This window comes from Winogradskyella poriferorum (assembly GCF_050618035.1).
GTDB classification, from domain to species: domain Bacteria; phylum Bacteroidota; class Bacteroidia; order Flavobacteriales; family Flavobacteriaceae; genus Winogradskyella; species Winogradskyella poriferorum_A.
In genome coordinates, this window is record NZ_JBODPY010000007.1 from 1 (window position 1) to 57671 (window position 57671).

The following is a 57671-nucleotide window of genomic DNA, read 5'->3' on the forward strand; positions in this document are numbered from 1 at the left end:
GTAGGTCGCCGCCTTTTTTGAAGCCCTTTGCTTTTTAGCTTAGGGCTTTTTTTGTTATAAATGGTTATTAATGGAACTTAAAGAAGTGTTTTTATAAAATCTGTATTACTTTTATTTCTCTAAATTAAAACAGATACAATTCTTCATATAAAACCGTAGAGTTCCAAATGAATAAAGCCATCTATATAGCCTCAAATGATTCCGAAAGTGGAAAGTCTATTTTAACGTTAGGACTTATAAATGCATTGCTAAGGCATAAGCCGAGTGTGGGATATTTTAGGCCTGTTATTGATGATACTGTCCATAAAGAGGACAATCATATTCGTACTGTACTTTCACATTTTTCAATGAATATAGATTATGAAGATGCCTATGGTTATACAATTTCTAAACTCATAAAGAAGTGGAACAAAAATGATCAAAAAGATATTGTACTTAATAAAATAATTTCCAAATACAAGAAGTTAGAAGAACAATTTGATTTTGTACTTGTTGAGGGTAGTGATTTTTCTGATTTAAGTTCAATTATTGAACTCGATTTAAACATTTTGATTGCAAAAAATTTGGGGTTACCTGTAATTTTAATTTCTAATGCCCTAGATCTAACTACCAGTGACTTTATTGATAACTTAAATCTAACCTATGATTCCTTTAGACAGAAAGAGGTTAATGTTATTGCTGTAATAGCGAATAAGGCTAAAAAAGAAGATGTTCCGGTTTTAACAAACAAGTTGATCCAAATGATGCCTAAGAGTGTCGTTACAAATGTTATACCTGTAAATTATAAATTAAAGAACCCTACATTAAAAGAATTGGCTGCCTTTACAAATGCAGAAATACTCTTTGGAGAGGATTTATTGGATCGACCAACAGGAGAAATTGAAATAGGTGCCATGCAACTTCAGCATTTTTTAGAGCATCTTACTGAAGATTCTGTAATAATAACTCCAGCTGATCGAGAAGATATATTGATGGGTACTCTACAAGCGCATATATCTTCAAACTACCCAAGTATTGCAGGCGTCATATTGAGTGGAAGTATGAAGCTATCACCTTCAATTACAAAATTAATTAAAGGTCTAGAAAAAATTATTCCTATTCTTAAAGTTGCAGAACCAACTTTTAATATCGCATCTAAGCTTACAAATGTTAGATCGCATATTTATGCTACCAATATTGAAAAGATTAAAACTTCTATAGAAGTATTTGAAAAACATGTTGATGTTGAACGTTTAATGGAGCATGTTGAATCTATAGAGGTCAGTAAAATTATGACCCCTAGAATGTTTCAATATTATTTGGTAAAAAGAGCGTCGCAAACGCGCAAACATATAGTCCTTCCTGAAGGGACTGATGATCGCATACTGATTGCAGCATCGAAGTTACAAGAATTAAACATTCTGGATCTGACAATCCTAGGAGATTATAATAAAATTCAATCAGCTTGTGAACGATTAAACATTGCTATAGATTTTGATAATTTGTCCATTATTGATCCTAGTAGTTCCGAGTTCATTAATGAGTTCAGTCAAACACTTTTTGAATTGAGAAAACATAAAGGATTAAGTCCTGCCATGGCGGAAGATTTAATAAAGGATGTTTCTTATTTTGGAACTATGATGGTTTATAAAGAATTAGCAGATGGAATGGTCTCTGGCGCAGCACATACTACGCAGCATACCATTCGCCCTGCATTACAATTTGTAAAAACAAAACCAGGATTTTCTGTTGTGTCCTCAATCTTTTTTATGTGTCTTGAGGATAGGGTAACTGTTTATGGTGACTGTGCAATTAATCCTAATCCAACTGAAGACCAGCTGGCTGAGATTGCGATTTCATCTGCAGATACTAGTATGGCCTTCGGAATAGATCCCAAAATTGCTATGTTATCATATTCTTCGGGAACATCTGGTCAAGGTGAAGATGTTGAAACAGTTAAAAATGCCACAGCCTTGGTAAAGCAAAAAAGACCAGATTTGAAAATTGAAGGACCAATACAGTATGATGCTGCCGTAGATCCAACCGTAGGCAAGAAAAAAATACCTAATTCTGAAGTAGCAGGTGATGCAAGTGTTTTAATTTTTCCAGATCTAAATACTGGTAATAATACTTATAAGGCAGTACAAAGAGAAACAGGTGCCCTTGCGATTGGGCCAGTTCTACAAGGCCTCAATAAACCTATTAACGATTTAAGTCGAGGATGTACCGTAGAAGATATTATAAATACAGTTATAATAACTGCAATTCAAGCTCAGGATAAATAGTGGCGATTATGAAAGTTCTGGTTTTAAACTCTGGTAGTTCTTCAATTAAATATCAAATTTTCTCAATGCCAGAGAAATTAGTTATCTGTTCAGGGTCTGTTGAACGAATTGGTTTATCAGATTCTATATTAAAACATCAATCAGATAAATTAGTTATTAAAAAGTCCATACTGGCTACTAATCATAGTACCGCATTAACTGTCATAGTTGATGTCATTTTAGATAAAGACCATGGTGTGATTTCGGATGTTAATGATATTAAAGCTGTCGGGCATAGAGTAGTACACGGAGGGAGCGATTTTAAAGATACTGTTCTGATCAATAGTGCTATTAAGGATCGAATAAAAAAGTTATCTGTTTTGGCACCTCTGCATAACCCAGCCAATTTAGAGGGTATTGAATTAGCTGAAACTATATTTGTGAATGCGCCTCAAATTGCTGTATTTGACACAGCATTTCATCAAAGCATTCCTGAAAAGGCCTATAAGTACGCTATTCCCAATACGTTTTTAGATAAACATAAGGTGCGTCTGTACGGATTTCATGGTACAAGCCATAAATATGTTTCTGAAAAGGCAATTGATATGCTCAATAAAATGGATTCAAAGATTATTACAATTCATTTGGGCAACGGGTGCAGTATGACCGCTGTTAGAGATGGAAAAAGTATAGACCATAGTTTAGGCTTTACACCAGTTAATGGATTAATTATGGGAACGCGCTCTGGTGATATCGATCATTCCTTGATATTCTATCTCGTTAATACTTTAGGTTATGATCTCAGTCAAGTAAATACCATTTTACAAAAAGAGAGTGGTATGTTGGGTCTGACTGGATATAGTGATTTACGTGAAATAGAATCACAAGCAAATAAAGGAGATGTAGATTGTCTGCTTGCCTTAGAAATGAATGCCTATCGCATAAAAAAGTATATAGGATCCTATATCGCATCCATGAATGGACTAGATGCCATTGTTTTTACTGCAGGAATCGGTGAGAATTCTCAATTAATACGAGAAATGGTATGTAGAAATATGGGTACTTTTGGAATTTATTTAAACCCTATAAAGAACAAACAAAAATCTAATGACCCTAGAGAAATAAATTCAGAAAAGTCAATTATAAAAATTCTAGTTATACCCACTAATGAAGAACTAGAAATCGCAAATCAGGTTTATGCATTACTTAATGGATAAAAACAAAAAATCCAAGTTGACACTTGGACTTTTTGTTTCTTGGATAATACTTTTTTAGTTTTTTAACCTTTGATTACTCCTCTTGAGATTACAATTTTTTGAATCTCTGAAGTACCTTCATATATCTGAGTGATTTTTGCATCACGCATCAAGCGTTCAACATGATATTCTTTTACAAAACCATTACCTCCATGTATTTGTACTGCTTCTACAGTTTGTTCCATTGCTACTTTAGAAGCGTAAAGTTTAGCCATAGCACTAGACATATCATGATTTAGACCTTGATCTTTTTCCCAAGCTGCTTTCATTACCAAGTGACGCGCTGCTTCTATTTCCGTATACATATCAGCCAATTTAAATGCAATGGCTTGATGATTACATATTTCTGTACCAAACGCTTTTCTTACTTTAGAGTAATCGAGAGCTAATTCATAAGCTCCTGAGGCAATACCTAAGGCTTGAGATGCAATACCAATGCGCCCTCCAGATAATGTTTTCATTGCAAACTTAAATCCAAATCCATCCTCTCCGATTCTATTTTCTTTAGGAACTTTTACGTCGTTGAATTGCAATGTATGCGTATCACTACCACGAATTCCTAGTTTATCTTCTTTCGGTCCAATATCAAATCCAGGAGTTCCTTTTTCTACGATAAACGCGTTTATTCCACGATGACCTTTTTCTCTATCTGTTTGTGCGATAACTAAATATACATCAGAGCGTCCACCATTAGTAATCCAGTTTTTGGTACCATTTATAATATAATGGTCACCCATATCTATTGCAGTGGTTTTTTGTGATGTGGCATCACTACCTGCTTCTGGTTCGCTAAGACAAAAGGCTCCAACAAATTCGCCAGTTGCAAGCTTGGTAAGATATTTTTGTTTTTGCTCTTCAGTTCCATATTTCTCCAGACCATAACAGACGAGTGAATTATTAACAGATACTATTACAGAAGCTGAAGCATCAATTTTAGAAAGTTCTTCCATTATTAACACATATGAAATTGTGTCCATACCACTTCCGCCATATTTTGGATCAACCATAATTCCCATAAAACCAAGGTCTCCCATTTTCTTTACCAATTCATCAGGAAACACCTGTTTTTCATCTCTTTCGATAACTCCAGGTAATAATTCTGTTCTAGCAAAATCGCGTGCGGCGTCGCGTATCATTAAATGCTCTTCGGTTAAGCTAAAGTCCATATATCTAAAATATTATTAATATGATAAAAATTTGATGCAAAGATAACTGTTATTTGCTGTTTTTTCAATAACTAACAGTATTTTTACTAATATGTTAAAGGCATGTTATAATGTTATAGGAGTGATGTCTGGCACTTCTTTGGATGGTATAGATATCGTACAGGTAAAATTTGAATTTTCAGACGGTTGGTCCTTTGAAATTATTAAGGCTGAGACTATACCTTATAGTGAATATTGGCGACAAAAATTAAAGTCGTTAATCTACCTAGATTTACAAGATTTAATAGAAGTTGACGAGTCCTACTCTGAGTATTTAGGAAGAATTGTCTATCAATTTATCCATGAAAACGCAATTGACAATATTGATTTTATTGCGTCTCACGGTCATACAGCACTTCACAAACCAGAAGTTGGTTTAACCTATCAAATAGGAAATAAACAAGTTTTTGCAGATAAAATTGGGCTAAAAGTAATCTGTGATTACAGGGTGCAAGATGTTGAACTTGGCGGACAAGGCGCACCATTAGTGCCGATTGGTGATGAGTTATTATTTAATGAAATAGATTATTGCCTTAATCTTGGTGGGTTTTCTAATATTTCATTTAATAATGGGAGAGAAAGACTGGCCTATGACATCTGTCCCGTAAATATTGTTCTAAATCATTACGTTGCTCAAATAGGGTTGGACTATGATCATAACGGTGAACTTGCTGCCAAAGGATCTATAAATAATGAATTATTGAAAGATCTAAATAACCTGCCTTTCTATAGTATGAAGCATCCAAAGTCCTTGGGTCTTGAATGGGTTAGGGATAAGGTATTCCCATTGATAGATAAATACAAACTTAAGTTAGAGGATATACTAAGGACTTTTGTTGAGCATATCGCCCATCAAATTGCGACTGTATTAGATGATTCTAATAAGGATGTTTTAATTACTGGTGGTGGAGCCTATAATGATTTTCTTATTTCTAGAATTAAGGTCTTATCAAAAGCCAACATTATTATACCCAAAAAAAATATTATTGAGTTTAAGGAAGCACTTATTTTTGGATTTTTAGGTGTCCTAAAGGAAAGACAAGAGATCAATTGTTTAGCTAGTGTAACAGGAGCATCTAAAGATCATTCGTCTGGGAAAATTATGAAACCATAAAGGAAATTTAATTGTTATTTAATCTTCCAGCTTTTATTGTTTTTTATATTTGTTACAACTAACTAAACAATTTAATTTGATAAAGGAACTACTTAAGAAATACGAGGAAAAATCGCCTGAAATCGTATTTCACTGGAATGATCCCGAAACCGATGCAGAAGGTTGGACTGTTATAAATTCATTACGTGGAGGTGCTGCTGGAGGTGGTACAAGAATGCGTAAGGGCTTAGATATGAATGAAGTCCTCTCCTTGGCAAAAACCATGGAAGTAAAGTTTACAGTTTCAGGTCCTTTAATTGGAGGTGCAAAATCTGGGATAAATTTTGATCCTAGTGACCCACGAAAAAAAGGTGTGTTAGAACGTTGGTATCAAGCCGTTTCTCCATTACTTAAGAGTTACTATGGTACAGGTGGTGATCTTAATGTGGATGAGATTCATGAGGTAATTCCAATTACAGAAGAAAGTGGTGTTTGGCACCCTCAAGAAGGGGTGTTTGAAGGTCATTTTAAACCTACGCAAGCTGATAAAATCAATCGTATTGGCCAGCTTAGGCATGGTGTAATCAAGGTTATTGAAAATCCTAAGTATTCTCCAGATGTTTCAAGAAAATATACAGTTGCCGATATGATAACCGGTTATGGTGTGGCCATCGCAGCTAAACATTTTTATGAATTAAGTGGATCTTCTATAAAAGGTAAGCGTGTTGTTGTTCAGGGATTTGGTAACGTAGGAGCCGCTGCAGCATTTTATTTTGGTCAAATGGGAGCCAAAATAGTTGGCATTATAGATCGTGTTGGAGGATTAATAAATCCAGATGGCTATTCATTAAAGGAAATCACCGAGTTGTATCTAAATAAAAATGGTAACACGTTAGTTGCTGAAAAATTAATACCTTTTGAAGAAATAAATGAGCTCATATGGTCCTTAAAAACAGAAGTTTTTGCACCATGTGCGGCATCACGATTAGTAACAAAAGATCAGATTGATCAAATGATTGATACCGGATTAGAAGTAATTACTTGTGGTGCAAATGTACCTTTTGCAGACAAAGAGATTTTCTTTGGACCGATAATGGAACATACCGACCAAAAAGTAAGTTTAATACCAGATTTTATTTCAAATTGTGGAATGGCGCGAGTTTTTGCGTATTTTATGGAAAGAAAAGTGCAAATGACTGATGAAGCCATTTTTAAAGATACTTCTAAGGTGATTCGAAAGGCTTTAAAAGAAGTTAAAAAAATTAATCCGAACCAAAGAGGTATTAGTGAAACTGCATTTGAAATAGCATTAAGACAATTAATTTAAATATCCAAGTAGTATGGAAACCGTTATAATTCTTGTATTTATTGGTGGCTATTTAGCCATTACATTAGAGCACAATATCAAAATAGATAAATTAATTCCCGCACTGGTTATGATGGCAATCAGCTGGGCACTTATTTCTTTAGGTATTGATGATTTTTCGCAATGGTTCGATTCTACCAAGCATAGTTTAATGGAGAATTTTGGTGCATTAGGACATGAAGAGAAAATGCATTTGATGGAAGAAACACTCCTCCATCATCTTGGGAAAACTGCTGAAATTCTAGTCTTTTTACTTGGAGCGATGACTATCGTTGAGATTATTGATTATTTCGATGGATTTTCTACGATAAAATCGGCAGTTAATTTTAATAGTCGGAAGAAACTACTTTGGATGTTTTCTGCATTGGCATTTGTTCTATCTGCTATTATAGACAATTTAACTGCTACTATTGTTTTAATTTCTATACTTCAAAAGATTGTAAAAGACAGAGATGTAAGGATTTGGTATGCAGGTTTAATAATTATTGCTGCAAATGCTGGAGGTGCTTGGTCACCAATTGGTGACGTTACCACAACAATGTTATGGATTGGAGATAAAGTATCAACATTGAATCTATTCCTATATTTATTTATACCATCATTGCTATGTATGGTTGTGCCAACATTTATAGCCTCTTTGTTACCAGCGTTTAAAGGTGATTTAGAACTGCAAGGAGATGATGATAAGCCAAAGAATAAGTTTAGCTCTACAATGCTATTCTTAGGATTGGGTGCCATTGTATTCGTACCCTTCTTTAAGGTGATAACACATTTACCACCTTATGTTGGGATGATGTTATCGCTGGGTGTTGTTGCAATTTTTGCTGAGATTTATAGTAATTCAAAGTTCGCCATATCTACAGCTCATATCGATGATCATCATGAGCACGGGAGCCACAGTCCGGTTCATTATTCATTATCAAAAATTGAATTACCAAGTATTTTGTTCTTTTTAGGAATATTAATGGCCGTAGCAGCTTTAGAATCTTTAGGTATTCTATTTGGCTTTGCCGACGGCTTGAAAGAGAATATAGGTTTAATTGGAACAGAGCCTTCGGGTACGGTAGTTTCTGATCTTGTTGTTCTTCTTTTAGGAGTCGGATCGGCAGTTATTGATAATGTACCATTAGTTGCTGCTAGTTTAGGGATGTTTTCTGAACCACTCGATAACCAACTATGGCATTTCATTGCCTACTCTGCTGGAACTGGTGGAAGTATGTTGATTATAGGATCTGCAGCTGGTGTTGTAGCCATGGGAATGGAAAAAATTGACTTTTTCTGGTATCTTAAGAAAATCTCATGGTTGGCACTCGTAGGATTTATTGCTGGTGCTATCGCCTTTATGGGAACAAGAGCACTTTTCTAATATACTTAAGTGAAAAACTTAACGTTATAGCTAACAAGAACTTTTAAAACTTAAACATTACGGTATGATATTACTCAGTAATATTCAGGATGACGCTGAATTATTGGTTGATGGCGAATCAGTAGAAAAAACCTTATCAATAATCGAGCTTATTACCAGTGGAGGAACGTCTGGTATGGTAATCATCTTAATTTTATTCTTATTATTAATAGTGGCTACGTACATTTACTTTGAACGCATTTTTGCTATTAAAGCAGCGTCAAAGGTCGATTCAAATTTCATGAATCAAATAAAGGACCATGTCAGTAATGGTAAGATTGATTCTGCACAGATGCTTTGTGCTCAGATAAATTCACCTGTATCAAGACTAATATCCAAAGGTATTACCCGTATTGGTAAACCTTTAGAGGATATCAATACAGCAATTGAGAATGCTGGTCGCTTAGAAATTTACAGTTTAGAAAAGAATGTTAGCATATTGGCTACCATTTCTGGTGTAGCTCCTATGATAGGTTTTTTAGGGACTGTTGTTGGTATGATACTTTCCATTTTTGAATTGGCAAATGCTGGTGGGACCATACAAATGGATGTACTTGCTAGTGGACTTTACACCGCTATGACTACAACAGTAGGAGGACTTATTGTTGGTATTATTGCATATGTGGCTTATAACCATATAGTAGTTAAGACAAATAAAGTTGTTTACCAGATGGAAGCTAACTCTGTTGAATTTTTAGATCATCTTAACGAGCCAATCTAATATGAATATTAGAGGAAGAAATAAGGTTACCCCAGAGTTTAATATGGCTTCGATGACAGATATTGTATTTCTGTTGCTCATATTTTTTATGATAGCCTCAACGCTTGTAACCACTAATGCTATAGATATTATTTTGCCAAAGGCTAGTGGTAAAACTGAAAATAAAAGATCTACGGCAGTTAGTATTAAGAAAGATTTGACGTACTATATCGATCAACGACGTGTTGGTGAAAGTATGTTAGAAAGTGAACTTATATCAGCATTGTCAGACCAAGAAAAACCAACCATAGTGCTTAGAGCTGAAAAATCTGTTCCTGTAGAAAATGTGGTAAAGGTTATGGACATTGCCAATAGAAATAAATTCAAAGTCATATTAGCTGTTAAACCTAATTAAACGGCACTATTTTTGAAACCGTCTTAGTAAACGATTAAGGTGAAGTACTTAGAAACAAAACACGAACGTAATTCCGCTAGAATAACAGGACTTATAACTGTTATACTTGTTTTATTGCTATTTGTTGTTGGGCCACAGTATCTAGATCCACCTGAAGAATATGGTGTTGCTGTAAATTTTGGTACGACTGACTTTGGTAGTGGTAATCGTCCTCTAAGTCAACCAAAAAAAGCTGTAAAAGAGCAAATACAAGAATCTAAGCCAGAGCCTTCTGAGACTCAACCAACAAAATCTGAATCTAAGAGCGAAGATTTTATTACAGCAGAAAATGCTGAGGAGATCGCCATAAGAAAGCAGAAAGAAGCTGAAGCAAAGGCCAAGGCAGAGGCTGAGCGTGTCGAAAGACTAAAGCGAGAAGCAGAGGAAAGAAAGCGAAGAGAAGAGGCCGAAAAGCGCAAGAAATTAGATAACTTAATTGGAGGTGTTAAAAATTCAGATGGTCCAGATGATGGAGGTGAAGGTCCTGATAATAGACCTGGTAATAAAGGACAATTAAATGGTGATCCGTATGCACCGAGCTATTTTGGTGGTTCAGGTCCTGGTAAAGGCGGTGTTGGGTACGGCTTGGGAGGTCGTGGTAAACCATCTAGACAAATATTTAAACAAGACTGTAATGAATATGGTTTAGTGGTGGTTAAAATAGAAGTTAATAGAAGTGGCCAAGTGGTTAAAGCTGAACCAGGAATAAAAGGTACCACTAATACGCATCCTTGCTTATTAGAACCAGCACGTAAAATAGCAAAGTCTCATAGATGGCCAGCAGATCCTAATGCACCAGCAAAGCAAATCGGATTCGTAAGTATAAATTTCGATTTGGGTCAATAGCAATGAATTATCAAGATACGGTAGCATGGATGTTTAAGCAATTGCCCATGTATCAAAATCAGGGTAAAACAGCCTATAAAGCTGACCTCGACAATACACTTAAACTTGCAAAGCACTTAAAAAATCCAGAACTAAAATTTAAATCGTTACATGTGGCTGGTACCAATGGCAAAGGATCAACAAGCCATATGATTGCTTCTGTTTTACAAGAAGCGGGTTATAAAGTTGGCTTGTATACCTCACCACATTTAAAGGACTTTAGAGAACGGATTAGAATTAATGGTGAACCGATAAGTAAACAATTTGTTATTGGTTTTATAAGACGTAATCAAGAGTTTTTTAAGCAGAACCAATTGTCTTTTTTTGAAATGACAGTAGGTATGGCATTTACCTATTTTGCAAGGAAAAAAGTTGATATTTCTGTGATTGAAGTCGGTATGGGTGGTCGATTAGACTCCACAAATATTATTACACCAGAGCTCTCTTTAATTACAAATATTGGATTTGACCATATGCAATTTTTAGGTAATACTTTAGAAGCTATTGCCAAAGAGAAAGCTGGCATTATAAAAGCTAATGTTCCTGTTATAATTGGTGAAACCCAACCAGAAATTACGCATGTTTTTGAGGCTAAAGCAAAAGAGAATAATTGTAAAATCTACTATGCTGATAAAGAAATTGAAGTGCCCTATGAGAGTGATTTAAAAGGTAGTTACCAGAACAAGAATATTAAATCCGCTCAATTGGCGAGTAAAATCTTAAATAAACTAGGTTACCGTATTACACAGAAGCAATTAAAAAGTGGTTTGACCAATGTGTCTAGGAATACTGGGTTAATTGGTAGATGGCAAGTTTTAAGTCAAAATCCAAAACTAATTTGTGATACAGCACATAATAAAGAAGGACTACGCTATGTAATCACCCAACTGTTACAGGAATCTTTTGAGAATCTTCATATTGTATTTGGAGTGGTTAAGGATAAAGATCTGTCAACAATATTGACATTACTCCCAAAAGAAGCGCATTATTATTTGTGTAAACCAAATGTCATAAGGGGAATGGCAACTCATCATCTTAAAAATAAATTTGATGCTTCGGGTTTTAAATCAACTTCTTTTGAATCTGTGAATGAGGCCTTAAATGAGGCTAAGACAAAAGCTTCTAGAAACGACCTAATCTTTGTTGGCGGAAGTACCTTTGTAGTGGCTGAAATTATTTAATTTTTTTGGTTAATTCCTTTTGAGATATTAAAAACTAATCTATATTTGCAATCCAATTATCGGGCGCGTAGCTCAGTTGGTTCAGAGCACTTGGTTTACACCCAAGGGGTCAGGGGTTCGAATCCCTTCGCGCCCACAAAAGTTCACAGAGATGTGGACTTTTTTGGTTTTAATAAAATGGGTCATTAACTCAGTTGGTTTAGAGTGTTACCTTGACAGGGTAGAAGTCACTGGTTCGAATCCAGTATGACCCACATCAAACTGAATATCCAAACGAAAGTTTGGATTTTTTTATTTGCAGAAATGTGTTTATTCTGGATCAATAATTTTAATCCAGTATGAACCACAATTGATTCTAATTAATAAACTCTAATATACGCTCTAATGCCATTCCTCGAGAGCCTTTAATAAGTAATGTGGCATTTTCTATGTGGTGAGATTTTAGTTGAGGTATAAGATCTTGAAAAGTTTTGAATTTTTGAGTAGTAGGCTTTGTTTTAGATCGATAGAAATTTTCTCCAATTAAGAAGATGTTTTTTGAAAAGTTTTGTTCAGCAAAATCAATAATATTTTGATGTTCTACAATTGCTTCATCACCCAATTCAAACATATCTCCTAGAAATAAATACTTCGTATCTGATTCAATTTGTCTAAAATTTGTGAGTGCACCAAGCATGCTACTAGGATTTGCATTGTAGGCATCAAGAATAATTTCTAAACTTCCCTTTTTAATAATTTGTGATCGGTTATTTTCTGGCACATAATTTTCTATGCCTGCTTTTATGTTATCAGTGCTAATTTTAAAATGATGACCAATCGCAGTTGCAACAGCTATATTTCCAAAATTATAAGTACCGATTAACTGGCTGTTAATTTCAGTATTATTATACCGTATTTTTACAAATGGTTTGGCATCTATGAATTCGATGACACAATCATTTTCCTCATTTGAACCAAACACTACTGTATTACTGTAAGTACCGATTTGTTTAATTTGTTTAGGGTCATCTCCATTTATAAATGCAGTTTTATTGTTTGACCTAACAAAATCATACAATTCAGATTTACCTTTTATTACACCTTCAACTCCGCCAAATCCTTCGAGGTGTGCTTTCCCGAAGTTGGTGATTAAACCATAATCGGGTTGTGATATATGACTTAAAAATTCTATTTCCTTTTGATGGTTAGCGCCCATTTCAACTATACCAAAATCTAAGTCTAAAGGAAATTCAAGAAGTGTTAGAGGGACTCCAATATGATTATTGAGATTTCCTTTTGTTGCCTTAACCTTATAAGTTGTAGATAATACGGCATAAATGAGTTCTTTGGTAGTTGTTTTACCGTTACTGCCAGTTAGTCCTATAATTGGAAATTGAAATTGATGCCTGTGATGTCTTGCTAGTGCTTGTAATGTTTCTAGCGAGTTTTTTACTAACATGCAGTTAGAATTTATACATGCATTAGGATCATCAACAATACAGTATTTGGCTCCTTTTTCAAAAGCGTCTTTTACAAAACGATTACCATCAAAATTTTCACCCTTAAGGGCAACATACATAGAGCCTTCACTAAGTTTTCGTGTATCTGTAGTAAGATTATTGGCTTCTAAAAACTTGCTGTAAATCGCTTCAATTTCCATAGCCTAAAAATAAAAAAGTCCTGATGAATTTCATCAGGACTTTTATTAATTATTTAAATCGACTAGTTACGTCTTTTGCTTTTGTTCTGAGATTTAGAACCAACTCTTGAAACGGCACATCTAAATCCGATATAGTCTGTTGCCATATCTTGTGGGAAGTAGCGACGTTGTGCTGGATCAATCCAATACGCTCTGTCTCTCCAAGAACCTCCTTTGTAAACTCTAACTTCGTCATTTATTAGTGAAGTTCGAGTGTTAGATTTGTCATATTCTCTCATCATTTTACCACCTGCAGAATCCAATTCTACTTTGTGCTTAGGAGAGTTATACATTTTTCTTGTTAGATCAACATCTTCTTCTCTTTCTTCATCAAAACTTTCTCTGTAATAACGAGAAGAACGCTTATCTCCATCTCTAAAGTTTCTGTTGTCACTTTTATCGAATTGAGTTCTTAGGTAAGTCTCTTCATCGTCAACAGGTACTTTAGCTATTTCACCTGGAAGGTTTCTAGCAATAATTTTACCATTACTTAAGGTATCATAAACGATTTCATCAACTGTAACAATTTTAACTGTTCCATCTTCATTCAGAGCATTTTTAGTGTAGACATTACCTCTATAATAGTTGAAATCATTAAACTCGTCATCTACGATAGGTCTGTAAACATCAGCTACCCATTCAGCAACATTACCAGCCATATCATAAAGGCCATAATCGTTTGCTTGGTAAGATTTAACTTCAGCAGTAATATCCGCACCATCATCAGACCAGCCTGCAATTCCACCATAATCACCCTTACCTTGTTTGAAGTTAGCCAACTGATCACCGCGATTTACACGCTTCCCTGATCTTGTGTACTGACCATCCCATGGATATTTTTTACGTCCTCTATATACGTTATAACTTCTTAACTCGCTCATCCCAAGTGCCGCATACTCCCATTCTGCTTCAGTTGGAAGTCGATAGCTTACTGGGATTAATCCAGTTTCTCTGTTAGCATATGAGTTGATTGGATTTCCGTCAGCATCTGTTTGTTGCTTACGTCTTCCACCTTGCAATACTTCTTCGTTACCACCATAAGTTTGAGAAGGAGCGTTGATATAAGTATCTACGTCAAATGTACTTTCAGCACTTAAATCAGTATACTGTGCATCACGCTTAATGTATCCTGATTCTTGTAAAGCTGATTCTGCAACACGGTTTGTTCTCCAATTTGCATATTCAACAGCTTGAATCCAACTTACACCTACCACAGGATAATTTGCATAACCAGGATGACGTAAATAATTTTCAGTCATCATTTCATTATAACCTAAACGGTTTCTCCATACCAATGTATCTGGAAGGGCACCCTTATAAATTAAAGCATAGTTTGGATCATCTGGTGGATATACTCGCTTTAAATAATCTAAATAGAACAAATAGTTAAGGTTTGTTACCTCTGCTTCATCCATATAGAAAGATTGGATGTGTTGCTGATTTGGAGAATTATTCCAATCGTGCAAAGGGTCATCCTGTACTTTACCCATTGTAAATGTACCACCTTCTATAAAAACAGTACCTTGAGGTGTTTCTTGTTCTTTGTAACTTGTGTTGTATTGAAAACCACCTTGCTTGTCGTTGATTTTCCATCCGGTAGCACTATCAACGTTACCAGAGCCAGATGATCTTTTACAGCCAACAATTGAGGCGCAACACATCACGGCGATAATAAATTTGAGGTTTAAGACATTTTTCATATCCATATGTTTAAGTAAGCTCATTAAAATTTAGATTCGCAATATAACAATTAAAGGTAAACTGACAACTTTTTTTTTCGACTAAATGCAAAAAAATGTGCATTTCATCCTCTTTTTTTAACAATTAAACGGATATTTTGTCGTTTATCGATTGTATTTTGCTTTCTAATAACGTCTCTAAAAATAAATTATTGTTGTATTTTTGAAATAAAAATTTAAAGGTCATAATAAGTAAAAATACAAGGCGTTATTGTATTAAAATTTACACAAAAACTGACTTGCTAAGTTGACCCGAATAGAAAAAGATAAATGAGACAAATCTTCACGTTTGTATTTTTTTGCATTTTAACAATAGGACTGGCCCAAGAAAAACAATTTATTATTGAGTGGGAGGAAGCGAAAGCATTAGAGAATGACTTTGGCAAAATCACTGTTCCTGGTTTTGATGCAAAACATTTTAGTTATACGAACGAGAAAGGGTTACGCTATTTTGTACAATGGAATAATGAAGGCAAAGCAATAAATGAAGAAAGTGTTGAACTTTCAAATATTACTTATCAAAATATTTCTGAGAATGAGCTTTTCGACTTAGACACTAAACTTATTCCTAATGAACCAATTGTTAGTATATACAATACCAATTCACGTAATAAGAAATCTGTCTACTTAGAAGTGTTACCTATTGTTAAACAGAATGGTATTTATAAAAAAATATCTTCTTTTTCGGTTAATTACGCCTTCAGAACACAATCCGCTATTTCAAATAGTGTAAATGCAAAAACAATTACCAATTCTGTTTTGAGTTCAGGTCAATGGTATCGGTTCTATATTGATAAATCAGGGATTTTTCAATTGAGCAAGAATTTTTTAAATAGTTTGGGGATTAACACAAATGAGGTGGATCCTCGATCAATTAAACTATATGGAAATGGTGGACGAATGCTACCATTGTCCAATGCTGAGGGTTATCCATTTGATGTTGTTGAAAATGCCATAAAAATAATTGGCGAGGAGGACGGAAGTTTTGACGACAATGATTTTATTCTGTTTTATGGAGAAGGGCCAACAACCTACAATGAGGAGAGTAATACGAATCTAAATTTATACAGCGACAAAACTTATTATTATATAACTATCAGTTCTGGCAATGGCAAACGCATTACACCCATCCAGACGGTTGATCTACCTACTGATATCACAATTAACACATTTCAAGATTACCAGTTCTATGAAGTTGATGAATTTAACTTAGCGAAATTGGGAAGGCGATGGTTTGGTGATCGTTTTGATATCGAAAATCAACGAACGTATAATTTTACCTTTCCAAACTTAGTGTCGAGTGAGTTAGTAAACTTTGATATTGCTGTTGGAGCAGTTTCAGAAACAGCAACTTCCATGATTGCGACAGTTAACGGAAATCCGGTAACTACGTTAAATTTAAATCCAATTACAGAAGGATCTATCCTAGGGTCTTCTGCAAGTTTTAGCGATAATATCAATATATCTTCAGATAATGTTACTGTAGTGCTAGACTATGTAAATAATGGTAATCCTTCGGCCGATGGATATCTTGATTATATAAATATTGAAGCTACCAGACAATTGGCATATGCAGGTGAACAACTAAGATTCTTTAATCGTAATGTTGCTAATATTCCTGGGGTTGTAGAGTACAATGTTTCAAATGCCACAGGAGTTCAAGAAGTTTGGGACATCACAGATCGGTTTAATGTAACCGGATTAACTAATTCTGAATCTAGTGCCTCATTTAATTACAGTGTTCCTGCAGGTGAATTGAGAACTTATATTGCTTTTTCATATTCTGATATGCATCAACCAATACGTGATGCTGTTACCACTGTAGCTAATCAAAATTTAAAGGGTACCATATTTAATAATGAACAAGGCCAATTTCAGGACATTGATTATATAATATTGTCTCCGACGGAATTCCTATCGCAAGCTGAACGACTTGCAAATATAAATAGACAACAATATGGTCTGGTCGTTAAAGTTGTGGAGCTAGGCAAAATTTATAATGAGTTTAGTACAGGCAGCCAAGATATTGCAGCGCTTAGAAATTTTATTAAATATGTCTATGATAATGCAAGTGTTCCGGAGAATCGGGTAAAATACATCTGTCTTTTTGGAGATGGCTCATATGACTACAAAGACCGATTAAATAATAATACAAATCTAGTACCTTCTTGGTATACTAATGCAAGTTTTAGTTTGACGAGTTCATTTGTGTCCGATGATTTTTATTGTATGATGGATGATAATGAAGGAACTATGGATGCTGGAGATCGAATGGATATCGCTATTGGTCGCATATTAGCTGAAGATGTGCAACGTGCCAAGGAAATGGTAGACAAAATTGAAGCTTACTATCAACCTGAAGCCTATGGGAGTTGGCGTAATAACTTATTGCTGATTAGTGATGATGTTGACGTGGCATGGGAAAAAATATTACAAGAAACTACTGATGGTATAGGAACTACGGTTGAGGCTGAGAAACCTTTTATGAATGTTGTTAAAATTCATACTGATGCTTTTCAGCAAGAAGCATCATCTGCTGGTAATAGATATCCGCAAGTTAATGATGCGATTAAGGATGCAATAGAAGTTGGTGCATTGGTGGTTAATTATTTTGGACATGGTGGTGAAGATGGCTTAGCTAAGGAAAGGATATTCGATAAAAACGATGCTCAGGACATAAATAACGTCTGCAAGTTTAACCTGTTTGTCACAGTTACATGTGAGTATACAAAATTTGACGATCCAGGGCGACCTACAGCTGGAGAATTTACATTTTGGAATGTTAATGGTGGTGCAGGTGCTTTAATTACCACGACAAGGCAAATTTTTGTTACGGTAGGTGTGGCCTATAACGAGGTTTTAGACGACTATTTATTTGCCTTTGGGTCTAATGATTACCCAAGTATAGGTGAAGCATTAAGACTTACTAAAATAGATGATAACATTTCGGGTATTAGTCAAAAAAGACTAGTTTTTCTCATTGGAGATCCTGCAATGAAACTAGCGTTTCCAGAACCAAATATTAGATTAACTCACGTAAATGACGTTGCTATTACACAACCCATAGATACCTTAAAGGCATTGAGTTATGCCAAACTTGCTGGCGAAGTAACCGATGTTAATGGTAATTTATTGTCTAATTACAATGGTACACTCACAGCCACTATTTTTGATAAACCTATTGAAAGGCAAACCCTAGCAAACGATGGTATTGTAGAAAATGGCCAGCAGATCAAATTAGATTTTACAACTTTAGGTGAAGTCTTGTTTAAAGGCCAGGCCAGTGTAGAAAATGGTCAGTTTGAATTTGACTTTATTGTGCCAAGAGATGCTGGTATTCCAGTTGGTAATGGTAAGGTTAGTTTTTATTCCCAAACCACTTCACCACTTTCAGACCAAGCTGGAGCAAATTTTGATGTTAAAATCGGCGGGATAAATGAAAATGCTCCAGAGGATAATGTAGGACCCGTGATCAATCTGTTTATGAATGATGAAAATTTTGTTTCTGGAGGTATTACAAATGAGTCGCCTACATTATTAGTGAAATTACAAGATGACAACGGGATAAACACAGCTAGTGGAATAGGTCATGATATTGCGGCTATTTTAGATGGTGATGAAACTAACCCTTTTATTCTTAATGATTATTATCAAGCCAATGTAGATGATTATACCAATGGAGTAGTCTCATATGCCTTTAGAGATTTAGAACCAGGAATCCATACCTTAACACTTAAGGCGTGGGATGTTTATAATAACTCATCTACTTCTGAGATTCAGTTTAATGTATTTGATAAAGACGAAGAGTTGGTTATTGAAAACGTCCTTAATTATCCGAACCCTTTTGTTAACTATACCGAGTTTTGGTTTAATCATAATAGTATAGAACCTCTGGATATATCGGTACAGATTTTTACCGTATCTGGTAAGTTGGTTCGTACTCTAAATGGACAAACAACTAGCGGTAATAAAGGTGTTAGTTCGCTTTCTAAAGATATATTATGGGACGGGAGAGATGATTTTGGCGCAAAAATCGGAAAAGGGGTTTATGTTTATAAACTAAAAGTTAAATCTAACCGTTTAAATAAGCAAGTTGAAAAAATCCAAAAACTTGTAATACTCTAATAATAAATTATATTTGTTAATGAATTAGCCACTGTTTATCAGCGCTAATAACCAAAAAGGACCATGAAGAAATACGTAATTACCCTAATTGCTTTTGCAACACTTAACCTTTCCTTTGGTCAAGAAACAATAACGTTTCCAGATCAATCTTCAGTTATAACAACAGGTCTTCCTTTTATGCTAGTAGCACCAGATGCAAGATCTGCATCTATGGGAGACATGGGAGTCGCAACCTCAGTTGATGGCTTCTCTCAACAATATAACCCAGCTAAGTACGCTTTTTCTGAGGCTAAATCTGGATTAAGTGTCAGTTTTACACCTTACTTAACGAGACTTGTTAATGACATTTCTTTAAGTTATGCGACATACTTCAATAGAATTAATGAGTATAGTGCTGTGTCTGCTAGTGTAAAATATTTTTCATTGGGAGAAATTGTTTTAACCCAAGATGCTAACGATCCAGGTGTTGCTGTAAAACCAAATGAATACGCAATTGATGTGGCTTATTCTTTAAGATTGGGCGAACAATTTTCTATGGCTATTGCTCTGCGTTATTTACGTTCGGCACTTCGTATAGACACGGTTGATCCTAATGCGAATGCAGGAAGTACTTTTGGCGCAGATATCACAGGTTATTATCAAAGCGAAGAGGAAGCATATAATGATTTCAATGGAAGATGGCGTTTAGGATTTGCAATTCAAAATCTCGGACCAAAGTTCACTTATGATGATGGAGGTGAAGAAGTATTTCAGCCAACAAATCTTAGATTAGGTGCTGGCTTTGATTTTATTTTCGATGAGTATAATAAGTTAGCGCTAACTGCAGAAGTAGGTAAATATTTAGTGCCTACACCACCAAAGTTTGGTTTTGTTGATACTAATGGTGATGGTGAACAAACACCAGATGATCCAAGTACACCAGATATTAATGAAAATGAGCCAACCATAATTACTGAAGGGCAAGATAATAATGTGAGTTTCCTAAGTGGGATTTTCCAATCCTTTGGCGATGCGCCAGGTGGTTTTAGTGAGGAATTACGAGAATTTGTTTGGTCTCTAGGAGCGGAATATACGTACCAAGATAGCTTTGCTTTTAGAGCGGGATATTTTAATGAAGCCGAAGATAAAGGTGCACGAAAGTTTTTTGCTCTAGGTGCTGGCTTTAAATACACGACAATAAATATCGATTTGTCCTATTTGTTTTCTGCATCCAGAGTACAAAGTCCTTTAGAAAATACATTACGATTTTCTCTAACGTTTAATTTTGGTGATGGAGAATACAATGAGTATTAGAATAATTAAATAACTATATTTTTAAACTATTGTTTTGTAAAAGGCAATAGTTTTTTTGTCTAAAATAGATAGCAAAATGAAGGAAGTTAAAATTGAATCAATATTACAAGTCTATAACGACTTGGAGGAACTTCCACCTGATATAAGATCACTTATGGCTTCAGCAATTGAAGCACGTGAGCAAGCTTATGCACCATATTCTAATTTTAAAGTAGGTGCTTCCATTCTATTAGATAACAATGAGGTAGTTTCTGGTAGTAACCAGGAGAATGCCTCTTATCCTTCAGGACTTTGCGCAGAACGGACTGCAATCTATTATGCAGGTGCCAAATATCCTAAAGCTAAGATTTTGAAAATGGCTTTGACGGCCTCCTCTCAAAATAAGGTGACGGACAAACCAATCCCACCTTGTGGTGCTTGTAGGCAAGCAATTGCAGAATATGAATTAAAGCAAGAACAACCTATTGAAATTTACTTTATGGGTGCTAAAGGTAAAGTTGCAAAATCTAACTCGCTTTCAAATTTATTGCCATTTATTTTTGAGAGTTCGGTACTATAACCTTTTCGTTAGTAAAATTCTGTTTTAAAGCTTATTTTTTAGGGATTACTTTTTCTCAATTATTTTCTAAAATGTTATTTTTGTTTTTCGTTTAAATGAATTCGTCATATAATGCAAAAGATAACTAAAGAGGTCTATTTAAAATGGTATGAAGACATGCTGTTTTGGAGGAAGTTTGAAGACAAGTTAGCAGCAGTTTACATACAGCAAAAAGTTAGAGGTTTTTTACACCTTTATAACGGTCAGGAAGCGGTATTAGCAGGAGCTTTACATGCTATGGACCTAACTAAGGATAAAATGATTACTGCCTATCGTAATCACGTTCAGCCAATTGGTATGGGTGTAGACCCAAAACGTGTAATGGCTGAGTTATACGGTAAGGCCACAGGGACGTCACAAGGTTTAGGTGGATCGATGCACATTTTCTCAAAAGAACATCGTTTTTATGGCGGTCATGGAATTGTAGGAGGACAGATTCCATTAGGAGCTGGTATTGCTTTTGGAGATAAATATCATGATAGTGATGCTGTGACCATATGCTGTTTTGGAGATGGTGCTGCAAGACAAGGTTCATTGCACGAGACGTTTAACCTGGCTATGCTATGGAATTTACCTGTAGTATTTGTTTGTGAGAATAACGGTTATGCTATGGGAACTTCAGTAGAGCGTACAGCTAACCATACAGACATTTGGAAACTAGGTTTAGGATATGAAATGCCTTCTGGACCTGTCGATGGAATGAATCCTGTAAAAGTGGCTGAAGCATTTGATGAAGCCATTCAACGTGCAAGAAAAGGTGGTGGACCATCATTCTTGGAAGTTAAAACTTACCGTTATAGAGGACACTCTATGTCAGATGCGCAGCATTACAGAACTAAGGATGAAGTTGAAGAATACAAAAAAATAGATCCAATTACTCAGGTTAAGGACATATTACTCGATAAGAAATATGCTACTGAGGATGAAATAAAAGAAATAGATAAGCGTGTGAAGTCGCGTGTATCTGAATGTGAGAAATTTGCTGAAGAATCACCGTATCCGGAGAAAAATGTGATGTACGATGCGGTATATGAACAAGAAGATTATCCATTTATACCACATAAATTATAAGCCATGGCAGAAGTAATTAATATGCCGCGATTAAGCGATACAATGGAGGAAGGTACAGTTGCCTCTTGGTTGAAAAAAGTTGGTGACAAGGTAGAGGAAGGCGATATACTGGCAGAAATTGAGACTGATAAAGCTACCATGGAATTTGAGTCCTTCCACGAAGGAACCTTATTACATATTGGTGTAGAGGAAGGTCAAACCACAAAGGTAGACGCACTCTTAGCTATTATCGGTGAGGAAGGCGAAGATATTTCGGCATTGTTGAATGGAGGTGCTACTTCAGTTGAAGAAGAATCAACTCAAGAAAATACAGAAGCAAGTGCAGATACAACAGATTCTGCATCAATTGTTGATATTCCAGAGGGTGTTACAGTGGTAACAATGCCACGCCTTAGTGATACCATGGAAGAAGGAACGGTTGCCACTTGGTTAAAGAAAATAGGAGATGAAGTAGAGGAAGGTGATATTCTAGCAGAAATTGAGACGGATAAAGCGACTATGGAGTTTGAATCATTTCAGTCGGGAACTCTTTTACATGTTGGTTTAGAGGAAGGCGAATCTGCGAAAGTTGATGCCTTACTGGCTATAATTGGACCTGCTGGGACAGACGTTTCTAATATTGCTAATAATTTTACAGTCACAAATACTTTCGAAAGTAAAAAAGCTCCAAAAGCAGAAGAAAAGAAAGTAGAAGCACCACAACCGGTTTCTGCACCTAAGGCTGAGTCTAAAGAGGTAGTAGCTGTTCCTGCTACGCCTACTTCGACCAATGGACGTGTTATCGCATCACCGTTGGCTAAGAAAATGGCCGCCGAAAAAGGTATTAATCTTTCTCAGGTAGCTGGGACTGGTGAAAATGGCAGAATTATAAAGCGAGATATTGAGAATTATACGCCGGCTTCTCAAACAACAACAGTTGGTAAATTTGTGCCAACGGGTCAGGAAGATTTTGATGAAGTTCCTAACTCTAATATGCGTAAGGCCATTGCTAAGAACTTAGCGAAATCCAAGTTTACGGCGCCTCATTATTACTTAAATGTTGAGTTTGATATGGATAATGCTATGGCTTTTAGAGCACAGTATAATTCAATACCAGACACCAAAATTTCATTCAATGATATGATTGTCAAGGCTTGTGCTTTAGCATTAAAGCAACATCCACAAGTCAATTCGCAATGGTTTGATGATAAAATGATTTTGAATAATCATGTTCATATTGGTGTTGCAGTGGCAGTGCCAGATGGTCTAGTTGTACCTGTAGTTAAATTTGCAAATGAACAGAGTCTAACGCAAATTGGAGCAGCCGTTAAGGAATACGCTGGCAAAGCAAGAAATAAAAAATTAACTTTAGATGAAATGGAAGGGAGTACCTTCACTATTTCTAATCTAGGTATGTTTGGTATAGAAAGTTTTACATCTATAATTAATCAGCCAAACTCAGCAATATTATCAGTTGGAGCAATAGTTTCCAAGCCTGTTGTAAAAAATGGACAGGTGGTACCAGGTAATACTATGAAATTGACCATGGCTTGTGATCATAGAACTGTTGATGGTGCGACGGGAGCTCAATTCCTTCAAACATTGAAGGGTTATATTGAGAATCCTGTGACAATGTTGGTTTAATTTCAAAGAAACTTTGATTATAAATACAATTAAATCCTGTTTCGCATTTTTGAAACAGGATTTATTTTTTAAATACAAATTGTAATGAAGAAACAACTCCTAATTTTTACACTTTTAATATGTGCTTCGTGTTCTGTGAAGCAAAAGGCAGCAGACGGAAAACCAGGTTTAGATGGATCTTCGGCACCAATAAATATAACTGCTGAGACTATTAAAGAGAGTATGACTTATTTAGCGTCTGATGAGCTCGAGGGAAGAGCAACTGGGACCGCAGGCATTGAGAAAGCTGCCATTTTTATAGAATCATATTTTAAAAAGAATAACATTAAACCTTATTTTCAAACGTATAGGGATAGTTTTCAGTTTGAGAATAAAAGAGCACAAAAAATAGATAATGCCTTTCCAAAAATATTGGGCTATAACATTGTTGGTGTTATCGAAGGGAATGATCCAGAACTTAAAAAAGAATTTGTGATTTTAGGAGGCCATTATGATCATATTGGTTTAGGTAAAACGGTGGATAATGATAGTATTGCTAATGGTGCAAATGATGATGCGTCTGGTACTGTTACAGCGATGGAAATAGGACGTTATTTTGCACAAAAAAAGACAAATAAGAGAAGCTTATTAATTACGTTATATGCAGCTGAAGAAATGGGACTTAAAGGTTCTGATCATTTAGCGACACGCCTAAAAGCTGAAGGATTGGATTTATACACCATGATAAATTTTGAAATGGTTGGTGTACCACGAGATGAAGGAAAATCGTTGTCTTATATGAGCGGTTATAACCGATCAAATTTTGCTCCTAAACTGAATGAATACTTGGGGGAAGAGGTAGTTGGATTTTTTCCAAAGGCGAAAGAGTTTCAGCTCTTTTTTAGATCTGATAATTTTCCGTTTTATAGGGAATTCAATATTCCTGCGCATGCCATTTCTACCTTTGACTTCACAAATTTTGACTATTATCATCATGTCGATGATGAAGCCGATAAAATGGATTACCAACATATGGCAGATTTTACTAATAAGATGATAAAAGCCTTTGAAGGTATTTTAAATGCACCAACTAAAGAAGTTGTTTTAAATGAAAACTAAAAACGTAGTAATTACAGGCACAAGTAGAGGAATAGGTTTTCAATTAGTAAAACTTTTTGCTAGTCAAGGACATAAGGTACTTGCACTATCGAGAAATTCTGGACCCGTTAAAGAATTAGGTATTGACAATGTTGAGGCACTTTCATGTGATCTTTGTAATTCTAACGATTATAAGGCAGTAGAAGCATTTGTTAAGAAGCAATGGGAAAAGGTAGATATCTTAATTAATAATGCAGGTATGTTATTAAACAAACCATTTTCTGAGACTACAATTGAAGATTTTAAGAGGGTCTACGAAACTAATGTTTTTGGTGTGTCAGAATTATCCCGAATTCTTGTGCCCTTTATGTCTAGAAACAGTCATGTTGTTACCATAAGTTCGATGGGAGGAATTCAAGGAAGCATGAAATTCCCTGGGTTGTCTGCCTATAGTTCTAGTAAAGGTGCTGTCATAACATTAACTGAATTATTAGCAGAGGAATACAAGGAAAGTGGCCCACAATTTAATGTGCTTGCTATAGGAGCAGTTCAAACGGAGATGTTAAAGGAGGCGTTTCCAGATTATGAAGCGCCTACATCAGCGTTAGAAATGGCCACATATATTAATGATTTTGCCCTTAATGGTAATAAATATTACAACGGTAAAGTATTGCAAGTTTCTAACTCTACACCCTAAATGAGTAAGTATAAGTGTATCATATTTGATTGCGATGGTGTACTAGTTGATAGTGAACCACTAAGTAATCAGGTAATGGTTGATATTGCCAATGAGTTAGGTGCAAATATTAACTTGGATTATGCACTTCGAAATTTTAAAGGAAATAGTTTTGATAATTGTGCTAACCAGATATCTGAATTGATTGGTAGAAAAGCACCAGAAAATCTGGAGGCCATTTATCGAGAACGATCTTTTGAAAAGTTTAGAAATGAAATTCAGCCTATCGAAGGGGTAAAAGAAATTCTAGGGAATCTTACCATTCCGTTCTGTGTGGCTTCAAGTGGACCTGAGAATAAAATCAAACTTAATCTTAATCTCACAGGTTTAGATGAGTACTTTCAGGAAAATATATTCAGTTGCTACACAATACAAAAATGGAAACCTGAGCCAGATATTTTTATATGGGCATCTCAAAGTATGGGTTTTGAGCCTTCTGAATGTTTAGTTGTTGAAGACAGTAAAATTGGTGTGAAAGCTGCCTTAAATGGTGGATTTGATGTATTTGGATATACAGCACATGATTATCAAGATGAATTACCAAAATTAGCGACGAAGACATTCTCAGATATGTTAATTTTACCTGACTTGCTCTAGTTTTAATCCTAATTTTTATATTTATAAAAAAATGAAAAGATGAGAAGAAATTTACCCTTAAAATTATCTTCCTACATGTTGATAATTTCAATTTTTTCGTGTTTTAGTGCTTTTGCACAGACTTTCGAAAGGGTTGAAAGTACTATTGGATTAGGAGTTCTTCAGCACAATAATGGTGTTGCGGTTGCTGATTATGATGGTGACAATGATTTGGATATTTTCGTTGTTGCTAATGGTGTAGAAAATGAAGAGGACGCTTCTACATTTAGCAGATTATTCAGAAATAACAATGATGGTACGTTTACCGATGTCACAGAATTAGCAGGTTTAACAGGGTTGTTGACTCAAGAGGATGAGTTTCAATCTACATTTGCACAACAAGGTGTGAAGTTTGGTGTTTCGTGGGGTGACTACAATAATGATGGATTCCCTGACCTATTCTTAACTTATTCTTATAAAATACAACTTTGGAGAAATCTCGGTAATGGCACATTTGCTGATGTTACAGGAATATCTGGTTTTAATACTTCAAATGAATGTATTAACACTGGCGCTACATGGTTCGATTACAATAACGATGGGTTTTTGGATCTCTATTTTAGTGATTGGAATCGATGTGATTCAAACTCAATGTATCGAAATAATGGTAATGGATCCTTTACCAATGTAACTGTTGAATTAGGACTTTTTGAGGTTGATTCCAATTATAGTTATACTACGTTTCCTTTTGATATCAATAATGATGGTTGGATGGATATTATCGTAACCAACGATTTAGAGGATGCGAACTATCTTTATATCAATCAAGCTGGTACAGGTTTCACAGAAGAAGCATCAACATATGGAATGGATAATATGATTGATGATATGGGAATAGCGATTAATGACTTTAATTTAGATTCAAATTTCGATTTTTTCATAACTGGTATTGATGAAAATTCGTTTTTGATTAATGATGGTTCAAATAATTTCTCAGAAATTCCTGTTAGTTTTGGATTATCTCCAACAGGCTGGTCGTGGGGTTTAAGATTTGCAGATTTTGATTTAGATGGTGATGAAGATCTTTTTATTGCAAACGGATATGATTTTGAACAAAGAGGACCAGAAATCAATGTCTATTACAGAAGCCTATTTGCAAATGGGCAATCTTCATTTGAAGATGCTACTGTAGCTGCTGGTTTAAACGATGAAACTGAAAGCGTGGAAGCTCTAGATTTTGATTATGACAATGATGGTGATTTGGATTTAATTATTACTAGCGGAGATACCTCAATAATATTTCATGAGAATAAAACTTTGAACTTTGACGATGTAACTCCAGTTTCAAATTGGTTGAAGGTGCAACTTGAAGGTACAATTTCTAATCGTGATGCTATAGGTACGACTTTAACACTTACGACTACTAACGGAACTATAAAGCGCTATTACTCTGGTGTTGGCTTTCTAAGCCAGAGTCTTCAAGCTGTACATTTTGGGCTTGATGATGCTAGTACAATAAGCACATTAGAAATTAAATGGCCATCCGGACTCATAGAAACATATAATAATTTACCAATCAACACCCATCTTAAGGCAACGGAAGGCCAAGGATATGTGGATTTGGATATAGTACCAAGCCAAAAGGTATATGGATGTACAGATCCTGCTTCTTGTAATTACAATCCTGATGCGACATTAGATGATGGTTCGTGTAGCTACCTTGATTCACAACCTATAGTAGGTGCAACAGTTTCTTCTTTTTTAAGTGTGGAAACATATAGCTATGCTATTGCAAATGGATCTACTACCGATTGGCAAGTATCAGGTGGTGAGATTCTAAGTGGTCAGGGTACAGGAACAATAACCGTAAGCTGGGGAATTGAGGCCTCTGGAGTAGTATCGGTAACCGAGACCGATAATGAGTGTTCTAGTTTACAGGCTTCGATCAATGTTGAACTTGGAACAGACAACTTATCTGAAGATATATCAATTGCAAGGCTATGGAATGAAGCATTGCTTGATGCTATTAGAGGTGATTTTGCGCGACCAACAGTACATGCAAGAAACCTTTTTCATACCAGTGTAGCGATGTATGATATCTGGGCCATCTATGATGATGTAGCTGAGCCCTATTTAATAGGTAACACGGTCAACGGCTTCACAAGTGAGTTAGAAGATTTTATTTTGATTGAGAGTGAAGAGGAATCACTCAACCGCGCAATAAGTTATGCGATGTATCGATTATTATCTCATCGCTTTCAAAATTCACCAAGTGTTGAGTCCTCCCAGGAGCGCTTCGATCTATTGATGGACCGTCTTGGTTATGACACAACGTATACTTCGTTATTGTATGAATTTGGTAATGCGGCTGCTTTGGGTAACTATGTTGCACAGACACTTATAGATTATGGTTTACAGGATGGTTCGAGAGAAGCAACAGGCTACGATAATGCCTATTACGAACCAGTGAATGCGCCATATGCTCTAGATATAAATGATAATCCACCGATTAATGATCCCAACCGTTGGCAACCTTTGGGGCTTGATACGTTTATAGATCAAGGAGGAAATCTTGTGGATGGTAATGTACCACCGTTTTTAAGCCCAGAGTGGGGAAATGTAAGTTCATTTGCGCTAAAGGAAGAAGATAAGGTTACCTATGAAAGAGATGGAAATCAATATCACGTTTTCCATGACCCTTCAGATCCGCCATACATTAGTTTAACAGAGGATAATGAAATGAGCGATGCCTATAAATGGGGATTTTCTATGGTATCTGTATGGCAGTCACACTTAGATCCAACAGACGGTGTCATGTGGGATATATCACCTAATTCTATAGGAAATGTAGATATCAGTACTTTCCCTACGGACTATTCAGACTATCCGAGTTTTTATGATTTCTTTGAAGGAGGCAGTTCTAGTGCAGGACATTCGATAAATCCTATTACAGGAAATCCATATGAGGTTAACATGGTACCAAGAGGAGATTATGGAAGAGTATTGGCAGAATTTTGGGCAGACGGACCAGACTCTGAGACACCACCAGGCCATTGGTTTACGATATTAAATTATGTGAATGATCATCCACAGTTTGAGAAGCGCTTTCAAGGTGAAGGAGAAATACTTGATGCCCTAGAGTGGGACGTTAAGGCTTATTTTATTCTTGGAGGTGGTATGCATGATTCGGCAATTTCAGCATGGAGTGTAAAAGGCTGGTATGATTATATCCGTCCGATATCTGCAATCCGCTCTATGGCAGAGCGTGGGCAGAGTACAGACCCTACTTTGGATAATTATGATGTTTCGGGTATCCCATTAATCGATGGCTATATAGAAGTTATTGAAGCTGGTGATCCTTTGGCTGGTTTTGTGAATCAATATGTGGGCCAGATTAAATTATATACATGGAAGGGCCATGACTTCATTGATGATACGGAAACGGACCAGGCAGGTGTAGGCTGGATAAGAGCATCAGACTGGTATCCTTATCAGAGACCAACTTTTGTTACACCACCATTTGCAGGATACGTATCTGGCCACTCTACATACTCACGAGCAGCGGCAGAGCTGTTAACTATGATGACAGGTAGTGAATATTTCCCAGGAGGTTTGGGTGAATTTGTGGCCAAGGCCAATGAGTTTCTTGTGTTTGAAGAAGGACCTTCGGTAGATGTGGTCTTGCAATGGGCAACATATAGGGATGCTTCTGATCAAACGAGTTTAAGTCGCATATGGGGAGGAATTCATCCACCTGCGGACGATATACCAGGAAGATTTATTGGTCAAACCGTAGCTGAAGATACTTTTGAATTTGCAGTGCCTTATTTCCAAGGATCATTGCAAGTAGAACAAATTGACCCTGAGAATTATGCGGTATATCCCAATCCAACAACTAATAAAGAGCTCAATATTACAAATACTAATAGTTTAGAGACTATTGAGTTGTTTGATATTAGAGGGCGGAAAATTAATATAGACGCTGTTAATTATAATTCAATTACCAATACAACTACTATTAAGTTATTCTCAGCAACACCTGGTCTTTACATGTTAAGTGTCAATAAAAGATCAATGATGATTGTTGTAAAAGACTAATTAGTAAACTAATAATAGAATCTTGCATGGATAATGCGCTTTTCGATTTCTTGCCTGCTGAGGCAAAGGCAATGGTTTTTGAAATCCTTTCAGATAAGAATTTACAAGTTATAGTAAAGCGCGAAAGAAAGACTAAACACGGCGATTATAGGGCTTTACCGAATGGTAAACATCAAATTACCATCAATTCTAATCTAAATCCTTATCGGTTTCTTATTACATTAATTCATGAAATTTCTCATTTTGAAGCTTATGATAAATTTGGAAGAGCCATTAAGCCACATGGGAAGGAGTGGAAACTAACATTTCAGCACTTAATGTTACCTTTTATTAGGCCAGAAATTTTCCCAAATCACCTTTTGCCACTTTTAGCTAAGCATTTTAAGAACCCAAGGGCATCCAGTGACACAGACGTGCAACTCGCCTTAGCTTTAAAGCAATTCGACGAAGGACCAACTAAGACTTTTGTATTTGAAGTACCTTCAGGCCAGCATTTTAGACTCTATAATGGTAGGGTTTTTAAAAAGGGAAACAAACGTAGAAAACGAATAGAATGTGTTGAGATTGAGACAGGTAGGTTATATTTGTTTAATCCAAATGCAGAAGTAGAAATTATCAAATAATGAAAAATAAGAATTATTACGCCATATTAATGGCAGGTGGTGTTGGCTCAAGATTTTGGCCAGTAAGTACACAGAATTTTCCAAAACAGTTCCATGATATGCTTGGTACTGGAGAAACACTTATTCAAAAAACCTTTAATAGATTAGCAAAGCTCATACCTGAAGAAAATATTTTTATTCTAACCAATGAGCGTTACAATGATTTGGTTTTTGAACAATTGCCAAGTGTTACGAAAAGACAGGTTGTTTTAGAACCAGCCATGCGTAATACAGCACCATGTATTTTATATGCTTCTTTAAAAATTCAAAAAGAAAATGAAAACGCTGTCATGATTGTTGCACCGAGTGATCATTGGATAGAAAACGAGGACGCATTCTCTCATAATGTAAAAACTGCATTTGATTTTTGTGAATCAAATAATGCACTTATGACACTTGGTATTACACCAACATTCCCTAATACAGGTTATGGATATATAGAGTATGATAAAGCATCAACTAATGAAATAAAGTCAGTAGATCAATTTAGGGAGAAGCCGGATTATGAGACCGCCAAATCATTTCTGCAACAAGGTAATTTCTTATGGAATGCTGGTATTTTTATGTGGAATGTAAGAATCGTTGTCGATACATTTAAGGCTAATCAACCAGAGTTGTTTTCACTTTTTGAAAGTGGTATTAGTGTTTACAACACGGAGTTTGAGGATGAATTTATACGTGAGAACTACGGGAAGGCAGAAAATATTTCTGTAGACTATGCCATCATGGAAAAGAGTAAGCATGTCTATGTGATTCCTGCGACATTTGACTGGAATGATCTTGGCACTTGGGGAAGTCTATATGACAAATTAGATAAAGACGATAATGCTAATGCTGTTGTTAATTCTAAAGTTATTTTAGATGAGGCCTCAGGAAATATGATTAGGTCAAAAAAGGGCAAAGTTGTCGTTGTTGACGGACTTAATGATTATATAATTGTTGATAAAGACGAAGTTTTACTTATCTTTCCTAAGGCTAAAGAACAAGATATTAAAAAAGTACTTCAAAATGTGAAGGCCAATTTTGGAGAAGAATATGGTTAATATTTAATGGAGGAAAATAAATTCAACTTTTCCGAAGAGGAAGAAAAGCAACAACAATTAGATAAAGATAAAGCTGTAGAAGAAAAAAAAGCAGCGGTAAAGCAAGATGCCCAAGGGCTTTTTGTAAGTATAAAAACATTTTTAAGTGAACTCCTCGATTTTAGAGAAGACACTGATAGAGATGCTACAATAGAAGCCATAAAAGGTGATATTCCTTTTAAAGGCGCAACGGCATGGATATTAATCTGTTCGATAATGGTTGCCTCGGTTGGGTTAAATGCCAACAGTACAGCTGTGGTAATCGGTGCCATGCTTATCTCTCCATTAATGGGTCCAATACTTGGTGTTGGGATGTCCATTGCAATTAATGATATAGATACACTGAGAAAGTCATTAATAAATTTAGCAACTATGATTGTGCTCAGTTTATTGACGGCTTTTTTATTTTTTAAATTTTTCCCAACGGCAGATGTTGGAAATAGTGAAATATTTGGTAGAACCAAACCTGATTTTAGGGATGTACTAATTGCGTTTTTTGGTGGATTGGCATTAATAATAGCCCGAACCAAAAAAGGAACGATAGCTTCTGTCATTTTTGGTGTTGCAATTGCAACGGCATTAATGCCACCTTTATGTGTTGCAGGTTATGGATTGGCTAATGACTGGGCGGCATTTATTGGCGCCATGTATCTTTTTACCATTAATAGTATTTTCATTGCCTTAGCCACTTTTATAGTGTTAAAGCTATTGCGTTTTCCAATGCTTAAATATGCGAATTCAGCAAAGAGAAAGCGTATTGCAAGATTAGCAACTTTGGTTGCTATTGTAGTTATGATACCAGCTGGAATTACATTTTGGGATGTTTACAAGGAGAGTAATTTTAAAATGGAAGCAGAACTATTTCGAGAATCTGAATTGAGTGGACTACCACATTCAGATTATATAAAACGAAATTTTGTTTTTGAATATGAAAGTGATCGTGGACCATTTATGGAATTAAATTCCTTTGGTTTGGATGAAATTCCTGAATCAACCATAACACTATTAAGAAGTAGAATTAGTGATTATCCTGCCTTAGTGAGAAGTGGAGCCCAACTGTTTTACGATCCTATTAAAAACTCTGATGTTGAAGGTTTTAAATTTATGAAAGAACTTAGGCTCAGAGACTCATTAGATTTACTATCTAAAGATGCACGAATTAATTACTTGCAGAACAGAGTTAAGACACTAGAAGTTCTTGAGAGAAATCAAGTCCCATTTGCCACAATTTCAGAGGAGGTAAAGCTTAATTATGACAACATCGATAAGCTTGCACTAGCTAATATTATATCTTCAGATTTTAAGAAGTTAGATACCACATATATGTTCCAGGTAAAGTGGAAAGATTCGCTTTCTGAGGATATTATAACAAAGGATCAACAGCGTCTTGAGAAGTGGTTAAAATATAAGTTAGAGGTGGATTCTATTTTAATTACAAGAGAGTAATTTTTAGTCATTTTCCTCGAGGTACATTCTTCTTACTTTTTTAAATAATTCAGAAGAATACACAAAATCTGTGACGGCTTTATTATCGGTTCTAAAAATGGTTTCCTTAGAACCTTCCCACTCTTTATAGCCATCTTTTAGGAATACTATTTTTTCACCAATTTCCATAACTGAATTCATATCATGAGAATTTATGACAGTTATGATTTGATATTCATCGGTGATTTCTTGTATCAGATTGTCGATAACAATGGCGGTCTTAGGGTCCAGTCCTGAATTTGGTTCATCACAGAAAAGGTACTTTGGGTTGTTGACGATAGCACGCGCAATAGCAACTCTTTTCTGCATACCTCCAGATGCTTCACTTGGCATTTTATTATGAGCTTCCGGTAAATTAACACGCTTTAAAACCTCATTCACGCGATCTTCCATTTCACTCTTATTTTGTTTGGTAAACATGCGAAGAGGGAACATCACATTCTCCGCAATGGTCATAGAATCAAATAAGGCACTACCTTGAAAAACCATTCCCATTTTTGATCGTAAATCGCGACGCTCGTCTGAGCTTAACTCACTGAATATTTTGCCATCATACGAAATTACGCCTTTTTCAAACGGAAATAATCCTAATAGACATTTGAGGAAAACTGTTTTTCCTGAGCCACTCTGACCAATAATAAGGTTGGTTTTGCCTTTTTCAAAGGAGGTTGTAATGCCCTTTAAAATATGGGCATCTCCAAATGACTTATGTAAATCTTTTACCTCGATCATTAGCCTAAAAGTAAACTTGTGATTAAATAATTAACAAGAATTATAACGACACTAGTCCATACGAATGACGTTGTACTCGCTTTTCCAACTTCAAGGGCACCACCTTTCATAAAGTAACCATAAAAGGAAGGAATAGTGGCCAAAATAAACGCAAAAACCATTGTTTTTATAAATGCATAGGCCATGTGAAATGGGATAAAGTCATTTTGAACACCATCTATATAATCTTCTAAGGTTCCATAGCCACCATAAACACAGGCAACAAGACCTCCTACAATCCCTAAAAACATGGCGATAGAAATAATAAAAGGATAAAGGGTAAGCGCAATAAACTTTGGAAATACTAAATAGTTTATGGCATTTATTCCCATAACCTCGAGTGCATCTATTTGTTCTGTAACTCTCATAGTACCAATGCTAGAGGTTATAAAAGAACCAACTTTACCTGCCATAATTATAGATATAAACGTTGGAGCAAACTCAAGAATTATTGATTGTCTAGTGGCGAACCCTACTAAATACTTAGGAATTAAAGGGTTGCTTATATTTAATGATGTTTGTATTGCAACAACACCTCCGACAAAAAATGATATAAACGCTACAATTCCTAAACTGTTTATAATAAGGTCATCAACATCCTTTAATATAAGTGTTTTCATTACAGACCACTTCGTTGGTTTACGAAACATGTCTTTAATCATTATAAAGTAAGTGCCAATATTATGAAGGTAAATCATGTAAGAAATTCTTAACGCTAAAGTATAAAAAAAGATGAGTTTATTAACGCTAATTTAAACCAAGATGAGTTAAAAGCTGTATTTTTGAAGGACTAATAATCGGCTTGTTATTATGAAAAAAATCTTATCCTTGCTTATTTGTTTTTCGGTTTTTGTCTCATGCGTCGCACAAAATAAAGTAGTAGTTGAAGCTACTAAAAACGCAAAGCCAAAACTTGTTGTGGGTATAGTCGTTGATCAAATGCGCTATGATTATTTAACACGCTTTGAATCTAAATTTGGAACAGGTGGTTTTAAGAGAATGATGAGTCAAGGTTTTAATTGTAAAAACAACCATTTTAATTACGTACCGACCTATACAGGTCCTGGCCACGCCTCAGTTTACACAGGAACAACACCAAAATATCACGGCATTATTTCGAACAATTGGTATAGTAGAGAACAAAAGTCATCTGTGTATTGTGTGCAAGATGATGCTGTAGAATCTGTTGGTACAAAAAGCAAGGCAGGAAAAATGTCACCAAATAGAATGCTGACCACAAGTTTTGCGGATGAAAATCGGTTGTTTACTCAAATGCGTGGTAAAACTATTGGTATTGCTATTAAGGATCGTGGTGCCATTTTACCAGCAGGACATACTGCAAATACAGCGTATTGGTTTCATGGTAAGGATGAAGGTGTTTGGATCACAAGTTCGTTTTACAGAACTGATTTACCAAAATGGGTGAATGATTTTAATGCGTCTGATAAGGCTGCATCTTATTTTAAAACATGGGATACGTTTTATCCTATAGAATCTTACACTGAAAGTGGAGAGGATCTTAATGATTTTGAAGGCGGTTTTAAAGGCAAGGAGACAGCAACATTCCCGTACGACTTAAATCAATTAAAAGAAGAGAATGGTGGATATGATGTCTTGCGACCTACAGCATTTGGGAATAGTTTAACGATGGATTTTGCTTTAGCTGCTATTGCAGGTGAATCTCTAGGAAAAGATAACCACACTGATGTTTTAACCATTAGTTTTTCTAGCACAGATTATGTAGGTCATAATTTTGGTGTCAACTCAAAAGAGATTCAGGATACTTATATAAGGCTTGATAAAGATTTAGAACGATTATTTAGTTATCTGGATGCAAACGTAGGGGAAAATGAATATACTGTGTTTTTAACTGCCGATCATGGTGCGGTGAATGTACCTGCCTATTTAAAATCTGCTAAAATCCCTGCTGGATATTTAGATTATAATGATAGAAAAAAACGCTTCCAGCAATTTCTCACTGAAGCTTATGGGACTACTGATATTGTTGAGAATGTAAGTAATAACCAGATTTTCTTTAATAAGGCAAAGTTAAAGGAGTTAGGTTTAGATATTCATAAAGTAGAGCAGGCCTTAGTAGATGAGCAAATAAGTTATCCAAATATTGCAAAAGTATATACTGCAACAACGATGAATAGTACCAATTATACTACTGGTATTGAAACGCTGTTACAAAATGGATTTAATCAAAAACGGTCTGGAGATGTTATTGTTGTAGATGATATTGCTCATATCGCTTATAGCAGAACAGGTTCAACTCATGGAAGTGGACTTAATTACGATACGCACGTTCCACTCTTATTTTTTGGTAAGGGGATTAGACAAGGGGAGACTTTTAAAAAGACTGTAATACCAGACATTGCGCCCACTATTTCGGCTTTATTGGGTATTAGCTTTCCAAATGGAGCTACTGGTGACGTGTTGGGTTTCGTAATTGATTAGGATAACTTTTTGAGAATACCTTGCCAGCGTAATTTTCTAATAAACTTACCTTCTTCTTCGGAAACTAGAAAATCTATATGATTAGCCTTTGCCTTAAAATAACCTCTCATATAGTCTTTATATAATTTGAAACTTCCTTTTTTATAGGCGAGTTTTAATGCTGAGATTAAGGTTATGGTGAAACCGTATCGCATTTTGTACATGGCTTCCCCTTGCAAATACTTTGACGCTTTATTATAAGATTGTCCTGTTGGTTTAAGGTGCTTCACATGTAAGGATTCATCTGTTAAGATTTCCCACTGATGATACTTTGCTAATAGTTCATCAACTGTATCCCATCCCATAGATGGTTTTAATTTTCCTATGTGTTCAAAGCAAGATTTACGGTAAGCTTTTAATGCGCCTCTGATATGATCTTTTCGCGTTAAATTTTCTAAAATCCATTTGCCGTTTTGATTAATATAACAGAATCCTGATACCATACCAATTTTAGGGTTTTTACTAAAATGATTGGCTAGTTCCTCGAGATAGTTTTCAGGAAAAATAAGATCAGCATCAAATTTGCAAATCACATCAAACTCGTCATCCAAAGATGCATAACCTTTATAAAAAGCATTAATAATTTTAGCACCAGGCAGGTGTGTCGCAGTCGATTTGTTGTTCACAAAATCTATAAAAGAATAATTTTTTGAATAGGATTTTAAGAGGTCTTCTGTGCCATCGGTAGAATGATCATTAACAACAATAATCTGTTTTGGCAATAACGTCTGTTGAACTAAAGAATCTAATGTTTTGGATAGAAACTTTTCTTCGTTATGAGCAGGTATGACAATATAAAACTTCAAAAATTCGAATGGTAATCGTATTCAAAGTTAAACTCTTTCAGCATATACTATGTAATACCTTTTTGTAAATCGTCGAAGAATTGGTCTTATCCCAATTTTATTGATTGGATTTGTCCATTTGGATGAGTCTTTTATTTTCCAACCCGTTTTTTCCAGTAGCCAATCTAGTTGCCAATCTTCAAACTCATGGTAGTGACGATCTCTTAAATCCGTCTTACTTCTGTACGCTGAGGCAAACCATAAGCGCAATGGCACACTCACTACTATTTTCTTAGCATTGATGGATTTTAAGACCTCATACGGTGAAAGAAGGTGTTCAAAAATTTCAAAAGCTGTTACAACATCGACTTCAGAATTTTCAATAAGGCTTCTATCTTCATCCAAATCTTCACCCTTTGTATTTGAAACCGTGTAGCCATTGGCAATCATTATTTCTGACAATGGATTACTAACACCAAGGTCTAATATAGCCTCTGAGGTGTCAATGTGCTTTTTTAAAAACTGAAGGGTAAGTTTAAAGCGTTTATCAGGAAATGATTTTTCGTACATAAATATTTTACAAAGACTTGAAGTAGATGAGGTGTGCGCTTAATACCTGTAAACAATAGCATTAATATGCATCCCTGCGCCTACACTTGCAAAAATAATAACATCACCCTTATTGATTTCATGGTCATTCAATTTATTATTACGAATTAAATCGAAAAGGGTAGGTACTGTTGCTACAGAGCTATTTCCAAGTTTATGAATGCTCATGGGCATAATGTCTTCTGGTGCTTTCGCTTTGTATAATCTATAAAACCTTTTGATGATAGCTTCATCCATTTTTTCATTGGCTTGGTGAATAAGAACCTTCTTTACCTCTGAAATATCTATACCACTCTTATCCAAGCAATATTTCATTGCCTGGGCTACGTTTGTTAATGCAAATTCATAGATTTTGCGACCATGCATTTTTATATAGCGTGTGTCTTTACATAATTCTTTATTGTTCGAATTTCCAAAGAAAAGATAATAGGCCTCGTCATAAGTAAAGGATGCCGATTCATGAGCTAATATTCCTCCTTCATCATCAGTTGCTTCTACAATACTGGCACCAGCACCATCAGAATAAATCATGGAATCTCTATCGTGTTTATCTACGACTCTAGATAATGTTTCCGTTCCGATTACAAGGCATCGCTTAGCCATTCCTGCTTTGATAAAAGCTTGTGCTTGTATAACGCCTTCTACCCAACCAGGACATCCAAATAGAATATCGTAAGCTACACAACGTGGATTTTTTATTTTTAAACTGTGCTTTATCCTCGATGCCAAACAAGGTAATATATCACTTTGAATCGCATCAGCTTTTACATCTCCAAAGTTATGAGCACAGATAATGTAGTCTATTTCCTCTTGGTCTATATTAGCATCATCAATTGCCTTTTGTGCAGCTAAAAAACCAAGGTCCGAGGATGTTAAATTCTTGTCAGCATAACGACGCTCAACAATACCTGTAATGGCTTTAAACTTCTCAACAATAACTTCATTTGGATAATCTATAGCACTGCCGTCGGCATTGAGAAATTCATGTTGATGGAAATCTTCATTTTTCTCGATGTTCTTTGGTATATAGCTTCCCGTTCCTGTTATTCTAATGCCCATATTGTTTAGTCTAAGTCTATTAGTTTATTATAGTTTGCAAAATAACACTATTTAATTTAGGCTAAAATTAAGGGTGCTAAGAATTACGATGTTCAAAACCAATAATTATGCCTCTACGTAGTCCTCAATAGGAGCACAACTGCATATTAAATTTCTGTCACCATAAGCTTCATCTACTCTTCTTACCGTTGGCCAAAACTTATTGTCTCGTACAAATTCTAACGGGAATGACGCTTTTTCTCGCGTGTATGGTAAAAGCCATTCATCAGATGTCAACATTGCTAGCGTGTGAGGTGCATTTTTCAATACATTATTTGGTTCTTCTTTGGTCACCTCATCAATTTCTTTTCGAATAGAAATCATAGCATCACAAAAACGATCCATCTCTGCTTTACTTTCACTTTCAGTTGGTTCTATCATCATTGTACCTGCAACTGGGAAAGATACCGTTGGTGCATGGAAACCATAATCCATAAGACGCTTCGCTATATCTACAACTTCAATTCCTTTAGCTTTAAAATCGCGACAATCGATAATCATCTCATGGGCAGCTCTACCATTTTCGCCAGTGTAAAGCGTGTCATAATAACCTTCTAAGCGTTCTTTGATATAATTGGCATTTAGTATAGCAACTTCAGTAGCCTCTTTTAATCCTTTTGCACCTAACATTTTTATGTAACCATAGGAAATGATACATGCTAATGATGAACCAAAAGGCGCGGCCGAAATTGCAGAAATAGCTTGATGACCACCTGTTTTAATTATTGGGTTTCCTGGTAGGAAAGGAACAAGTTGTTCTGCAACGCAAATAGGTCCTACACCTGGGCCACCACCACCATGTGGGATAGCAAATGTTTTATGTAAATTGAGGTGACAAACATCAGCACCAATATTACCTGGATTAGTTAAACCAACTTGTGCGTTCATATTTGCACCATCCATGTAAACCTGTCCACCGTTATCATGTATAATTTGAGTAATTTCCTTAATGGCAGATTCATATACACCATGTGTAGAAGGATAGGTAACCATTAAGGCTGATAAGTTATCCTTATGCAATTCCGCTTTTTCACGAAGATCATCTACATCAATATTTCCATCTTCAGAAGCTTTGGTAACAACCACTTTCATACCAGCCATAACTGCACTCGCTGGATTTGTACCATGAGCGGACGATGGTATTAGGCATATGTTTCTGTGATGATCACCTCTTGATTCGTGATATGCTTTAATAACCATTAATCCTGCAAATTCACCTTGAGCTCCAGAATTTGGCTGAAGCGATGTCGCTGCAAATCCGGTTATTTCTGTTAACTGATTTTCTAGTGCATTAAGCATTAAATGATAACCTGCGGCTTGATCGATTGGAGCAAATGGATGCATATTTCCCCAGCTTCCCCAACTCAATGGTAACATCTCTGATGCTGCATTAAGTTTCATTGTACATGATCCTAAAGAGATCATAGAATGGTTAAGGGCTAAATCCTTGCGTTCTAATCTTTTGATATAACGCATCAATTCAGTTTCTGAATGGAAGGAGTTGAATACATCATAAGTCATGAATTCAGATGTACGCTTTAAATTGTCTTGAATAGTATTATCTGCTTCAATCGCCGTAATTTCTTCTGTTTTATTCTCTGTGACCTTTTCAAAAATTGAGATGATTTCGTTTAGATCAGCTACAGTAGTCGTTTCATTAATAGAAATAGTCACTGTATTGTTGTCAGGGTAGTAGAAATTAACCTCTTTCTTTTCTGCTTCGTATTTTACCTTTACAGGATCAGCTTTAATCTGTAGTGTATCGAAGTAATGTGTATTGACTTGCTCTAATCCTAATTTTTCAAGCGCTTGTGCTAGAGTTGAGGTAGAGTCCTTTACTTTGTTGGCAATAAATTTAAGTCCTTCTGGTCCATGATATACACCATACATTCCTGCCATTACAGCAAGTAATACTTGTGCCGTACAGATATTAGAAGTCGCTTTGTCTCGCTTAATATGTTGCTCTCGTGTTTGCAACGCCATACGAAGTGCACGATTGCCATTGGTGTCTTTTGTTACTCCAATAATTCGTCCTGGCACATCTCTTTTATAGGCTTCTTTAGTTGCAAAGTAAGCCGCGTGAGGACCACCATAGCCCATTGGGATACCAAATCTTTGGGTTGTTCCAACCACTACATCCGCACCAAATTTTCCTGGAGCTTCAAGTAAAACAAGACTTAAAATATCCGCTGCTACAGCAACTTTAATATTAGATGCATTTGCCTTTTCGATAAAAGATTTTATATCTGTAATCTGACCATTTTTACCTGGATACTGAACCAAAGCACCAAAGAACTCTTCAGTTAAATTAAATTCAGCCTCGTTCCCTATAACAAGTTCAATACCGATAGGTGTAGCACGTGTTTCTAAAAGCGCTATAGTTTGTGGTAAAACTAAATCTGAAACAAAGAACTTATTTATTCCAGCTTTTTTCTGGGCTCTATCTCTAACAGCAAATAATAATCCCATGGCTTCTGCAGCAGCCGTACTTTCATCCAATAATGACGCATTTGCAATTTCCATTCCGGTTAAATCTATAACCATAGTTTGGAAATTTAATAATGCCTCTAAACGACCCTGTGCAATCTCTGCCTGATAAGGCGTGTATGCAGTATACCAACCTGGATTCTCTAAAATATTACGTTGAATTACCGCAGGAAGATTGGCTGGGTGATAGCCCAATCCGATATATGATTTATAGACTTTGTTTAATTGAGAAAGTTTATAAATGTGACCAAGATATTCTTGCTCACTCATGGCTGGATCTAAGTCAAATTCTTTATTTAGTCTTATTCCAGCTGGGATTGTTTCCGAAACTAACTGTTCAATACTTGTAACACCAATTGTGTTTAACATCGCCTTTTGTTCTTCAGAACTTGGGCCAATATGTCTAAGTGCAAAAGAGGTTGTATCCATTCTTTTAGATGCTAATTTTTTTGATATGCAAAAATACGGAAATACATCGTCTCAATAGTTAATGAAAATTAAAGTTTTTAACCGATTATCTGGGTTATTAACACATTGGCTATTTTTGTAATGTGAGTTGGGTAAAACAGATTTTTCATTTTTATATTAATAGTAGTATTCATGTAGCTTTAGCAGCTTATTCTTTGACATGGATAACGCTTTTGGAATATGATTTAGATTACGACCAAAACAGCTTGTATTTTGTTTTTTTTGCGACCATTACAGGTTACAATTTTGTGAAGTACTTTGGTATAGCAAAATTTCATCATCGTAGTCTAGCTAATTGGCTAAAGGCAATTCAGATATTTTCATTAATTGCATTTATGGCCTTGGCCTATTATGCTTATTCCTTGATTCTGCCTGCTAAATTTTTAATTGGAATCCTTGGTGTTATTACCTTTTTGTATGCGATCCCTTTATTGCCTAAAAAATATTTTATTGATGATCAGAGTAATTTGAGGCAAATAAGTGGATTGAAGGTTTATGTTATTGCGTTGGTCTGGGCGCTTTCAACAGTCTTACTCCCTGTAGTTCAAAATGAAATTATAATTAACGATGACGTTGTTATTACAAGCCTGCAGCGTTTTTTGTTTGTTATCGTTTTGATGTTACCGTTTGAAATAAGAGACCTTAATTATGATAGTATAAAACTGGGTACAATTCCTCAGCGCATAGGTGTTAAGAGGACAAAAATAATTGGTGTATTAGTATTGATTCCATTCTTTCTACTCGAGTATATGAAAGATGAATTGAGCGCCAATCAGATTGTAATTACTTTAGTAATCACATTTATTACAGCACTGTTCTTAATTTTTTCAAACAAGAAGCAATCGAAATATTATAGTGCCTTTTGGGTAGAAGCCTTACCGATTGTATGGCTTATTCTATTTTTGATGCTTAGCTAATTCTCTCTGAAACTGCTCTTGTAGTTTAGTTTTTTCGTCGTCTTTAAGACAATTAACTTCGGCTTTTTCCATAGCGTCAGTAAGCTTATTGTTTCTTTTAGAATAGGCTCTTGTTATACGGCACCAAGAAAGTCTTAAGCTTAATTTAATTCTTTCCCATGCTGTAGCTTCACCATATTGTGATTTGTCACATATGTGTTTTGCTTCTTCACAGGTTATAAATAATAAACTTTTTTTCATGCTTTAAAACCAATTTTTTTCCATGCAATCAGCCAAGGCTGTTCTTGCCCTGTGGATGATTACCCAAAGATTAGACGCAGTAATATTTAATTCATTACAAATAGTTTCAGTATCATAGCCCAATATGGTTTTCATCTTAAAAACTTCAGCTTGTTTTTCTGGTAGTTTTGCCAAACAATCGTAGATGGCATCGCCTAGTTCAGAATTTTCGAGCTTGTCTTCAGCAGTTTTATCAAAAGGGTCTGCAATACGTTCTTCTAACCAATCACCTTCAGCATCAGAATCACTACTATAATTCATTCTAACTTCAGCTTTACCTTTATTAGAATTTATTTTTCTGTAATAATCTATGATTTTACGCTTCAAAATTGACACCAACCATGTACGCTCGCTAGCTTCCCCTTTAAAGTTTGCCATGGATTTTAAACCCGCTAAAAAAGTTTCAGATACTAAATCTTGGGCCATAACTCTGTCGTTTACACGAGTAACAGTGTAGTTAAATAAGTAATCTGAATATTGGGAAATCCAGTTGTTGGGATTTAATTGATGCTTTGGCATTCTAGATTTTCATTGCTGAACAAAAATAGTTAAAATATTAAAATTTTAGAGCAATATTTTGGATTGCTAAAGCAGACTTTTCCTATTTTTTTATATTTAACTAATCAATCGAAAATTATATTCTAATGTTTAACCGCTTTCTGTACTTAATACTCTGTTTCTACAGTACAACGAGTATTAGTTTCTCACAGAATAACACTAATAATAGTGGCTTGTATCAGTGGTTAGATGCACAGATTGATCAAGTTAATTCAGGGATTTTTAATGGGACTCAATATGCCGAGGAGCATAGAATGATCAATGAAAAGCATAAATTTTTTGAGAATTTCAGCTTTGAAAGGGGTACCCTTTTTTATGATGGATCCATCTATCCAGATATTTTAATGCGCTATAACGTGTATGAGAAACAGATCATTGTAAAAGGAACTTTTAAGCCAAATGATCCAGAGGTCATCTTGGATAATTCTAAACTCCATAAGTTTATTTTATCCGATCATACTTTTGAGTACTATGATTTTCTCCTTGAAGATGGTAAATACATTTCAGGTTTTTTCGAAAATTTACTTCAGACAGAGAGCATCTCAGTTTTCAAAAAGCATCAAAAACAAATTAGAACGCGCACTAGTGAAAAACTTAGATATCATGAGTTTGAAGATAATTCGAACTATATAGTAGTGTTAGATGATACCATTAAACTCGTCAAAAATCCAAAACGACTCGTAAAGCTATTTCCTAAATATAAGGAAGACATAAAAGCAGAGCTATCTCAAGTAGATAAGGATAGTGTTGATTGGGATTTGGTAATGGTTATGGTATTTAGGCGAATTTCAACACAACATACAAAAAGCAAAATATGAGATTAAGAATTTTGCTTTTTTATCTGTTTGTCACAAGTCAATTAGTCTCCTTTTCTCAAGAGGGTGAAGTATTATATTCGGTAGAATTAAACAATCTTACCTTAAAGGAGAGCTTAATTAAAATTGAAAGAGAGGCAAAGGTCAATTTTTATTTTGCAGACCAATGGCTCGATGGTTTTATGGTTAATAAAAGCTATTCCAATAAGTCTCTCGACTTCATTTTGAATGACCTCTTTGAGAATACAAGGCTTAATTTTTTTATTTCGGAAGACAGCAGGATTATTTTAACCCAAAATAATTTGATATATAATGAGCTTCCTAATCTATTTTTTAAGAAGGACAGTACTACGACTAGTCTAGAAGACAATATAACTCCTGCGAATACACCAATTTTAATTCGTAAAAACCGGCCGTCTCAAACACGGATGAATACTGTAAGAATAGGTAAAGAAGTGAAACGGCAAACTAAAAACAGATATACACTTTCTGGTGTCGTAACTGACTCTGATACAGGTCGGCCTATTGCAGATCAAGCGATTGTTGTAGTTGGTAGAAATGTAGGTACTGTTACAAATAGTGATGGTTCTTATGAATTAGTACTACCACCAGGTGTTAGCGTTATTGAAGCTATAGGCTTAGGTATCGAAAATAAACGTACACGAGTTATACTTTATGATGATGGTGTTTTAGATATTAATTTAAGCACGCAGGTTGAAGAGTTGGATGAGGTGGAGTTACAATTAGAGACTGATGATAATGTGACCGATACAGATACTGGTAAAACCCAAATTACACAAGAAGAATCTAAGGATATTCCTCTCGTTCTTGGCGAACGTGATGTGCTTAAAGTTGCCACCTTGCAACCTGGGATTACAACTACAGGTGAAGGTTCGAGTGGCTATAATGTAAGAGGTGGGAAAACGGATCAAAATCTTGTTTTACTAGAAGAGGGTGTTTTATATAATCCAACACACTTTTTTGGAATTTTTCAGGCTCTAAATCCATTGGCTATAAGCAGTGTTGATATTTATAAGGGCAATATTCCGGCTGAATTTGGTGGTAGAATTTCTTCTGTTTTTGATATTAAAACTAAAGATGCAGATATTAATGAGTTTGGTGCGGATATTTCTGTTGGACCTGTAACCGCTAATGTTGTGGTAGAGACACCAATAGTAAAGGAGAAATCTGGGTTAATGGTTGGTGCTCGTGGAACTTATTCTGATTGGGTATTACGATCACTTAATGAGGTCGAATTGAATAACAGCGAAGCTTCATTTTATGACTTTATCCTCAAGTATAATCATAAGATCGATGATAAAAACGACTTGCAAGCGGTTGCTTACTACAGCGATGATAAATTTAGTATTACTTCAGATTCTTTATTTGGTTACTCAAATAGATTAGTATCCTTAAAATGGGAGCGAGAACTTAGCAAGAACAGGAAATCTACTTTATCATTAGCTAATAGTCAGTATAAGTTTAATATCGATTATGAAAATACTATGAATGACGATTTTATTCAGAGTTTTCAAATTGATGAAACATCGTTAAAGTATAAGATAGACCATGAGCTTAATGAAAGACATAACCTTACGTATGGTGTACAAGGAAAGCTGTATGGTATATTTCCTGGTAAGATAGAACCTCAAGGTCCTGATAATCTTTTAATGCCTATCGATATACCTAAAGAGCAAGGTGTAGAAGCTGGATTGTTTATTTCAGACCAATTTGAAATAAACGATAAGCTTCTGTTAGATTTAGGGTTTCGATTGTCACTATTTTCAGCCTTGGGTGAAGCTGATAAGTTTGTCTATGCTGATGGGACACCACGATCTGAATCTACTGTAATTGACACGGTAAGCTATGGAAATAATGAAATTATTAAGACCTACTTAGGGCCAGAATTTAGGTTAGCAGCGCGTTATTTGCTTTCAGAAGATTTTTCGATCAAGGCAAGTCTTAACAATACCTTTCAGTATATACATACCTTGTCAAATAATACTACAGTTTCGCCAATTGATATTTGGAAATTATCAGATAACTTTATTGAACCACAACAGGCAATCCAAGCTTCGTTAGGATTGTATAAGAATCTTGATAATAATAATTATGAGCTGAGTCTAGAAGGCTTTTACAAACGTCAATTCAATATTCTCGATTTTAAAACTGGAGCAGACATACAACTTAATGAGGCTATTGAAACTGAGGTCCTACAAGGAACAGGTAAAGCCTATGGCGTGGAGCTTTTACTAAAGAAAAACCAAGGTGATTTAACAGGATGGTTAGGTTATACTTATTCGAGATCCTTTTTTAAGCTCGAGAGTGATTTTTTAGAAGAGCAAGTAAATGATGGACGCTACTTCCCTTCAAATTTTGATAAACCACATGATGTCAGTTTAGTGGTAAATTATAAGCTATCACAGCGTATAAGCCTATCGAGCAATTTCATTTATCAAACAGGTCGGCCAGTAACGTTCCCAACAGGTAATTACCAATTTAATGGTGGTGAGTTTGTTTTATATAGTGATAGAAATCAATTTAGAATCCCAGATTATTATCGACTGGATATTGGGCTAAACTTCGAAGGCAACCATAAGAAGAACAAGCTTGCTCACAGTTTTTGGAGTTTATCAGTCTATAATGTTCTAGGGAGAAATAATCCGTATTCGGTGTTTTTTGTAAATCAGGAAGGCGAAATTAAAGCTTTACAAAGTTCAATATTCAATATACCTGTACCATCAATAACCTACAATATTAGCTTTTAAAAATGGAAAGATTCTTAAGGTATAATTATAGAAGTAAGTTGCTGTTAAGGTGCGTTATGTGCTTCTATATTGTTTTCAATTTAGGGTGTGTGGAGCCTTTTGAGGGCGCCGTGGATAGTTTTGAAGATGTCTTAGTAGTAAATGCTATTATTACCAATCAGGTAAAAAGACAAGAGATTAATTTAACGCGCTCTTATCCATTTGAAGAGGAAGAGGTTCCGTTAGAACGAAATGCTATAGTCCGAGTTTCTGGTAGTGACGGATCATCATACCTTTTTGAAGAAACTGAACCTGGATTATACAAGTCTATTCAAGAATTTGGGGCGCAGATGAATGTGGAGTACACACTTAATATAGAAACTGAAAACGGTCGTGTTTATCAATCCACAGCGATGCAGTTGCCAGTGAGTTCTACTACTATTGATGAGGTATCTATTGAGCGGACTTTTAATAACGAAGGTATAGAAGGCATCGCTATTAATGTAGACAGTTTTGACCCTTCAGGAGCATCTCAATACTACAGACATGATTACATCGAAACCTTTAAAATTATTGCACCACTTTGGAGTCCTTTTGATGCAGTTTTCGTTATAGAAGGGATAAATCAATATGAAATTCCTGTCATTCTAAGGGAACAGGAAGAACGAACCTGTTATGGGACAAATAAATCGGGTAATATCAATGTGCTCAGTACAAGAGGATTTGTTGAAGATAGGTTAGAAGACTATAATGTGAGATTTATCAATAGAGATGATTATGTCTTAACCCATCGTTATAGTATTCTTGTGCAACAATATGTTCTTGCACCTGAGACTTTTGCATATTATGATACTTTAAAGGGATTAACCCAATCTTCAACAACTGTGTTTTCTGAAGATCAGCCTGGTTTCTTGGCAGGTAATATATTTTCATTAACGGATGATGAGGAGAATGTAGCAGGTTATTTTGAAGTTTCAGCATTAGATGAACAACGATTTTTCTTTAATTGGGAAGACTACTTTCCAGGTGAGGATTTACCACCATATATAATTCCTTGTTCATTCTTTAAACCGTCCTCATCAGGAACCATTGGTGAACGCGATTTAGTAAATATCATTAGGCAAGGAACCATGCGTTTTTATGATTTTAATACCAATCCGCAACCAGGAGAAGGCGAATATATCATGGTGCTTCCAGAATGCGGTGATTGTACAGTGTTAGGAAGTAATATTATTCCAGATTTTTGGGTTGAATGAGAAGATTTAAATTAAATATTGCCATTATTTGTTTGCTTTTATTTCAAATTGAAATAGGGTTTTCTCAGGATGGGTATGTATCAGATTTAAATTCAGAATCAGTCTCAACAGAATCTATCTACATACATTCTAACACTTCAATGCTTTTTGCTGGTGAGTATTTATACTATTCTTTATACTGCTTTAATACAGAGACTAAGAATTTGAGTGACCTGAGTAAAATGGCATATGTGGAGCTCATTTCTTCGAGTGGCGTACGTGTTTTTCGTCATAAGATTAGGTTAGAAAGGGGTAGAGGGTATTCCGATTTTTTCTTGCCAGTAGAAGTTGAGACAGGAAATTATAAACTTATTGCTTACACAAATTGGATGCAGAATTCAGATTTGAACCAATTTGGGATCTCTAATATTAACATCATTAATCCTTACAAGGCAGTAAAAGCACAAAACCAAAGAAATGAAACGGTTTCAAAGGATTCGCTTTTAATGACTAATGTAGTTTTGGAAAAGGATTCAGATAATAATTTAATTCAGTTAGAAAAGCCTTCTTATGACACAAGAGAACGTGTAAAAATCTCCATAAATACGTCTGATTTGTCAAAGGCGTTAAAGGGGACTTTTTCCGTTAGTGTAAAACATAAATCCCGTATTACATCGCCACAGAGAACCGATCTAAAGGATTATTATGAAAAAATGGAGGCGAAGTCTATTCAACTTTCTGAACTTAAACAGGCCAATCATTTACCAGAATTAAGAGGTGAATTATATGAAGGAGAAATTAAGGCACTCAATGGAGGTCAAGTTCAAGATTTGAATGTTGCCATTTCTTTTGCAAATGATAGAAGTCTCTTTAGGATTGCACGCACTAATAGGGACGGTAAATTCTACTTTAATCTCGATGAATTCTATTATACAGAGGACTTGTTTTTTCAAGTTATTGGGGAGGATTTACAAGACTATAAGATTGAATTAAAGTCAAAATTAAAGCCAGTAATAAATACGCTTAATTTTGAAACATTTGAGTTAAAACCAGAGTGGGAAGCGGATATCATTAATCAAAGTGTATACAACCAAATTGAAAATGCATATTTCGAGTTTAGATCAGATTCTCTTTATATACCTAATAAGACCGATTTTCTTTCAGAAGGTATGTTTGAATATTATAATCTCGATGACTACAATCGCTTTAATACTCTAAAGGAAACTATTCAAGAATTTGTGAGTAAGGTGTCTATTGGTAGAGATGAAAATCAAGATAGAACATTTCAGATTCAAGGGTTCGATTATGATACAAGTACAGGCACCAAACCTTTAGTTTTGTTAGACGGAATTTTTGTTGATGACCATGAGCAATTGATGGACTATAATGCAAAAACCATAAAAGATATTACGGTTTATAGAGATCAATATGTAATAGGTCTCAGTCTTTTTCAGGGTGCCTTGGTCATTAATTCGATAAATGGATTGGATAAAAATGAATTCTTGCAAAACGGATTTTTTAATCAGCTGAAAACAATACCACCTCAACTACAAAAAACCTATTTTTCTCAAAAGTATGATGGAAGTGGCAATAATAATAGAATGCCAGATTACAGACAGCAGTTACTTTGGTTACCGTCTTTAGAAATTTCTGAAGTTGAAGATCAAATTATAGAATTTTACACCTCTGATGTAAAGGGTCTTTTTGAGATACGTCTTGAAGGTTTTACCGATGAAGGCCAACCTATTTCTTTCAACAAAACATTTGAGGTTAATTAAAAACCAATGGTCCAATTTTGTGCCCAAACAGGTAAAGTTTCTCTATTACCAGCACCATCAGAAATCCCTTCTGTATAAAAAATGCTACTACCAGAATAATTTGTTGGACTAAATGTAGAATTGTTATTATCAAATTCTATGGTGTCGATTTGTAGATTCCCAACATCTATAAGAGCACTTTCAAAAGGCGAATTAATATTAATCCCTAGAGCAGTGTTATTAGTGTAAATACTGCTTAAGTTAAAAAATCCACCACCCTCATTATAATGAATAGCATTTTCGGCTTCAGAATCTACTAGTGATATATTTTCTAGGAAAACATCACTAATTGGTAATGCATTAAAGTCGTCAACATTATTCCCCAATTCGATACCAGCCTCATTTTGATTATTGAAATACCAAGAATTTCCTTGGCCAGTCCAACCTCCAGAAATTTTCATTCCAGATAAGCCAGAATTTAAAGCAACTAGGTTTGAAATGCTTAGACTACCACCAAAAATTTCAAAGGCATTACCAAGGCTTTCATAGGCTTGAATATTAGAGTAATTTGTAGTCGCACCAATTCCATAAAGTGTTAACGCATTAAAACGATATTGATTTCTGAATAATGCACCTGTGTATTCCAATCGTAAATACCTTATAGTTCCAGAGTTTTGAATGTCGTTATTACCACCATAAAAAATATCACCAAGTTTTGATCGGTCATTCACACCATTGTTTGTGGTTGCTTGTCCGCAAATCACGACACCTCCCCAATCTCCTGGTTGAGGATTTTCGCTTCCTGAGGTAATAACTACTGGATTGTTCTCTTCACCATAAACATAGAGCTGTCCACCTTGTGCAACTGCGATATAGGAATCGTTATCTGGTGCTACTTTTATAACAGTTCCTGCTTCGATTTCGAGAGCTGCACCATCTCTAATGATATATGGTCCATTTAAGGTATATTCTATATCTGAACTTAAAATACGACGGGTTACCAACTCACCTTCAAGTACGAGCTCATCAAAACATGTTGTAAAGCATAAGCCACCACAGTCTACACCAAGCTCTTCGCCATTTCTAATCCCATCGTTACAATTAGCTTGCTCTTCAATGGTTACTTCATCTTCAGAACAGCTCAGTAATGTCAGAAGCACTAAAAAGATCGGTAGAATTGTAAATTTTATTCTTGACATTTCTTAAATAATAGACTTAGACCAAGTTAAGAATAAAATGTATAAAAAAGACCCTCATGATTTAATTCACATTTCAGTTAAATATGAAAGAAATCAGCGGGTCTACTGCCTTGTTAATTAAGAAATAGGTCTAGTCTTTAATGACATTCTAGATTTGCTTCGTCCTCTAAAGAATAAATAAAGATTTAAAAAGAGCATAACACCCAAGTAGATCGTATAACCACCAATCTTTTGACTTAAAATCTCCATGAGAGTTTGGTTACTCATATCATAATTGCTGCTGTATCCATATATTTTCATGATATAGAGAGCAAAGCCAATATTTATGAGATAAAAGCCAATCTCAAACAATTTATTGGTCGCAAGGGCAATATCTTCTTTGCCTTTAAAAATATCTATCATAAAGTGTTTCCCATTTTTAAATAGCATTTTAGAAATGTAAATGGTGAGCACAATTACAATTGGTAGATAGATGGCATAACCGATAATAATTTTTGAATTTTCCATAATTTATGTATTTAGAATTTTTGATTTATTGAGTTGCTTTAGCCAAAAAATATTGTTGTAATGTAGAAGGGCTAAAAGCAGTGTAATTTTGCCGATGGTATGAGAAAGGGAATTGACCATTTCGTAAACGGAGTTAACCTTGTCCCAATAGGAGATTGTAATAATGGCATAACCTATGTTTGTGAGATAATAACCAATCAGTAGAAGGTTGTTAATACTTCTAACAAGCTCGTGATTATTATTGAACAAGTTTAGTAGAAAAACTTCACCATTTTTATAGAACAGCCAACCTACCTTCACCATTATAAATGATATAATAGGTAAGTATATACAGTATGTTATGACGTTATAATTCATTCTTATATTTTATTTGATAGGTTATATACAAGTGAAAAAGAGCAAGTGCAAACGATATTATCATCCATACAAAAAGGAGAGAAATTGTTGGAATACCGCAGTAATCCAAGAATCTAAAAAATATGACCAGAGATAGAGTATGGGTTATGTAAATGTTTAGTATTGTCCTATTTGCTTTTGTGAGTATTGATCTGTTTTTAAATAGGTAAATTGTAAAAAAAGTTTGGACTAAACCTAAAACTGGAAGAGCTAAAATTCCTCCCCAAAATGTTAGTGAGATTAATAATAAAGAAACTGTGGTAATTAGGTTAATTTTATAAATACTTCTCATTTCATAAGTTTTAAACTTTCAGAAAATATTGAAAGTTAATGTTAAAAAAATATAGCTACTTATTTCAGTAGTTTTAAAACTGTTTTGGTCACCCAATTCTGTTTTTGGTCCACAAGCTTTGTCATAACATGATCTAAGTCTTCAGTTATATCATGTAATGCTTTAGTTTGTTTAATTAATTCCTTAGTTTTTTCCGAGCCATCGTTTTTAATAGAGGAGACTTCTTGTAAAACTTTAATGACTGGTCGTATTTCGCGTCGACTTCTTTCCTTAGCTATAATTCTAGCCAATTCTTGTACATCTTTTTCGGTAGTGAAAAACTCCTTGCGCTCACCTGTTTTTAATACTTTGGTCACAATGCCCCAATCCATTAATTGTCTTAGATTCATACTTGTATTACCACGTGATATTTTAAGCTCACTCATAATATCTTCCATAGAAAGGGGATTGGTAGAGATGAAGAGAAGCGCTTGTATTTGCGCCATGGCCTTATTAATACCCCAAAGCGTACCTAAGCTTCCCCAGGTATTTATGAATTTTTCTTTTGCCTCTTCGTATATCATAGCACAAAGATACAAATATTTTTAAACTTTCAATAATTATTGAAAGTTTATTTTATTTCAAAATGAATATGATCATCATGACGTACTGCTTGACATCCATGAAATCGAATTCTATTATTATTTTCTAGACCTAATTCTTCTTTTAAATAGGGTTCAATAAATATCTTTGGATTGTCATGACATTTAATTAAGCCTTGGATAAGTAATTTTGTAGTCGGTTTATCTAAAGTGAGATTTTTATTTGTACCAAAGGTTATATATTTAGTTATATCATATTGCCAAAACCCTTTTGACAAGCAATAATCAGATGTTGGATTAGAATTTGAGGTGAACGCACCATACCCACTTTTGGAGGATTTTTTATCAGTTCTCTTTCCATTTTCTAAATACATAAAAGAGATGTCAATTTTATTACCATCATTATGACTCAAATGAGGTAACAATGGAAAGCGATTGATGAATGGGAAATTAGCATCTAAGTAGGTGATTTCAACACTGTGCCCATTTAATTCTTTTGATGCCTCTATTAATGAGGACTTAAGCTCAGCACTTACATAATTCCTAAAAAGTAATGGGTATATGAAATTGTGTGGATGTAGGGAACTATTAAAAATAGGTAACGCTGTCCTACCTAAAAGTGGAGCGCTTAATGGAATAATAAAAAGATTACATGTTAGATATATAATTGGGAAAACATATCTTTTTTTCTTTCTCCACCTTTTTGAAATTACTAATGCGATTAACCATATGATGCCACCAACTTGAGTTAGAATGGTGAGGATCACAATAATACTCAGATGAAGAATTACTTTTAGAACCGTCATTATAATTAAACGGAATAAAGCGGTTTCTTATTTTATTAATCCTGCTCTTCGGAGTAAGGCTTCAGGTTTCGGTTCTTGTCCTCTAAACTTTTTGTATAAGGTCATTGGATTTTCTGTTCCGCCTTGAGAAAGCACATAAGTTTTGAACTTATTGGCAACTGTTTTATTAAAAATACCCTCTTCCTTAAAATATTCAAATGCATCAGCATCTAATACTTCTGCCCATTTATAGCTGTAATAGCCAGAAGAATAACCACCTTGAAAAATGTGCGCAAATGCGGTACTCATACAATTTTCTGGCACATCTGGATATAGTTGTGTGGCGCCAAAGGCCTCTTTTTCGTATGATTTTACATCATTAATATCTGAAGGATCAACACCATGCCAAGCCATGTCTAACATGCCAAAACTCAGTTGTCTCAGGGTTTGCATACCTTCATTAAATGTTGCTGAAGCCTTAATTTTTTCAATTAACTCCATTGGAATATTTTCACCCGTTTCATAATGTTTGGCGAAAAGTTTCAGGGTTTCTTCTTCATAACACCAATTTTCTAAAATCTGACTTGGTAATTCTACAAAATCCCAGAATACACTTGTACCTGATAGACTAGGATAAGTTGTATTAGCGAGCATACCATGTAAGGCATGTCCAAATTCATGAAATAGGGTTGTTACTTCATTAAAAGTTAACAAGGATGGCTTGCTCTTAGTGGGTTTGGTAAAATTGCAAACTATAGATACATGTGGACGTTCGTTTTCACCATTTTTTATCATCTGTGGCTTAAATGAGGTCATCCATGCACCATTTCGTTTCCCAGCTCTTGGGAAAAAGTCAGCATAGAAAATTGAAACCAACTCTCCTTCCGCATCAACCACTTTATAGGTCATTACATCGTCATGATACTTATCAATGGTATCTATTTTATTAAAGTGTAGACCAAAAAGTTTATTTGCCACAGTAAAGGCACCATTGATAACGTTCTCTAACTGAAAGTAGGGCTTAAGTTGCTCATCATCTAAATCGAATAATTTTTGTTTTAATTTTTCTGAATAGTAAGCGCTATCCCATTTTTGAAGCTCTTCGATTCCATCTAAGTCCTTAGCAAAACCCTTGAGTTTTTCGAATTCTTGCATTGCGGCAGGCTTAGCTTTTTCTAAAAGTTCGTTCAAAAAATTATTAACCTTTTCTGGTGTCTCAGCCATTCGTTCCTCTAATACAAAATGAGCATGCGTCTTATAGCCTAGTAATTGAGCACGTTGAAATCTAAGATTGGCAATTTTAAGAACAATATCTTTATTATCATTTTCATTGTCTTTAAAGCCTTTGCTACCAAATACTGTAGAGAGTTGCTTTCTGAGTTCCCTATTATTCGCATAGGTCATAAACGGAATATAGCTAGGGTAATCTAAGGTAATAACCCAGCCTTCTTTGTTTTTACTTTCTGCAAGTTGTCTTGCTGCTTCTTTAGCACCTTCTGGTAATCCATCTAATGCGCTTTCTTCAGTAAGGTGCATCTCGTAAGCATTGGTTTCTGCCAAAATATGTTCACCAAACTTTAATTTTAGTTGACTAAGTTCTTTATCAATTGCTCTTAGGGTTTCTTTTTTATCTTCTGGAAGATTGGCACCGTTTCGAGCAAAGCTCTTATACTTTTTATCTAACAATGTGGATTGCTCAGTAGATAAATCGAGTTCAGATTTTGAATCGTAAATACTTTTAACACGTTTAAATAGATCTTCATTTAAGGTAATATCATTACTAAATTCAGAAAGTAGTGGAGAGACCTCTTGAGCAATTTTTTGAATTTGCTCATTAGTTTCTGAAGCATTAAGATTAAAAAAGATACTCGAAATTCTATCTAACTCTTCTCCTGAATAATCTAAGGCCTCTATCGTATTTTGAAAGGTTGGTAACTCTTTATTATTTACAATATCATCTATTTCAGATTTTGCCTTTTTTATGGATATTTTAAAAGCAGGTAAGAAGTCTCCTTCTTCTAATTTAGAAAAGGGTGCTGTATTGTATTGTGTATCAAAGGGTTTGTTTAGAATTGTCATCTACTCCGTGTTATTTTTCTTACTATAGTGTTGATTTACTGAACTTTAACGGTTTTTTAATACCATTAAATTTCAATTAGTAATTATCTTTTGTTTATTTTTGTAGCTCTTTTAGAACAAACTCGATTGTTCAAAAAAGGATTGGTTAATAGCGAGAAGCCTTGACAGTGGTCGAGGCTTTTTTTATATGTCTTTTGCAGAGTCTATTACCTTACTTTTAAGCCCTTCTTTATAGGTCATAATTTTATCTAAAACACACTGATCTGAGCTACCTAAAATCTGTGCGGCCAATATTCCAGCATTTTTAGCACCATTCAAAGCGACAGTTGCCACCGGAACACCACCAGGCATTTGCAGAATTGAAAGTACAGAATCCCACCCATCAATAGAATTACTACTTTTTACTGGTACACCTATAACTGGTAGTGGTGAAAGTGAAGCGACCATGCCAGGTAAATGTGCGGCACCACCTGCACCTGCAATAATCACTTTTATACCTCTGGTATGGGCATTTTTACCGTAATCAAATAATTTATCTGGCGTTCTATGTGCCGATACAATGTCCACTTCGACCTCAATATCAAATCCTCTTAATATCTCAACAGCGTCTTGCATTACTGGAAGATCACTCTTACTTCCCATTATTACACCAACTTTACTCATAGTTTATTCGCTTATAACTTCAATTGTTCGTTTTACTTTTTCAGCAACTTCTCTTGCTTTCTCTATATTTTCATCAACAATAGTCACATGTCCCATTTTTCTAAATGGTCGTGTTTGTTTCTTACCATATATATGTGGCGTAACACCATCCATCGCCAAGATTTTTTCAATATTCTTGTAAACAACATTACCAGTATAATCTTCAGCGCCCACAAGATTAACCATCACACCAGCTACTTTACTTTCTGTTTTACCTAATGGTAAACCTAGAATAGCACGCAAATGTTGTTCAAACTGGCAGGTGTAGCTTGCTTCAATACTGTAGTGTCCAGAATTATGAGGTCTTGGAGCAACTTCATTAACTAATATGTCATCCTCTTGAGTTTGAAACATTTCAACTGCTAACAGGCCTACATGTTTAAAAGCAGCGGCAGTTTTCAGAGCCACAAGTTCGGCTTTTTTAGCAATCTCATCCGGAATACGTGCAGGGCAGATTACATATTCAACCTGATT

At 35.1% G+C, this 57671-nt stretch carries 45 protein-coding genes and 2 tRNA genes (1 of these 47 running past the window's edge); 29 read left to right on the forward strand and 18 right to left on the reverse strand.

Features of this window, described 5'->3' with window-relative positions:
* Positions 1 to 167 precede the first annotated feature (167 nt).
* Both pta and ACRHOC_RS13445 read left to right on the forward strand, forming a co-directional pair.
* A complete protein-coding gene (pta, locus tag ACRHOC_RS13440) occupies positions 168 to 2264 on the forward strand; it encodes a phosphate acetyltransferase (protein WP_431159167.1) in 2097 nt (698 codons plus the stop codon).
* A gap of 8 nt (positions 2265 to 2272) precedes the next feature.
* Entirely contained in the window at positions 2273 to 3460 is a 1188-nt protein-coding gene (locus ACRHOC_RS13445; RefSeq protein WP_431159168.1) for an acetate/propionate family kinase, read from the forward strand.
* Between the two features lie 62 nt (positions 3461 to 3522).
* Here the strand turns inward: ACRHOC_RS13445 and ACRHOC_RS13450 are convergent, their stop codons facing one another.
* Positions 3523 to 4665: an acyl-CoA dehydrogenase gene (locus ACRHOC_RS13450; protein WP_431159169.1), complete on the reverse strand. Its 1143-nt coding sequence runs from the start codon at positions 4663 to 4665 to the stop codon at positions 3523 to 3525.
* 91 nt (positions 4666 to 4756) lie between these two features.
* On the opposite strand from ACRHOC_RS13450, the gene ACRHOC_RS13455 reads away from it, so the two are divergent.
* From ACRHOC_RS13455 to ACRHOC_RS13495, 9 genes are all read left to right on the forward strand, one after another.
* Positions 4757 to 5818: an anhydro-N-acetylmuramic acid kinase gene (locus tag ACRHOC_RS13455; RefSeq protein ID WP_431159170.1), complete on the forward strand. Its 1062-nt coding sequence runs from the start codon at positions 4757 to 4759 to the stop codon at positions 5816 to 5818.
* A gap of 79 nt (positions 5819 to 5897) precedes the next feature.
* The gene (locus ACRHOC_RS13460) at positions 5898 to 7124 is read left to right on the forward strand and encodes a Glu/Leu/Phe/Val dehydrogenase dimerization domain-containing protein (RefSeq protein ID WP_431159273.1); all 1227 of its coding nucleotides are present in this window, start codon (positions 5898 to 5900) and stop codon (positions 7122 to 7124) included.
* 13 nt (positions 7125 to 7137) lie between these two features.
* Positions 7138 to 8529 carry a sodium:proton antiporter NhaD gene (nhaD, locus tag ACRHOC_RS13465; RefSeq protein ID WP_431159171.1) on the forward strand — a complete coding sequence of 464 codons (1392 nt, stop codon included), beginning with the start codon at positions 7138 to 7140 and terminating at the stop codon, positions 8527 to 8529.
* Between the two features lie 64 nt (positions 8530 to 8593).
* Positions 8594 to 9289, forward strand: a complete 696-nt coding sequence (locus ACRHOC_RS13470) for a MotA/TolQ/ExbB proton channel family protein (RefSeq protein WP_431159172.1) — start codon at positions 8594 to 8596, stop codon at positions 9287 to 9289.
* A 1-nt stretch (position 9290) separates the two neighbouring features.
* Positions 9291 to 9683 carry an ExbD/TolR family protein gene (locus tag ACRHOC_RS13475; RefSeq protein ID WP_431159173.1) on the forward strand — a complete coding sequence of 131 codons (393 nt, stop codon included), beginning with the start codon at positions 9291 to 9293 and terminating at the stop codon, positions 9681 to 9683.
* Between the two features lie 39 nt (positions 9684 to 9722).
* Positions 9723 to 10568, forward strand: a complete 846-nt coding sequence (locus ACRHOC_RS13480) for an energy transducer TonB (RefSeq protein WP_431159174.1) — start codon at positions 9723 to 9725, stop codon at positions 10566 to 10568.
* A 2-nt stretch (positions 10569 to 10570) separates the two neighbouring features.
* Positions 10571 to 11788: a bifunctional folylpolyglutamate synthase/dihydrofolate synthase gene (locus ACRHOC_RS13485; RefSeq protein WP_431159175.1), complete on the forward strand. Its 1218-nt coding sequence runs from the start codon at positions 10571 to 10573 to the stop codon at positions 11786 to 11788.
* A gap of 61 nt (positions 11789 to 11849) precedes the next feature.
* Positions 11850 to 11924 (forward strand) — tRNA-Val (locus ACRHOC_RS13490).
* 43 nt (positions 11925 to 11967) lie between these two features.
* Positions 11968 to 12042 (forward strand) — tRNA-Val (locus tag ACRHOC_RS13495).
* A gap of 101 nt (positions 12043 to 12143) precedes the next feature.
* On the opposite strand, the gene ACRHOC_RS13500 is transcribed toward ACRHOC_RS13495, so the two are convergent.
* Together ACRHOC_RS13500 and gldJ are read right to left on the reverse strand one after the other, a co-directional pair.
* Positions 12144 to 13427: a UDP-N-acetylmuramoyl-tripeptide--D-alanyl-D-alanine ligase gene (locus ACRHOC_RS13500; RefSeq protein ID WP_431159176.1), complete on the reverse strand. Its 1284-nt coding sequence runs from the start codon at positions 13425 to 13427 to the stop codon at positions 12144 to 12146.
* Between the two features lie 62 nt (positions 13428 to 13489).
* Complete coding sequence (gldJ, locus tag ACRHOC_RS13505) at positions 13490 to 15172, reverse strand: gliding motility lipoprotein GldJ (protein WP_431159274.1); 1683 nt, start codon at positions 15170 to 15172, stop codon at positions 13490 to 13492.
* Positions 15173 to 15475: 303 nt separating this feature from the next.
* Between gldJ and porU the strand changes: the two genes are divergently transcribed.
* The 12 genes from porU (at position 15476) to ACRHOC_RS13565 (ending at position 33592) form a co-directional block, all read left to right on the forward strand.
* The gene (gene porU, locus ACRHOC_RS13510) at positions 15476 to 19330 is read left to right on the forward strand and encodes a type IX secretion system sortase PorU (RefSeq protein ID WP_431159177.1); all 3855 of its coding nucleotides are present in this window, start codon (positions 15476 to 15478) and stop codon (positions 19328 to 19330) included.
* 63 nt (positions 19331 to 19393) lie between these two features.
* The gene (gene porV / locus ACRHOC_RS13515; RefSeq protein ID WP_431159178.1) at positions 19394 to 20623 is read left to right on the forward strand and encodes a type IX secretion system outer membrane channel protein PorV; all 1230 of its coding nucleotides are present in this window, start codon (positions 19394 to 19396) and stop codon (positions 20621 to 20623) included.
* Between the two features lie 76 nt (positions 20624 to 20699).
* The gene (cdd, locus tag ACRHOC_RS13520) at positions 20700 to 21182 is read left to right on the forward strand and encodes a cytidine deaminase (RefSeq protein WP_431159179.1); all 483 of its coding nucleotides are present in this window, start codon (positions 20700 to 20702) and stop codon (positions 21180 to 21182) included.
* 111 nt (positions 21183 to 21293) lie between these two features.
* Entirely contained in the window at positions 21294 to 22292 is a 999-nt protein-coding gene (gene pdhA, locus ACRHOC_RS13525) for a pyruvate dehydrogenase (acetyl-transferring) E1 component subunit alpha (protein ID WP_431159180.1), read from the forward strand.
* 3 nt (positions 22293 to 22295) lie between these two features.
* Entirely contained in the window at positions 22296 to 23915 is a 1620-nt protein-coding gene (locus ACRHOC_RS13530; protein WP_431159181.1) for a pyruvate dehydrogenase complex dihydrolipoamide acetyltransferase, read from the forward strand.
* 84 nt (positions 23916 to 23999) lie between these two features.
* Positions 24000 to 25013 (forward strand): M28 family peptidase, encoded by a 1014-nt coding sequence (locus tag ACRHOC_RS13535; protein WP_431159182.1) that lies wholly within the window; start codon positions 24000 to 24002, stop codon positions 25011 to 25013.
* Positions 25003 to 25689 (forward strand): SDR family NAD(P)-dependent oxidoreductase, encoded by a 687-nt coding sequence (locus tag ACRHOC_RS13540; protein WP_431159183.1) that lies wholly within the window; start codon positions 25003 to 25005, stop codon positions 25687 to 25689. The genes ACRHOC_RS13535 and ACRHOC_RS13540 overlap by 11 nt, the downstream gene beginning before the upstream one ends.
* Complete coding sequence (locus ACRHOC_RS13545; RefSeq protein WP_431159184.1) at positions 25690 to 26325, forward strand: HAD family hydrolase; 636 nt, start codon at positions 25690 to 25692, stop codon at positions 26323 to 26325.
* Between the two features lie 39 nt (positions 26326 to 26364).
* Positions 26365 to 30402 (forward strand): FG-GAP-like repeat-containing protein, encoded by a 4038-nt coding sequence (locus ACRHOC_RS13550; protein ID WP_431159185.1) that lies wholly within the window; start codon positions 26365 to 26367, stop codon positions 30400 to 30402.
* Positions 30403 to 30428: 26 nt separating this feature from the next.
* Positions 30429 to 31025, forward strand: a complete 597-nt coding sequence (locus ACRHOC_RS13555) for a SprT-like domain-containing protein (protein WP_431159186.1) — start codon at positions 30429 to 30431, stop codon at positions 31023 to 31025.
* Positions 31025 to 32107: a mannose-1-phosphate guanylyltransferase gene (locus ACRHOC_RS13560; RefSeq protein WP_431159187.1), complete on the forward strand. Its 1083-nt coding sequence runs from the start codon at positions 31025 to 31027 to the stop codon at positions 32105 to 32107. Before ACRHOC_RS13555 ends, ACRHOC_RS13560 begins: the two co-directional genes overlap by 1 nt.
* A 6-nt stretch (positions 32108 to 32113) precedes the next feature.
* Positions 32114 to 33592 (forward strand): DUF389 domain-containing protein, encoded by a 1479-nt coding sequence (locus ACRHOC_RS13565; RefSeq protein WP_431159188.1) that lies wholly within the window; start codon positions 32114 to 32116, stop codon positions 33590 to 33592.
* Between the two features lie 3 nt (positions 33593 to 33595).
* Here the strand turns inward: ACRHOC_RS13565 and ACRHOC_RS13570 are convergent, their stop codons facing one another.
* Both ACRHOC_RS13570 and ACRHOC_RS13575 read right to left on the reverse strand, forming a co-directional pair.
* Positions 33596 to 34363, reverse strand: a complete 768-nt coding sequence (locus tag ACRHOC_RS13570; protein ID WP_431159189.1) for an ABC transporter ATP-binding protein — start codon at positions 34361 to 34363, stop codon at positions 33596 to 33598.
* Entirely contained in the window at positions 34363 to 35100 is a 738-nt protein-coding gene (locus ACRHOC_RS13575; protein WP_431159190.1) for an MlaE family ABC transporter permease, read from the reverse strand. Before ACRHOC_RS13575 ends, ACRHOC_RS13570 begins: the two co-directional genes overlap by 1 nt.
* A 112-nt stretch (positions 35101 to 35212) precedes the next feature.
* Between ACRHOC_RS13575 and pafA the strand changes: the two genes are divergently transcribed.
* Positions 35213 to 36862, forward strand: coding sequence for an alkaline phosphatase PafA (pafA, locus tag ACRHOC_RS13580; RefSeq protein WP_431159191.1), 1650 nt, complete (start codon positions 35213 to 35215; stop codon positions 36860 to 36862).
* Here the strand turns inward: pafA and ACRHOC_RS13585 are convergent.
* The 4 genes from ACRHOC_RS13585 to gcvP form a co-directional block, all read right to left on the reverse strand.
* Positions 36859 to 37707, reverse strand: coding sequence for a glycosyltransferase family 2 protein (locus ACRHOC_RS13585; protein WP_431159192.1), 849 nt, complete (start codon positions 37705 to 37707; stop codon positions 36859 to 36861). The two genes, pafA and ACRHOC_RS13585, sit on opposite strands and share 4 nt — an antisense overlap.
* Before the next feature lie 27 nt (positions 37708 to 37734).
* Complete coding sequence (locus ACRHOC_RS13590; RefSeq protein ID WP_431159193.1) at positions 37735 to 38256, reverse strand: methyltransferase; 522 nt, start codon at positions 38254 to 38256, stop codon at positions 37735 to 37737.
* A gap of 39 nt (positions 38257 to 38295) precedes the next feature.
* Positions 38296 to 39354, reverse strand: a complete 1059-nt coding sequence (locus ACRHOC_RS13595; RefSeq protein ID WP_431159194.1) for a 3-oxoacyl-ACP synthase III family protein — start codon at positions 39352 to 39354, stop codon at positions 38296 to 38298.
* A 105-nt stretch (positions 39355 to 39459) separates the two neighbouring features.
* Positions 39460 to 42309 (reverse strand): aminomethyl-transferring glycine dehydrogenase, encoded by a 2850-nt coding sequence (gene gcvP / locus ACRHOC_RS13600; protein WP_431159195.1) that lies wholly within the window; start codon positions 42307 to 42309, stop codon positions 39460 to 39462.
* A 122-nt stretch (positions 42310 to 42431) separates the two neighbouring features.
* Between gcvP and ACRHOC_RS13605 the strand changes: the two genes are divergently transcribed.
* Complete coding sequence (locus ACRHOC_RS13605) at positions 42432 to 43265, forward strand: hypothetical protein (RefSeq protein WP_431159196.1); 834 nt, start codon at positions 42432 to 42434, stop codon at positions 43263 to 43265.
* Here the strand turns inward: ACRHOC_RS13605 and ACRHOC_RS13610 are convergent.
* Both ACRHOC_RS13610 and ACRHOC_RS13615 read right to left on the reverse strand, forming a co-directional pair.
* The gene (locus ACRHOC_RS13610) at positions 43245 to 43505 is read right to left on the reverse strand and encodes a hypothetical protein (protein ID WP_431159197.1); all 261 of its coding nucleotides are present in this window, start codon (positions 43503 to 43505) and stop codon (positions 43245 to 43247) included. The two genes, ACRHOC_RS13605 and ACRHOC_RS13610, sit on opposite strands and share 21 nt — an antisense overlap.
* A 3-nt stretch (positions 43506 to 43508) precedes the next feature.
* Complete coding sequence (locus tag ACRHOC_RS13615; protein ID WP_431159198.1) at positions 43509 to 44063, reverse strand: sigma-70 family RNA polymerase sigma factor; 555 nt, start codon at positions 44061 to 44063, stop codon at positions 43509 to 43511.
* Positions 44064 to 44188: 125 nt separating this feature from the next.
* Here ACRHOC_RS13615 and ACRHOC_RS13620 point away from each other — a divergent pair, with 125 nt between their 5' ends.
* The 4 genes from ACRHOC_RS13620 to ACRHOC_RS13635 are packed head-to-tail and all read left to right on the forward strand — an operon-like array spanning position 44189 to position 50677.
* Positions 44189 to 44920, forward strand: a complete 732-nt coding sequence (locus ACRHOC_RS13620) for a hypothetical protein (RefSeq protein WP_431159199.1) — start codon at positions 44189 to 44191, stop codon at positions 44918 to 44920.
* A complete protein-coding gene (locus tag ACRHOC_RS13625) occupies positions 44917 to 47685 on the forward strand; it encodes a TonB-dependent receptor (protein WP_431159200.1) in 2769 nt (922 codons plus the stop codon). Before ACRHOC_RS13620 ends, ACRHOC_RS13625 begins: the two co-directional genes overlap by 4 nt.
* 56 nt (positions 47686 to 47741) lie before the next feature.
* Positions 47742 to 48920, forward strand: a complete 1179-nt coding sequence (locus tag ACRHOC_RS13630; protein ID WP_431159201.1) for a DUF4249 domain-containing protein — start codon at positions 47742 to 47744, stop codon at positions 48918 to 48920.
* On the forward strand, positions 48917 to 50677 hold the full coding sequence (locus tag ACRHOC_RS13635) for a hypothetical protein (RefSeq protein WP_431159202.1): 1761 nt from the start codon (positions 48917 to 48919) through the stop codon (positions 50675 to 50677). Before ACRHOC_RS13630 ends, ACRHOC_RS13635 begins: the two co-directional genes overlap by 4 nt.
* On the opposite strand, the gene ACRHOC_RS13640 is transcribed toward ACRHOC_RS13635, so the two are convergent.
* The 7 genes from ACRHOC_RS13640 to ACRHOC_RS13670 all read right to left on the reverse strand — a co-directional run.
* Positions 50674 to 51855, reverse strand: a complete 1182-nt coding sequence (locus tag ACRHOC_RS13640; protein WP_431159203.1) for a hypothetical protein — start codon at positions 51853 to 51855, stop codon at positions 50674 to 50676. The genes ACRHOC_RS13635 and ACRHOC_RS13640 overlap by 4 nt on opposite strands.
* A gap of 117 nt (positions 51856 to 51972) precedes the next feature.
* Entirely contained in the window at positions 51973 to 52362 is a 390-nt protein-coding gene (locus tag ACRHOC_RS13645) for a hypothetical protein (RefSeq protein WP_431159204.1), read from the reverse strand.
* A gap of 747 nt (positions 52363 to 53109) precedes the next feature.
* Positions 53110 to 53613, reverse strand: a complete 504-nt coding sequence (locus ACRHOC_RS13650; RefSeq protein ID WP_431159205.1) for a GbsR/MarR family transcriptional regulator — start codon at positions 53611 to 53613, stop codon at positions 53110 to 53112.
* 47 nt (positions 53614 to 53660) lie between these two features.
* A complete protein-coding gene (locus ACRHOC_RS13655; protein ID WP_431159206.1) occupies positions 53661 to 54437 on the reverse strand; it encodes a hypothetical protein in 777 nt (258 codons plus the stop codon).
* Positions 54438 to 54464: 27 nt separating this feature from the next.
* Entirely contained in the window at positions 54465 to 56495 is a 2031-nt protein-coding gene (locus ACRHOC_RS13660) for a M3 family metallopeptidase (RefSeq protein ID WP_431159207.1), read from the reverse strand.
* 183 nt (positions 56496 to 56678) lie between these two features.
* Positions 56679 to 57158 carry a 5-(carboxyamino)imidazole ribonucleotide mutase gene (gene purE / locus ACRHOC_RS13665; RefSeq protein WP_431159208.1) on the reverse strand — a complete coding sequence of 160 codons (480 nt, stop codon included), beginning with the start codon at positions 57156 to 57158 and terminating at the stop codon, positions 56679 to 56681.
* A 3-nt stretch (positions 57159 to 57161) separates the two neighbouring features.
* Positions 57162 to 57671 carry the 3' portion of a 5-(carboxyamino)imidazole ribonucleotide synthase gene (locus ACRHOC_RS13670; RefSeq protein WP_431159209.1) on the reverse strand. The gene runs 645 nt beyond the window's last position, so the window shows 510 of its 1155 coding nt (coding positions 646-1155); its start codon lies off the right edge, out of view; its stop codon occupies positions 57162 to 57164.

What these genes read in the sequence shown, in the direction of transcription:
- pta (WP_431159167.1), top strand. Translation starts at nt 168, where the DNA reads ATGAATAAAGCCATCTATATAGCCTCAAATGATTCCGAAAGTGGAAAG.
- ACRHOC_RS13445 (WP_431159168.1), top strand. Translation starts at nt 2,273, where the DNA reads ATGAAAGTTCTGGTTTTAAACTCTGGTAGTTCTTCAATTAAATATCAA.
- ACRHOC_RS13450 (WP_431159169.1), bottom strand. Translation starts at nt 4,665, where the DNA reads ATGGACTTTAGCTTAACCGAAGAGCATTTAATGATACGCGACGCCGCA.
- ACRHOC_RS13455 (WP_431159170.1), top strand. Translation starts at nt 4,757, where the DNA reads ATGTTAAAGGCATGTTATAATGTTATAGGAGTGATGTCTGGCACTTCT.
- nhaD (WP_431159171.1), top strand. Translation starts at nt 7,138, where the DNA reads ATGGAAACCGTTATAATTCTTGTATTTATTGGTGGCTATTTAGCCATT.
- ACRHOC_RS13470 (WP_431159172.1), top strand. Translation starts at nt 8,594, where the DNA reads ATGATATTACTCAGTAATATTCAGGATGACGCTGAATTATTGGTTGAT.
- ACRHOC_RS13475 (WP_431159173.1), top strand. Translation starts at nt 9,291, where the DNA reads ATGAATATTAGAGGAAGAAATAAGGTTACCCCAGAGTTTAATATGGCT.
- ACRHOC_RS13485 (WP_431159175.1), top strand. Translation starts at nt 10,571, where the DNA reads ATGAATTATCAAGATACGGTAGCATGGATGTTTAAGCAATTGCCCATG.
- ACRHOC_RS13500 (WP_431159176.1), bottom strand. Translation starts at nt 13,427, where the DNA reads ATGGAAATTGAAGCGATTTACAGCAAGTTTTTAGAAGCCAATAATCTT.
- gldJ (WP_431159274.1), bottom strand. Translation starts at nt 15,172, where the DNA reads ATGGATATGAAAAATGTCTTAAACCTCAAATTTATTATCGCCGTGATG.
- porU (WP_431159177.1), top strand. Translation starts at nt 15,476, where the DNA reads ATGAGACAAATCTTCACGTTTGTATTTTTTTGCATTTTAACAATAGGA.
- porV (WP_431159178.1), top strand. Translation starts at nt 19,394, where the DNA reads ATGAAGAAATACGTAATTACCCTAATTGCTTTTGCAACACTTAACCTT.
- cdd (WP_431159179.1), top strand. Translation starts at nt 20,700, where the DNA reads ATGAAGGAAGTTAAAATTGAATCAATATTACAAGTCTATAACGACTTG.
- pdhA (WP_431159180.1), top strand. Translation starts at nt 21,294, where the DNA reads ATGCAAAAGATAACTAAAGAGGTCTATTTAAAATGGTATGAAGACATG.
- ACRHOC_RS13530 (WP_431159181.1), top strand. Translation starts at nt 22,296, where the DNA reads ATGGCAGAAGTAATTAATATGCCGCGATTAAGCGATACAATGGAGGAA.
- ACRHOC_RS13535 (WP_431159182.1), top strand. Translation starts at nt 24,000, where the DNA reads ATGAAGAAACAACTCCTAATTTTTACACTTTTAATATGTGCTTCGTGT.
- ACRHOC_RS13540 (WP_431159183.1), top strand. Translation starts at nt 25,003, where the DNA reads ATGAAAACTAAAAACGTAGTAATTACAGGCACAAGTAGAGGAATAGGT.
- ACRHOC_RS13545 (WP_431159184.1), top strand. Translation starts at nt 25,690, where the DNA reads ATGAGTAAGTATAAGTGTATCATATTTGATTGCGATGGTGTACTAGTT.
- ACRHOC_RS13550 (WP_431159185.1), top strand. Translation starts at nt 26,365, where the DNA reads ATGAGAAGAAATTTACCCTTAAAATTATCTTCCTACATGTTGATAATT.
- ACRHOC_RS13555 (WP_431159186.1), top strand. Translation starts at nt 30,429, where the DNA reads ATGGATAATGCGCTTTTCGATTTCTTGCCTGCTGAGGCAAAGGCAATG.
- ACRHOC_RS13560 (WP_431159187.1), top strand. Translation starts at nt 31,025, where the DNA reads ATGAAAAATAAGAATTATTACGCCATATTAATGGCAGGTGGTGTTGGC.
- ACRHOC_RS13565 (WP_431159188.1), top strand. Translation starts at nt 32,114, where the DNA reads ATGGAGGAAAATAAATTCAACTTTTCCGAAGAGGAAGAAAAGCAACAA.
- ACRHOC_RS13570 (WP_431159189.1), bottom strand. Translation starts at nt 34,363, where the DNA reads ATGATCGAGGTAAAAGATTTACATAAGTCATTTGGAGATGCCCATATT.
- ACRHOC_RS13575 (WP_431159190.1), bottom strand. Translation starts at nt 35,100, where the DNA reads ATGATTTACCTTCATAATATTGGCACTTACTTTATAATGATTAAAGAC.
- pafA (WP_431159191.1), top strand. Translation starts at nt 35,213, where the DNA reads ATGAAAAAAATCTTATCCTTGCTTATTTGTTTTTCGGTTTTTGTCTCA.
- ACRHOC_RS13590 (WP_431159193.1), bottom strand. Translation starts at nt 38,256, where the DNA reads ATGTACGAAAAATCATTTCCTGATAAACGCTTTAAACTTACCCTTCAG.
- ACRHOC_RS13595 (WP_431159194.1), bottom strand. Translation starts at nt 39,354, where the DNA reads ATGGGCATTAGAATAACAGGAACGGGAAGCTATATACCAAAGAACATC.
- gcvP (WP_431159195.1), bottom strand. Translation starts at nt 42,309, where the DNA reads ATGGATACAACCTCTTTTGCACTTAGACATATTGGCCCAAGTTCTGAA.
- ACRHOC_RS13610 (WP_431159197.1), bottom strand. Translation starts at nt 43,505, where the DNA reads ATGAAAAAAAGTTTATTATTTATAACCTGTGAAGAAGCAAAACACATA.
- ACRHOC_RS13615 (WP_431159198.1), bottom strand. Translation starts at nt 44,063, where the DNA reads ATGCCAAAGCATCAATTAAATCCCAACAACTGGATTTCCCAATATTCA.
- ACRHOC_RS13620 (WP_431159199.1), top strand. Translation starts at nt 44,189, where the DNA reads ATGTTTAACCGCTTTCTGTACTTAATACTCTGTTTCTACAGTACAACG.
- ACRHOC_RS13625 (WP_431159200.1), top strand. Translation starts at nt 44,917, where the DNA reads ATGAGATTAAGAATTTTGCTTTTTTATCTGTTTGTCACAAGTCAATTA.
- ACRHOC_RS13630 (WP_431159201.1), top strand. Translation starts at nt 47,742, where the DNA reads ATGTGCTTCTATATTGTTTTCAATTTAGGGTGTGTGGAGCCTTTTGAG.
- ACRHOC_RS13635 (WP_431159202.1), top strand. Translation starts at nt 48,917, where the DNA reads ATGAGAAGATTTAAATTAAATATTGCCATTATTTGTTTGCTTTTATTT.
- ACRHOC_RS13640 (WP_431159203.1), bottom strand. Translation starts at nt 51,855, where the DNA reads ATGTCAAGAATAAAATTTACAATTCTACCGATCTTTTTAGTGCTTCTG.
- ACRHOC_RS13645 (WP_431159204.1), bottom strand. Translation starts at nt 52,362, where the DNA reads ATGGAAAATTCAAAAATTATTATCGGTTATGCCATCTATCTACCAATT.
- ACRHOC_RS13650 (WP_431159205.1), bottom strand. Translation starts at nt 53,613, where the DNA reads ATGATATACGAAGAGGCAAAAGAAAAATTCATAAATACCTGGGGAAGC.
- ACRHOC_RS13655 (WP_431159206.1), bottom strand. Translation starts at nt 54,437, where the DNA reads ATGACGGTTCTAAAAGTAATTCTTCATCTGAGTATTATTGTGATCCTC.
- ACRHOC_RS13660 (WP_431159207.1), bottom strand. Translation starts at nt 56,495, where the DNA reads ATGACAATTCTAAACAAACCCTTTGATACACAATACAATACAGCACCC.
- purE (WP_431159208.1), bottom strand. Translation starts at nt 57,158, where the DNA reads ATGAGTAAAGTTGGTGTAATAATGGGAAGTAAGAGTGATCTTCCAGTA.